The organism is Clostridium hydrogenum (genome assembly GCF_021432385.1).
GTDB lineage: Bacteria > Bacillota > Clostridia > Clostridiales > Clostridiaceae > Clostridium_S > Clostridium_S hydrogenum.
Genome location: NZ_JAEACT010000002.1, coordinates 1,752,573 through 1,810,243, shown reverse-complemented (window position 1 = coordinate 1,810,243; position 57,671 = coordinate 1,752,573). Strand labels below are relative to the sequence as shown.

The window sequence follows — 57,671 nt, the reverse complement described above, 5'->3', positions numbered from 1 at the left end:
CCTTTTCTGCAATGTAGACTGGTATTCCAGTTAACTTTTCAATCTCTTCTTTGAATTGTGCTGCATTACTGTTGCTGTCTGATAAATGTATTAAAATAATTTCTCTGCATTGACTTAAATCATTTGCTTTTAGAAATTCTTTCACATGCTCCATGCTAAAGTGTGATTTTAAAAGCCTATTTGCTAGTGTAGGATGAATCAAACCACTTTCTATATTTTCATTCAAGATAGATTTACTATAGTTACATTCAACCATGATGCGATTAATTTTTGAAAAATTATACTGACAATAATACGAATCTGTAATAAAGAGCATTTTCCCAAAATCTGAATGTTGAATAAGAAATCCTAGTGGCTCTGCTGCGTCATGCTCAGCTTCAAAAGGAAGTATGGTAAATCCTCTTAGTTTAAATTGCTTTTCACTTTCAATTATTTTTGCTCTATAGCTTTCAATATTCATTGCTTTCAGTGTTCCATTACTGCTATAAACATCTATGCTATTGTTTAAAACATCATTTATAGCTTTAGAGTGGTCTTTATGCTCGTGTGTGACCAAACACCCTACAACATTGCTAAGATTGAAATTCAAGCCTTTCAGAATAGTTTTATAAGGCAGCCCACATTCAAGTATTAGTGTTTCATTTTTATTTTGAAGTAGATAGCAGTTTCCACTGCTACCACTTCCCAATACTTTTAATCTCATTAGAATGCTGGTCCTTCTTCTATTTTTGTTTGATGTGGCTGTTGGTCTTTTGGTTTTTCTACAGTGTGGGCTTCATTAGAAACAGCTTTATTATCATTTTTTTCTTCTATATCGATTTGCTTTGAATTACCTTTTTCCTCAATCTCTTTATTTACTGAATCTTCAACACTTATATCAACTATTGTTGCTGGCTCTCTTTCAACATTTTCATCATCTGTATAAACACCCATAAGAATATCTGGACAATGTAATCTTCCAAAGAAGGAAGCGGCTCTGTATTGAATCATTACTTGTGGCATTGTTTTCCACTTGCTACCGTTTTTATTAAGCCATCCCTCTATTTTTGCCATTTCCATTGTTATAAGTGGTCCTCTTAATTCATTGCCATTAAGGTCTTTTGTATATGCATAACATCTAAGTCCATTCCCTTCACCTTCAATTTTGAATTTTAATGGTTCTGAAAATCTATGACATTTATTTATAGCTGATATGATAAACTGGCTTGACCATGAAGGTCTTCCATTGACTATATAAAGATTTTGCATTGTTGCAAATGGTGATATATTTAATCTCTGAGCTGTATCTATAGCAATCATGCAATTACTTATATTGTTCTGATATTCCTTTGGCACTAGCGTTGAAGTTGCTAATGCTTTAGACATTCTTGCAGCTTCTTCAAACTTCTGCATTGAACTAAAAACTCCTAATGATGATGCAACCTGTGTTTCTTCTTTTCTAATTGTTAACTGATTATCCATTTATATTTCCTCACTTTCTACTCTTAATTTTTTATCATTTTCACTTACAACTAAATTAACTAGTTGACTATCTGTGTCTATAAGTTTTGTAACACTTTCTTTGTTATCTACGAATATTGGTGCATTGATGCCATAATGTTGCGAAAGAGTATTAATAATATCCAATCCAGCGTTAACCTTAGCAGCACTATTTAAATTTGTATTGAAAGGTACTCCATTAACAAGTGGCTCACAATCTTCGTCTATTCCACCATTAACCTGTTGCTTAAAAAATCTAAACTTAACATATTTGAATTTACTATTGATGCTAGATTCTAATAGTTCAACTTTAGTTTTTATGAAATCATCACATAGGAACTCTTGTTTTTCTAAGTCTGCAATTTGTTGTGCTAGTGCTTTTTCCTTAGCTTGTAATTCCGCTATTCTCGCTGTAAGTGCTGAATTTTGTTCTTTAAATGCTATAAGGTTATTTATACCACCTAATTCAATCCCTAAATTGGCTTTTTTATGTTTAAGTTCTTCTACTATAGAGCTTGTATCAGAAGGTTTATTTAGTTCAGCTTCGATACCACTAATCTCATTTTTAAGTTCCTGATATTCTGCATCGGATTCTAGGTTTAGTTGTGGTTTAAAATCGCCTATTTTCTTTTGCAACTCGGTAACTTCCGCAGTAACTTTTGATAATTGAGTATTTAAATCAGTAGCTTTGCTATTTAGTTCTTCAAGTTCCTTATTTAGTGATTCAACTCTAGCTGCTTTTGCTTGTCCTTTAACATTTATTTGGTCAAGTCTTTTTGATTGATTGGAATTGAAATTTTCCAGCATTTCTTGTTTCTTTGTTTCTATGTCATCAGCTTCAAAAGGTCGCTTGCACGTAGGGCAAACAAATATATCTTCATCAAAGTGTAGTTCCTCATTTTGAATATCTTTGTATTGTTTTCTAAGTTCAGCCATTTCAACTTGAAGATTTGCGACAGATATTTCTTTATAATGGATTTCTGATTCGACCGTATTAAGTTCCCTACCAAGCTGCATTTTACGACTATTGGATTTATATAAATTATCTTTTAGCTCTAATAATGGTTTTTCCGAATTTGATTTTGCTTCATACTCAATATTTTTAATTTCATCCTTTAAGCTGTATAGTTTATCTCTTTTTTTTAGTATTTCATCATCTACTTTGCTACTATCAAGTATCTGTTCATCCAACATTTTAATATTGGCGCTAATATTCTTTTTATTTATCTCCTGCAGTTCAAAATCAATATCACTTCTTACTGATCTGTTACATTCGTCTACCCTTGCAGGGATATTTTCTTTATCCTTAACAAGTTTTTTCTTAGATGCTGCTATACTCTTTTTCAATTCATCTATATTCTTATTGCCTAATAGCTCCCTCAATGGAAGTAAATCCTTTTTAGAAGCAATTACATCACTGTCAGTAAAATCTCCTACAATGTCCATTAAAACCTTTTTTCTATCCTGCCATTTTAAGTTAGTACTAAAATACATGGGATTAGTTAAAAGCTTGAATATATCTTCCTGAATAATGTCATTAATAGCTTTCTTATATTCACCCTGTTTCTTTGGTACTTCATCAATATAGTAAGATGTGGTTACTCCTTTAAGCTCTGATTCAGGTTTACCCTTTGGCTTAACCCATTTTTCCTCCAAAATTTTTCTTAGTGCTGTCTTAATTCCATCTATTTCAAGAACTGCAGTTACTTCCGTTTCAAGCATATGGACTACATTGTTATTTTCATCAAGTGGTTGTACATCAAATTTAGATTTATCCTGGCTATCTTTATCAAATAGCAGCCATGTAAATGCATCAAACACTGTAGTCTTTCCAGTCCCATTATCCCCATAAACACTTGTTACCTTTGCAAAATCTATGTCTAACTCTTTGATTCCCTTGAAATTCTTTAGGTATAAACCTTTCAAAATAATTGATTTACTCATTTTCTATCCTCCATTGATTTTTTTATCATTCCGTTATAGAATGAAGTTGATTGAATTTTTATTTTTGTACCCTTTGGCGAGGGTATTTTTTATTGAAGTTTTACTCCTTCTCTTTTTAAGTACTCCGCAAAATCTGCTGACTTGCCGACAAATACCATTGCTACATGTTTACCGTTAGAATTAGGCTTTTCCTGTGGATTATTTGCTTCATCCATATACTCCATCATATCTGCTAAATCATCACATACACCCTTGAACATGCCAGCTTTTACACTGTCTCTATTCCTAAGTGCTATCTCATAACTTCTGTAGTACCTGTCTATTAATGCTCTTAAATATCCTTTTAGCACGCTTATTCCTCCCTCAATAAATTTTTCAAAGTGTTGTGGTCCATGTTGTCCAAATCTGAAACAATCTCATTTGTATCCTTGTCATAAACATGGTCTGTATCAACCTCGTATTTTTTCTCTTCCGTTTGCAGAATATTCTGAAACTCTTCACTATGATTTTGCTGAAAACTATTAGCACCTTTCGATACTGATTGAACTGGTGTTACTTTTAGCAATGCAATCACCTCTTTAATTCTTCCAAGCAATGTTTGCAAACTTTCTTACCCTTATACTCAACCACGTCTTTTCCTTCACCACAGAATATACAAGCTGGCTGATACTTCTTTAAGATAATTTGCTCTCCATCAACAAAGATTTCTAATGGATCACCTTCCTCTATGCTGAATGTTCTCCTTAATTCCATAGGAATTACTATCCTTCCCAATGTATCTACCTTTCTAACTACTCCTGTTGCCTTCATAAAAAATTCCTCCTTAATTATTTTTAAATATTTCAATATGCCTTGAATTACGATTAACTAATACAAATTCTTCTATTGTATCTTTAACCACAAGCCAATTTTCAGGTTTGAGTTTTCTTCCCTTGTATTCTAGCTTTGCAATTCTCCCCAACTGCTTAAGAGTTGGTTTCTTACCATGTTTCAAATTTCTTCCTCCTTCCCCCAAAATACCTTGTTACTTGCTATTACGCAGTTATTTACTGTGTCTATTCAATGCTGTGTATTTGTTCATCTAGATGCAATCTTCCAAATAGTATGTTTAGCTTTTTAGCTGCTCTTTCTAAATGTTTTTGTTGCGCTGGCCAGTGGTTGTTTTTCTCTGATAACTCTGCTTTGTACTGCTCCATTAGATACTCAGTTATTAACTGCTTATTCCCTCCCGTCAATTGGATTATCATGGTCCACACCTCCTAACTTAAATAATCTATTATTGCAAACATCACGTATGCTACTGCAAACGCTAAAATGGTTATTGTTAATACTGCTGCTATGCATACAAGTGTTGTGTTTTGTTCTTTGTGCTTGTCCAATTTATTCCTCCTCTAGTTCCTTTATTTCTTTACTAACAAGTGCCTTTTGTTCCTGGTACTGTTCTTCTGGGATATTGTCGTATAGTTGTTCTAAAGATTGCCTTTTGTAGGCTATTTCTGCACGTCTTTCCTCCGGTGTCATGGTCTCAACATTTTTCACTAAATTCACTTCCTTTTTTAACCAAAGGGTTTTACATTATTTTGTAGAATACTCACTTGAAAGTGAGGTGATAATTATGCCATATTATCATATAGCTCAAATTTGCCTTAACGGTCATAAGATAACTACAGCAGCAGATGATTCTCCTGAACTTAAAGAAAATTTTTGTTCAAAATGTGGCGCTGCAACTATCACAAATTGCCCTGACTGTAATACTTCTATCCGTGGATACTATGAAGTTGAAGGTGTTTTTTCATTAGGTAATAAATATAAAGTTCCATCTTATTGTCATAATTGTGGCAAACCATATCCTTGGACTAAAACTGCATTAGAATCTGCAAAGTCATTAATAGATGAAGATGAAAACTTAAATTCAGACGAGAAAAAACAATTTTTCGATACGTTACCTGATTTAATTGTTGAATCTCCAACGCCTAAAACACAATTAGCTGCAGCTAGGTTTAAAAGGTTCATTTCTAAAGCTGCTACATATACTGCTGATGGCGTAAAAGACATAATTGTAAATATCGCATCTGAAACCATTAAAAAATCTTTAGGGCTTTGATTTTTCCAAAGAAAACAAAGTATATCCTGGGCATTTATTATAGCCGCAATTATATGGCTTATTGTCTTTAACCCAACAGTTAGGACAAGTTTCGTGTAGCTTTTCACCTGTATATGGTGAGAAATTTTCTTCAAGTTGCTCTTGAACTGATACTTCTGGAGCAACTTCTCTTTTAATCTCTTCTTGGTGCGAAAGGACTCCACTTTTAATAAAATCTGCATGAATATTATTTGATTCAGTTTGTATCCCCTCAATTGATTTTCTCTTAGCTGCATAAGTACTAATAGCTTCAGCTAAATCTTTAGCATCAACACCGGAAGTAATTGTTATGGCACCCAATTTTACTGTGTGTGATTTGGCTTGTCCACATAAATCTTTAATGGGATCATTCATTTCCTTATCTAGTGCTCTGTATCTTTTTAGAAGTTCCTCACAACTGGTATTGTGCATTTTTATTGCTGTTGCTTCTCTCAATTCGATTACATCTAAAAGTCGCATTTTTATGTCTAGTGTATTCATTTATACTACCTCCTCACTAAAATTAACTTGATTGTTAGCATCCTGTACCTCTCTAAGCAACGCACCCTGCAATGTAATACTATCCAGGTACTTTAACGCTTGACTGTAATCTTTTCTTAAGATGTTATGGTATACCGTTACATTCAAGTAATCTTTTAAAGCTTTCCAAATATATCTATACACCTTTTTCCTTAGCGATTGATTTTGGTATGAGCTGCTTTCATCACCGCAACATAGTGTTTTAACCCTTTTGTGAACTAGTGCTTGAATTGTTTTAGCTTGTCCATCTGTTATATTCATTGTTAATGCTAAATTTTCTACCTTAGTATCAAGCTCACTGAGTTTTTCCTCATGCTGTTCAATAACCTGATACTGTAATCTTAACTGATCCATTGGTGAAAGTTGCTTTTGTTCATTTACTCTAAAATATCCATTTACTAATTCTCTTTGTACCTTCCATGCCAAATCGTCTTGAAATGATTTTACTAACATTAGGTAGCCTGATTCGGTTATAAGTGTTAGCCCAGCGTTATTTATTGGGATGGGAAAATTATTCACATCCGAAGGTTTTATGGAGAAATAGTCTGTATTTTCAATAAAATGTTGAATGTTATTGTTAAAATTCTTTCTTGCAATTCCATCTGTTCTTTGATGTAATAAATCAATATCTTTGAATGTTACAACCCTTTGATTGTTAAATTCTTTTACCGGAATGTATTGATTGTTGATTTTTATTAAGCTCATGATTGCCCTCCTTTTCTTTTTTGATTGCTTATAACTTTTTAATCTTTTGTGCAACTCTTTATTTACCTGACTTTAAAAGTCGTGCAAGTTTCCTTATATCGTCATTGCTTAAATGTCTAGATATGATTTCTGCATAAACTTCTGCCACTCTTCTGTCGTATTCTTCTTGATTTTCAGGAGTTGGATAATGCACCACTATTGTTACTTCATTCATGTTTATCATGTTTGTTGCTCCTGTTTCATTAAATCTATTTCTCTTATATATTCATCATAAAGAAACTTGATTAAACGTTCTTCTGCTATTGGAATACGTTCAGGATTTACAATTACTACTTTTATTTCATCATCATCTTTTTTCTTCATATATCTCACACTCCTATTTTTATAGTGTGTGTACTATATGGAAAATTATTCACTAGCATATAGTAAATAGTTAAATAAGAGTATTGATACTCTTATGGCATTAGAAATATCATCTGAGACTTTTTATATAAATTTAATTACTTCCTATAATACTTTTACCGCTAATTTATTGAGCTTGACTTATGTCTTCTTTATACTCCCATTTGTCCCTCCCCATTATTAATAAGACAGCTTCTTTGGTTTTATCTACACCTGAAGCTTTACGTTTAATTATTATTCTTCTTTTTCCACACACAATTTCTTCTCTAACTGGTAAATTCATTATTTATCCTCCTCCAATTTCAAACTATTACAAAGCTCGTCTACAGAAGTTTTTAATGTATCTGCTATGCTAGTTAATGTATTCATATTAGGATTTTTCCTATTACCATTAGCTATTTCGTTTATTGTGGATTGCCCCAGTCCAGATTGTTTTGCAAGCCTGTACATTGTAAAGCCTTTATTAGTAATTAACTCTTTGAAATCCATCTTAAGTCTCCTTTCTTTAATTTAGTTCACATCTGCTATTTTCGTTTCGTGAACTATGCCATAATTATATATCCGTATTGTGAAGTACTTCAAATTTAAAAAAGGCTAAATTTTCTTACAATTTGAAAATAGCTCTTTATAGCTTATTATTACTCAATATGTCAAAATATATCTCCGTTTTGTGAAATAATTATCGAATTTTGTTTCCGACTACGGAAGCATTATTTTTGCATATATCTTTACAATGTGAAATAATAATGTTATTATAGTTCTGTAAACGGAAATAAAAATAATAAAGGTGATAAAGATGAAAAGTAAGCAAATTTCAATATTAGGTCAAAACATTAAGAAAATCAGAGAAGCACAAAGTACAAGTGCATATAAATTAGCAAAAGATGCCCATGTGGGTACTTCTACTATTTCACAAATCGAAAGTGGGGAAAGGCAAAATTTAAATACAGAAACATTAACAAAAATTGCGGAGGCATTAGGAGTTAAAGCAGAAGACTTGCTTTTTTCTACAGATGGTGAATATGTTGTGAGTGATCTAGAAGAAGCTTTTCAGGTTGTTCTATCTTCTGAAGAATTGTCACTTGATGGCATAGAAATTAAAGAATATGAAAAAGAGTTAATTGAAAGATATATAAAAAAAGCGTTAAAAACTATTCGTGATGAAAGGAACGATTTAAAATGAAAAAAATTGCCTTATATTGTAGGGTGAGTTCTGATGACCAAAAAGAAAGAGAAACAATAGAAAATCAAATTGACATATTACATACGTACTTAGAAATGCATTGTGATAATATGGAAATGTTCAATGAATACTTAGATGATGGTATATCTGGTACTGTTGAATTTATAGAAAGACCTGCTGGGGCAAAACTAATTAAGGATGCTGCAGCAGGTCTTTTTGATACAGTTTTGGTATGGAAGGTTGATAGGTTTGGGCGAGATACTCTGAGTGGATTAAAAGCTGTAGAACTACTAAGAAAATATACGATAGAAATACTTAGTGTCACAGAACCATTTGATTTAAATACGCCTACTGGAAGATTCCAGTTTATAACCTATTTAAACATGGCAGAATTAGAAAGAAATAATATTCTGGATAGAATGTACTTAGGTGCAACTAGAGCTGCTAAAAAAGGTAAATGGCTAGGTGGAATTGTACCTTATGGCTATACTGTGAATAAAGAAGGATTTCTAGAAATAAATGAAGATGAAGCCAATATAATAAAAAAAATATTTAATTTATACGTAAATGAAAAATTAAGTACAATTAACATAGCTATTGTTTTGAACAATTTAAACATATCAACCAGTTGCGGAAGTGGCAAAGGGAAACGCACTAAAAATATAAGCTGTAAATGGCGTTCTGGAACCATACAACGTATTTTAAGTAGTAGCACATATAAAGGTGTTCATGAGTATGGTAAGCGTGCTACACGTAGAAAAGAAACTATTATAAGAAAAGTACCACAAATAATAGATAATGAAACTTGGAACAAAGCCCAAATAGTGAAAAAGGAAAATGTAATTTTGTCTATGCGAAATGCTAAAGTACGAGATTATTTGCTTCGAGGACTTATAAAATGTGGAAAATGTGGCAAGAATTATTATGGGATAAGTTATAAGCAAAGGAATTCTGTTTATGCTTGCAGTGGTAAGCGTGGAGAAAATAAAAAAATTATGAATATACAATGTAAAAATTTAAATGTAAATGCAGATTGCATAGAACATAGTGTTCTAGTAGATTGCTTGGAAATAGTAAAAAACTATCACAATTATATTGATAAATTAAAAGAAAAATCTAATAATCACATTGAACAAAAAAATACTACTCAGATATCAAATTTAAACTCTGAACTTGATAATATCAAAAATGAAAAAAATAACATATTAAAGCTCTATAGAAAGGGAGTGATTAATGATGCTGAACTTGATGAACAATTGTTAGATATAAAAAAAGAAGAAAATAAGTTTATTGCATTAATAAATATAATTAAGGAAAAAAATAAATACATTGATAATGAAAATAAATTAATAGTTTCTATGGAAAACAAACTTGAATATTACAATAAAAAAATAGATAATCTTTCATTTAAAGATAAATATGATTTAATTCATTTATTAGTAAAGGAAATAATTATTGGTACTGAAATAGATCATGGTGAAGAAGTTTCTGTTTGGAATGCAACATATAATCTTTTGAAAATGCCCCCCAGTAGCGACATCGTGAACGTCAAACTTATTCCACAAACCCTTGTCCATGTGGGTACTATGGTTCATCTCGTCCTTGCAATTGCACTGACTACGCTCGGAAAAATTATATTTCCAAGTTGTCAGGACCACTTTTAGACCGAATAGATATATTTTCTTTTGTAAATGACGTAACTTTTAAACAACTCTTTGGAGAAAAAAATACAGACAATGAATCTTCAGAAAGTATTCAGAAAAGAGTTAAATCTGCCAGAAAAATTCAAAGAGACCGTTTTAAAAAGTATGGATTTTACTGTAATTCAGATATGAAAGAAGATCATATAAAAAAATTCTGCAAGCTAACCAATGCAACTTCCAGAATTTTAGAATTAGTTTATACTAAATATCATTTGAGCACTAGAGCTTGTAACAAAATTTTAAAGCTCTCTCGAACAATTGCCGATTTAGATAACGCTAAAAATATAGATAAAAAACACATAATGGAAGCCATACAATACAGAAAATTTTTAAACGATAACATTATTTAATGTTGAAAATTTACAAATAGATGTTAATGGCGCTGTCGCACTAAGACTATTTAATACGTAACGTAAAATTATTGCGAACTAAAAATCAGAGTACAGTGAAGGATGATTTATCTTTCCTTGCGTCAGGTAAATCTTTAACTTAACTGTTGTCACCTTCGCTGAACACATTGATAATATAGCGATTGCGTAAGCAATCAAAAAATAAGTTATAAGATTTTCTGTAGCAAGGCGGAAGAAAATCATCCTTCACTGTACTCTGTACTCTGTCAGTTGTACTCTGAATAATGGTTCGCAATATTTATTATTTGTTTATAAAATAATTTTGTGCGACAGCCTCTTGTAACTCCATAAGAAAGGAATATATATTTATGTATGAATTTAATAAAAAGATAGGTAACTATGGTGAAAATGTAGCAGAATATCATTTACGTGAAAAAGGCTATAAGATTTTAGATAAAAACTTCAGATGCAAGCTTGGAGAAATTGATATAATCGCGCAAAAAGACTCTTATATAGTTTTTGTTGAAGTAAAAAGTAGATACGGAACCATATACGGAAATCCAATAGAGGCAGTAACTTATTCCAAGAAGTATAAAATATACAAAACAGCTTTAGCATATATACAAAAAAGAAATCTTCTAAATTTCGACTTTAGATTTGATATTATTGAAATATTGTTAAACCTTAACGATAATTCTCATTTTGTGAATCATATAACGGATGCTTTTCAAGTATATAAATAGACAACTTTAAGGGCAATGGAATAAAGGATGATTTTCTTCCACTTTGCTACAGAAAATCATCCTTCACTGTACTTTGTACTCTGAATTTCTATTTATAGTATATTCTTTAAAAAGCTCATTCTATGTATTGGGCAAGTGCCAAATTTCTTTATTGCATCTATGTGCCCTTGTGATCCATAACCAACATTGCTGTCAAAGCCATACTGTGGATATTGCTTTGCATATTCATACATTAAATTATCCCTATAAACTTTTGCAACAATAGATGCACATGCTATACTTGCACTCTTTGCATCACCTTTTACTATGAAATTATTTCTGATTGGGATACCTCTAACAGCATAACCATCTGATATAACCAAATTAGGCATTACATTTAACTTAGAAATGGCCATTCTAAATATTTCGTTATTACACCATGCTATTCCATTTTTATCAATTTCATTATTATCCAATATTCCTATTGCATAGCTTACAGCCTTCTTCTTTATTATTTCTGCTAATTCTTCTCTTTTCTTTGCAGAAATTTTTTTTGAATCATTTATACCAAGTATTAATTCGCTATCATTACAGGCATTTAAATCTAAAATAACTGCTGCACCTACTATAGGTCCTGCAAGTGGTCCTCTTCCAACTTCGTCCACTCCAGCTATAGCTATATCTCCAAAATTTCTATCAAAATCATACAGTCCCTTTACCCTTTTTATTTCAATGTCTTTTTTTTCTTTATTCTTAATTAAAGTTTCGCCGAGTTTATTTACATTTTTGCGTTTATCATCTGTTAGGATTGCAGCTATTTTTAACTTTTCTTCTTCGCTTTTGTCACTGACAAAACTTTTAATCTCATTTAAGTTCATTTTTGAAAAATCCACATTTATCACGGCCTTTCCAAAGAGATTTTTCCTATTTTTCCTGCTCTAAATTCATCTAGAAGCATTATTGCAACTCTATTGTAATCAATTAATCCGCCTCTTAAAATAGCCCCTCTTTTTTTAGCTATTAAATCTAAATTTTCTAATGGAGTTTCCAATAATTCTTCTATTTTATATCTTTCCTTAATCTTCTCAGGATAAAACTTTTGCAAAAACTCAACAAGTTTTAATGCTAATTCTTCTATATCAAGTATTTCATCTTTAATTGCTCCTGTAAATGCTAGATTAATTCCTACACTATTATCTTGAAATTTAGGCCACAATACACCTGGAGTGTCCATAAGCTCAATACCTATACTAGTTTTTATCCATTGCTTATTCTTTGTAACTCCTGGTCTATCTCCAATCTTAGCAATATTATTTTTTGCCATTTTATTTATAAAAGATGACTTGCCAACATTGGGTATGCCAACAACCATCACCCTAATAGTATAGCTTTTAATACCTTTATTCTTTAATCTTTCAAGTTTGTCTTTTAAAAGAGAATTCAATACTGGTTTTATGTTATTTAAACCTTTTCCTGTTATACAATTAACCGGTAAAACATCTGTATTATTTTGAGATAAACTTTCAATCCATTTATTATTTACAGATTCTTCGGCTAAATCTGATTTGTTTAAAAGAATTACTCGTGGTTTATCTTTGCAAATTTGATCAATTTCTGGGTTTGCACTAGAATTTACTATTCTAGAATCCCTAATTTCTATAACAGCATCAACTAATTTTAGATTCTCCTTTATTTCCCTTCTTGTTTTAGCCATATGGCCTGGAAACCAATTTATTGAGTCAATCATGATTATCTAACCTTTCCGAATTTATTAAACGGATAAACTCTTAAAAATTCTTTTCCTATTATGAGTTTATCACTTACAAATCCAACTTCATCCTTAAATCTACTATCAAGACTGTCGTACCTATTATCTCCTAAAACAAATATAGTACCACTAGGCACAGTTGTTTCCTTAAAATTATGAATTCTATCATCTTCAATTATATTATCAGTTGGTTTTATATAATAAGTATATGGTTCGTCTATCAGTCTATCATTTACATATACCTTATCGTTGTCTATTTTTATTTTATCGCCGCCTACAGCTATTACCCTTTTTATGAATTTCTTACTAGTATCACTAGGGCATTTAAAAACTACTATATCGCCCCTTACAGGTTTTCTAAAACGATAAGTAACTTTTTCTACTATTAATCTATCGTTATTGTGAAGTGTTCTATACATGGAAGTTCCATCAACACTAACAGTTTCAAATACAAACAATATAACTATTGTAGCCGCAACTATAGCTGCCAATAACGACTTTCCAAGTTCACGTAATTGCTTAACCATAATTTACCACCACCATGATATTAAAAAAGGGACATAAAGCCCCTTATTTTCTGATTATTTCTTTTACTTTTGCAGCCTTACCTACTCTAGTTCTTAAGTAGTATAATTTTGCTCTTCTTACTTTACCGTGTCTTACAACTGTAATTTTATCAATTATAGGCGCATTTAATGGGAATGTTCTTTCAACTCCAACACCATATGCTACTCTTCTTACAGTGAAAGTTTCTCTGATTCCACCATTTTGCTTTTTAAGTACAGTACCTTCAAAAGCCTGAATTCTTTCTTTTTCGCCTTCTTTTATTTTAACGTCTACTTTAACAGTATCTCCAACATTAAAATTAGGTAGGTCTTTTCTTATTTGTTCTGCTTCTATACTTTTTATTACATCTAACATAGTGCATTCCCTCCTAAAGATTATTTGACGTTCGTGTTACATTATTGTAGCAGAGGACCGCCCGTACTAGCACAAATTGTATTTTATCATAATAATATATATAATGCAACAATTTTTTATTTAATCTTTTTCTCTAAGCAATTTTAAATCTTCTTTGCTCAATTTAACTTTTTCAAACAAATCTCTTCTTTTTTCTTTAGTGATTAAAATTGACTTTTTTCTTCTCCATTTTCTAATTTTTTCATGATGACCAGATAATAATACCTCAGGGACTTTTTCTCCCTCAAAGCATTCTGGCCTTGTATATTGTGGGTACTCAAGTAATCCACTATAAAAGGATTCATCAGTATAACTTTCGCTGCTTGCAAGCACCCCTGGTATCATACGGCATACACTATCTATTATAGGTATACAAGCCATCTCTCCTCCAGTTAATACAAAATCTCCAAGAGATATCTCTTCATCAATATATTTGTATACCCTCTCATCTATTCCTTCATAATGTCCACACAATACAATAAACTCTTTATATTCACTCATATCTTTTGCAATACTTTGATCAAACTTTTTACCTTTTGGTCCTAAAAAAACAACTTTTCCTTTATTTCTTTCTTTTATCTCTTTTATACAATCAACTATAGGTTGTGCAGTCATAACCATTCCTGCTCCACCACCATAAGGATAGTCATCAGTTTTTTTATGTTTATCTTTACTGTAGTCTCTAATATTATGAGTATCTATTTCTATAATATTATTTTTTATAGCCCTACCTATAATGCTGTGATTGAATAAATCAAACATTTCAGGAAACAATGTTAAAATATCTATCTTTAATCTTCTTTCCATTTTTCTACTGCCTTTATTACTATTTCACTATTTTCTATATCAATTTTCATTATTATAGTTTTAAGTACTGGAACTAATAAATCTTCCTTTTTGTCCTCTTTTATCCAATAAACATCATTATTCCTTGTACTTATTACATCATATACTTTTCCTAAATAATTTCTATTTTCATCAAAAACACTACATCCTTTAATATCTGCTATAAAATATTGATTTTCTTTTAATTTCACAGCTTCTTCCCTAGTAACTTTAATATATTTATTTTTTAATTTAGTTGCCTCTTCTATACTGTCTATACCTTCTATTTTTAATATAACCTTATCTGGTTGAATTTTACACCACTTAATGATTTTAACTTCATCCTCGATATGTACTGTTTTTAATTTTCTAAAACGCTTTATATCATCTGTCAATGGTCTTACTTTTAGCTCACCATTAACTCCATGAGTATTTATAATTTGACCTACATTAAAGAAATCTGTCACTACAAAATACCTCCGAATAAAAATATATAAAATAATCCCTTATGTATTATATCATAATTTGATTAATTTTCACATTATAGGTTTATATAAAGATAAAACACTTGAAACTTCAAAATTAATTTGTATCAAAATACCATCTTCTAGGCATTATGATGCAAATTGATTTTGGTAGTTGAACTGGTTTATCTATATAAAGATAAACCACCTTGAAACTTAAAATTTATTTGTATCAAAATGCCGGCTTCTTGGCATTATGATGCACATGAATTTTAATAGTTGAAATGGTCTATCTTTATTAATTTTTGCCATAAAATATTTTTTAATACAAATACTTTTTAAAATTGGCCTCTATACGCACTTATTGTTTTTTCGAGATACATAAATAGAAATTTACAGGCAAATAAAAAATATAAGAGTTAGTAAAACTAACTCTTATATTATCTCAACAACAACATGCTTATTCTCTTTAACCGCTGCTGCTTTTACAACAGTTCTTATAGCTTTAGCTATTCTTCCCTGTTTTCCTATTACTTTGCCCATATCATCAGGTGCAACCTTAAGTTCAAGAATTATTGACTGTTCACCAGTCACTTCGCTAACTTGAACCTCATCCGGACTATCTACCAATGCTTTAGCTATAGTCTCTAGTAATTGCTTCATGTTACACACCTCCAATTACTATTTTGTTGCTACTCCACTTTTATTTAAAAGTTTCTTTACTGTATCTGATGGTTGTGCTCCATTACCTATCCATGTTTTTACTTTTTCTGCATCAAACTTAATAGTAACAGGATCTGTAGTTGGATTATAATATCCTAATTCTTCAATAAATCTTCCATCTCTAGGACTTCTTGAATCAGCTACAACTATTCTGTAAAAAGGAGCTTTCTTAGCACCCATTCTTCTTAGTCTTATTTTAACTGCCATGTATATCACCTCCTTCAAAGTAATCATCTATATACTAAAAAGGAAAGTTTCCAAACAAACCTTTTTTAGACATACCTTTACCACCTTTAAATTGCTTAGTAAATTTTTTCATCATTTCAAACTGCTTTAAAAGCTTATTAATTTCTTGAATTGAAGTTCCTGAACCCTTTGCTATTCTTTTCTTTCTTGAAGAATTTGAACTTATTAAACTAGGATTTTTTCTTTCCTTAGCAGTCATAGAGTATATTATTGATTCAGTTACCTTCAAGGTCTTTTCACCTTGAGAAAGATCAAGTCCTTTCATAGCTGACGTGTTAACTCCAGGAAGCATTTCTAACATTTTGCTTAAAGGTCCCATCTTTTTCATTTGAGACATAGCTGCCAAATAATCATCGAAATTAAATTCCTGACTTAACATTTTATCTCCAAGTTCTTTTGCAGTCTTTTCATCAATAGCTGCTTGAGCCTTTTCAATTAATGTAAGTACATCTCCCATGCCAAGTATTCTAGATGCCATTCTTTCTGGATGAAAAACTTCAATATCATTCATCTTTTCACCCATACCAACAAACTTAATTGGTTTGCCAGTCATAGCTCTAATTGAAAGAGCCGCACCACCTCTAGTATCTCCATCGAGTTTAGTTAAAATAACTCCTGACAAATCAAGTTTTGAATTAAATGTTTCGGCAACATTAACAGCATCTTGACCAGTCATTGAATCTACTACAAGTAAAATATCATTTGGTTCAACTTCATTTTTTATATTTTTAAGTTCATCCATAAGTTCTTCATCAATATGAAGTCTTCCAGCTGTATCTATTATAACTACATTTAAGTCATTATCCTTAGCATGCTGTATAGCTGCTTTAGAAATGTCTACTGGATTCATTTTATCACCCATGGCAAAAACTGGGATATCTATAGATTTTCCAACAACCTGAAGTTGTTTTATAGCTGCTGGTCTGTATATATCACAGGCAACTAACAGGGGCTTTTTATGTTTCTTTTTTAAATCAAGCGCAAGTTTACCACACATTGTAGTTTTTCCAGCACCTTGAAGTCCTACAAGCATAAATACTGTTATTCCATTGTCTTTAAAACTTAATTTACTTTCACTTCCACCCATTAAATTGGTAAGCTCATCATTAACAATTTTAATAACTTGTTGTGCAGGAGTTAGGCTTTCCATAACTTCTTTTCCAAGGCATTTTTCACCAACGTTTTTTACAAAATCTTTAACTACTTTATAATTAACATCAGCCTCAAGAAGTGCAAGTTTTACTTCTCTCATAGCATCCTTTATATCTTTTTCAGAAAGCTTTCCCTTACCTTTTAATTTTTTCATTGCCTCTTGCAATTTAGAAGCTAATCCCTCAAAAGCCATGTTAAACCTCCTTTAATTCGATATAAAACTAAAATTCATTTAATTTTGCTTCAATATCGAAAATTAATTTCAATTTTTTATCATCACTGATTTGAAATTTAAGCTCTTCCAAGTTTTTTTCTATACTATTTTTTATAGTTTCACTTTTACTGAATTTATCCATTAGTTGAAGCTTTTGTTCATAATCAATTAAGGTTTTATGACATCTCTTTATTATATCATATATAGCCTGCCTTGTAGTATTGGTTAGTTCAGATATCTCAGACAATGATAAATCATCATCATAATATAAATTCATAATATCCCTTTGCTTATCTGTAAGCAAGCTGCCATACAAACTAAGCAGCATAGATAAATAAACTCTTTCTTCCATAGAAATCACCAACTCACAAAAGCTATGATATCAAAAAAATATATAGGTGTCAAGTATTTTTACTTAACAACCTATTTATTACTTAAAAAAGTGCATCTACAAATTGTTCTGGATCAAACTCCTGAAGGTCATCTATGCCTTCACCCACACCAATAAGTTCAACAGGAATTCCAAGCGAGTGCTTTATTGAAATTACAACTCCACCCTTTGCTGTGCCATCCAATTTTGTAAGTATTATACCATCAACATTGCACACTTCCATAAACTGTTTTGCCTGTATTACAGCATTTTGTCCTGTTGTTCCATCTAATACAAGTAAAGTTTTTCTATTGCTTTCACTAAATTCTCGCTCTAATACCCTGCTTATTTTTCCAAGTTCATCCATAAGATTCTTTTTATTATGAAGCCTACCAGCTGTATCACATATTAAAACATCTGACTTTCTAGCCTTTGCAGCTTGAATTCCATCAAAAACTACCGCCGCAGGATCTGACCCCTCCTGATGCCTTATTAAATCAACATTTGCTCTTTTGCTCCACACTTCAAGTTGATCTATGGCAGCTGCTCTAAAAGTATCTGCTGCTGCCAAAACAACTTTATAATTATCTTTTTTTAGCTTAGCAGCCATTTTGCCTATTGAGGTTGTTTTACCAACTCCATTTACGCCTATAACTAAAATAGTTTCTGGTGTTTTTTCAGGCGTTAAGGTACTTTTTTTATCTCCTAAAATTTCAACTATAACTTTTTTAAGACAGTCAGTTACTAATGCAGGATCTTTTACTTTTTCTTCTTTTATTTTTTCTTTTAATTTATCAATTATATACATAGATGTTTCCATACCAATGTCTGCTGTAATTAAAATTTCCTCTAATTCATCATATAAATCATCATCAATTGTCACTGTTAACTTCAAAACATCATTTATTTTATCAGTGAAATTATTTTTTGTTTTTGAAAGACCACTTTTTAATTTATCAAAAAAATCACCAAACATAAAATTATCCTCCTAAAATTTTATACTGCTGCATCATTTAAGTCTACAGACACAACTTTTGAAACTCCTTTTTCTTCCATTGTAATTCCATATAATATATCAGCTGCCTCCATGGTACCTTTTCTGTGAGTAATTACTATAAATTGAGTACCTTCTGAAAATTTCTTTAAAAATTCAGCATATCTAAAAACATTGGCATCATCAAGTGCCGCCTCAATTTCATCAAGTATGCAAAATGGACTAGGCTTCATTTTCAATATTGCAAACAAAAGCGCTATGGCAGATAATCCTTTTTCTCCTCCAGACATCAAATTTATATTTTGAAGTTTTTTACCTGGCGGTTGAACATTTATTTCAATATTACATGTAAGTTCATCTTCACCTGCTAATATTAAATCTGCGCTTCCACCTTTAAAGAGTTCTTTAAAAGTTTCTTTAAAGTTTTCATTTAATTTCTTAAAATTCTCTTTGAAAACCTCTCTCATTTTATCAGTCATTTCTTTTATAACCCTTAAAAGTTCTTCCTTTGCATTATCAAGATCTTCCTTTTGAGAAATCATAAAAGTATATTTTTCCTTTACCTCCTTATATTCTTCTATAGAGCCAACATTTACAATTCCTATTTTCTTTATCTCAGAATTCAAATAGTCAATTCTATTTTTATAGCTTTTTACATCGATTATTTCATCTTTATAATTAAGAGCTTCAGCATAGGTAATTTTATAATCATCATTTAACTTATTATATAAATTTTTATTTTCTGCATCTAATCTAGCAAAATTAACATCATACTTATGTTTTTCATTTTCACTTCTATCTATTAATAACTTTAAATTTTCTAGAACACCAGTATTAGCTTTTATTTTATCCTTTATTTTTATTCTCAGAATTTCACTTGATTTTAAATTTTCATCTAAATTTTCAATCATATTTTTAATTTCAACAAGCTTTTTTTCATTTTGCTTAATTTGATTATCAAATTCAACTTTATTTTGTTGTTCACTTTTTAATTCTTCATCTATTTCTTTATTTCTAATATTGATATTTCTAATTTCATCTTTATATCTATTCAAATCCTTTTCTTTTGTCAACACAATTTCATCAATTTTAGCCTTATTAACTTTAATTGCAGTTATTTCTTCATTTAATTTGTAAATTTCATCTTTTAAAGTAACTAAATTAGCTTCAAATTCATTTATTTTTTCATTGTTTTTCTCTTCTTTTAATTTAAGATTATTCACATTTTTTTGTGCTTCAACTAATTTTAAATTTTTATTTTCAATTTCAGAATTTATTATTTTTATTTCTTCCATTGAAACTCTGCAGCTTTTATTTAACTTATCATTGTCAATATTTATTGCCTTTATTCTTTCTTCGCTCTTTGTAATCTCAATATTTTCTGAATGTACAGAATCCATTATATCAAGACACATTTCATCTAATTTTTTAACCGTCTGCCTATTTTCTGTAATCTTATTCTTTAAAGAATCTATTTCTAAATGAACTTCTTTTGCTTTATTTGAAAATTCTTCTATTTCTCTTTTTCTTCCAATTATACTTCCATTTTTATTGTAAGTACTTCCACCTGTTAAGGAACCTCCTGGATTAACTACCTCTCCGCTTAATGTAACTATTTTAAAGGAATATCCACTTTTCTTTGCTATATTTAAAGCATTGTCCATATTATCAGCTATTACAGTTCTTCCAAGAACATAATTAATTGCAGGAGAAAATAACGTTTCATAATTTATAAGTTCACTTGCAATGCCAATAAATCCTGTCTGCCTTTTTATATCATCATTAATTGATATTTTTTTACTCTTCAATATACTTAAAGGCAAAAAAGTAGCTCTACCTATATTTTTATTTTTCAAATAATTAATAAGAGTTTTTGCAATAATTTCATCTTGGGTAATAACATCTGATATTGCACCACCAAGGGCTATTTCTATGGCTGTTTCAAATTTCTGTTCCACATTCACAATATCACCAAGTACAAAACATTTACCCTTAACCTCACCTATCATTCCCTTATCTATATGTGACATTAAGTTTTTAACCGATCTATTATAACCTTCATATTGTTTTTCTAAATTGATAAGTGCATTTTTATTTGCTTCGTTTCTATTGTATTCTGAATTTAAACTGTTAAGTTTTTGTTCATCAATGGTGATGGTTCTATTCAATACTTGCATTTCTTTTTTATTATTTTTTATATTTTCATTGTACATTTCAATTTTTTTTGATATTTCAATCATTTGATCTTGAAGCATTGCTCTAGTACTTTCATTAATTTTAAGCGAATTTAAATAACTTTCTTTAGAAGTTTTTATATTTTCTATTTTTGTATTGGAAGAATCAATTTCCTTCTTTAAAATTATGATTTCATTATTGCTTTCAGAGATATTACTTGCTAATTCTACTGCTTCATTCTTACATCTTTTCAGTGCATCTTCCCTATTTAATAAATCACTTTCAAAATTCTTTTTAGTTTTCTCATAATCTGAAAGTTTAATTAAAAACTCATTTTGTTTACTTTTGCTATTTTTGAAAAGCTCCTCACTTTCAAAAAGTTCTTTTTTTAACTGAATTAATTTATTTTTTGAGTTTTCTATCTCAATATGTATTTTACTAGTCGAATTGTTTATATTATTTATTTTTTCATTTAATAATTCTATTTCAGAAATTGTTTTTTGATAATTACTTTTACTTTCATAATAGCTATTTTGCTTTTCGGAAAATTCACTTTCAAACTTATTTAGTTCGTCTTCATTTTTACTTACTTCTTCCTTAACTTTATCTCTTTCTTCCATATTCACTTTTATACTATTATCTATTTCTTCAGCTTCTCTTTTAAGCTCAACTATTTTTGTATTCATATTATCTATAGAATGTATTATTATATTTATTTCTTTTAATTTTAATTCATCAGATAATTCAACAAACTTTTTTGCTTTTTCACTTTCAATTCTAAGCGGCTCTAGTCTTTCTTCATAAGTTCCTAATATATCTCTTATTCTAGTTAAATTTTGTTCAGTATTGTTTAACTTTTTTTCCGCTTCTTCTTTTCTTGCTTTAAATTTAACTATACCAGCTGCTTCCTCAAGTATTCCTCTTCTTTCTTCAGGTTTGCCACTTAATACAGCTTCTATTTTGCCCTGTCCAATTATTGAATATCCTTCTTTTCCTACACCAGTATCCATAAATAATTCTTGTATATCTTTAAGTCTACATTGAGTATTATTTAAATAGTATTCACTTTCTCCAGAACGATAGAGACGTCTTGAGATTGTTAAATCTGAATAATCTATATTTAACATTTTATCTGAATTATCAAGAGTTAAGGAAACTTGAGCAAGACCTACCGGCTTTCTAAATTGAGTTCCCGCAAAAATTACATCTTCCATCTTTCCGCCTCTAAGACTTTTAACACTCTGTTCTCCAAGAACCCATCTTACGGCATCTGAAACATTGCTTTTTCCGCTTCCATTTGGACCAACAACTGCTGTAACTCCATTTTTTAATTCTATTTCAGTTTTATCTGCAAAAGATTTAAAACCTCTTATTTCAATCGATTTAAGAAACATAAAAGCACTCTCCCAATCTAACCCCTAAATAATGCAATAGCTGGTAGCAATGTTATAACCATAGCTGCAATAATTATATATACAAGTATTCTCATTGCCTTGTCTCTTTTTTCTTTTCTCATTTACATCGTCCTTTCACATACATAATTTCTTTATAATTTTATATTACTTTATATAAAATTTCAATGCTTGTTAAGTTCATCTTTAAAAATAAAAAACCGCGCAAGCACGGTTTTCTATCTTGATTCAACTATAAACTTTATAGCCGTTCTTTCTTCGCCTTCAATAGAAATTTCAGCAAAAGCCGGAATTACAACCAAATCAATTCCATTTGGAGCTACAAACCCTCTAGTTATAGCTATAGCTTTTATCGCTTGATTTATTGCTCCAGCCCCAACTGCTTGAACTTCTGCAGAATTATTATCCCTAAGTACAGCTGCTAAAGCACCTGCTACAGATTTTGGCTGTGATTTTGCTGACACCTTTAATACTTCCATGAACTACATACCTCCCAAATAATTTTTAAATCTTATTTAAAAAGGTATTCTATAAATAAATATTATTTCCTTCTTTATACTTATTTTTGAAAAATCTAACTATCGACATTTTTTCATTCTTGTTGCCACATTTCATCACAAAATTATTACGTGACACATCACTATTTTGTATAACCTTAAAGTTTATCTTATCTAATTGAGTTTTAATGTCATAAAAAAATTTCTTTTTATTCGCATACAATTTTGAAATATCTTTTGGATTAACCACTATTTCTACTTCAGATAAATCTATATTCTTAAGTTTTTCAAATATCATATCATTAAAAATACTTCCTTCTACCAATTCTCTAAACGCAGGGTGAAATGGTCCTGCCACAAGTTCGCCACCCTCATTAATTTCTTTTGTAGGTTGAAGACCAACTCGAATTACATTTATATCATTTGCTACAAGCATACCATATATTATTTTTGATATTTCAATGCATTCTTCTAGGCTATAAGGTTTATATATACCTTCTTTGTACATTTTTTCCATAGGCGTATTCTTTATAACAAGTGCAGGATAGATTCTACAAATATCCGGTTTCATTTCTATGAGCTTTCTTGTTGTATTAATATCCTTATTAAAATCATCACCTGGCAGTCCTAACATTATCTGATGTCCAAGTACAAAGCCATATTGTTTTATGAGCTCAGATGCCTTTTTAACATCATCTGCACTATGCCCTCTTCCTGATTTTAAAAGAACTTCCTCATCTAATGATTGAACTCCAAGCTCAATTATATCTGTATCGTAATTTTTCAAATTAGTCAAAATTTCATCGTTTATATAATCTGGCCTCGTTGAGAGATGTATATATTTAATAACTCCTCTATCCTTATATTCTTTGGCAACCTTTAAAAGTTCTTTTTGCTTATTCATATCTATTGCTGTAAAAGTACCACCAAAAAAAGATACTTCAATTTCTGCATTTTTATTGGGTATGGTTTTTATATATTCTTCAATAGTTGCACGTACATAATCTTCAGTAATGCTATTACTTACCCCTGTAATGGTATTCTGATTACAAAACACGCAATTGTGAGGACAACCTTCATGTGGTACAAATATTGGTATAATGTAATGTGTATTACTCATTTAATACCTTCAATCCTTTCAATGCCGTATAAGCTGCACATTGTTCTGCTTCTTTTTTAGTATATCCATCACCATAAGCTTTTATAGAATTATCAAAACTTAATCTTACATAAAATTTTCTTCTGTGAGGTGGTCCTTCATATTTAATTAATTCATATTTTATATCTACTTTGCCCTTTACTTGCAGTACCTCTTGTAATTTAGTTTTATAATCTAAGATTATTTCATCTCTCATTGCTTTTTCTATAATATTTCTAAATACCTCCACAACAAAAGCTTTTGCAAATTTAAATCCCTTGTCTAAATATACAGCTGCAATTATTGCTTCCACACAATCAGCAAGAATTGAAACTCTAGTTCTTCCACCTGTAAGTTCCTCACCCTTGCTCATTCTAATATACTTACCGAGCTCCCACCTTTGAGATATTCCATATAGTGATGTTTCACATACTACAAGTGCTCTCTTTCTCGTAAGTTCTCCTTCTGGTATATTAGAAAAAGTTTTAAACAAATATTCCGAAGTAGATAACTCAAGTACTGCATCACCTAGGAATTCTAATCTTTCATTAAATTTTGCATTTTTATTTTCATTTGCATAAGAGCTATGCGTTAAAGCTGTCTCAAGAAGATGCTTATTTTCAAAAGAAATACCTATATTCTTTTCAACAGCCTTCAAATGCTCTTTAAAATTTAATTCCATGTTCCACCGCCTTATAATTAAGTTCATTATTCAAATTACTTTCATAATGGTATATCTTTAAATAATTTCAATAATAAACTTTATTTCAAAATATAAAGTCCCGCATTATACGGGACTCATCTTATTCCTCTGTATGAGCTTTTATGTACTCTACAACATCACCAACTATTGAAACTTTTTCAGCATCTTCATCAGGTATTTCTATATCAAACTCCTCCTCTAATGCCATTACTAATTCAACAATATCAAGGGAATCAGCTCCTAAATCATCAACAAAAGAAGAATCCATTTTTATTTCCTCTTCTTCTACTCCTAATTGCTCAGCTATTATGCTCTTTACTTTTTCAAAAATCATACTTTCACCTCCCTAACTCTATAATGATAATATTACATATAAAGTCTATCGTCAATATTTATATCCCTATTTTATGCCTATTATTCAAAAAAAATTTTGAAATCAAAACATATTTATTAAATTATAATATTGCTATTTGAAATTTATATCCAATTTTAAGCTTTTTCTTCAGTATTTTCTATGCTTTCAAGTTGCTCACTAATTTTATTAATTATATCGTTGTCATAACAAGTTTTGGCTTGTCTTATAGCATTTTTAAATGCTCGTGCATCAGAGCTACCATGTGCCTTTATAACTATACCCTTAGACCCAAGAAAAGGCGACCCACCATATTCTGCATAGTCAAACTTTTTCTTAAATTTTTCAAATATTGGCTTCAAAAGTAATCCACCTATTTTAAATCTTGTACTTGACATTATTTCATCTTTTAGCATTTTGAAAATATTTGAAGCAACACCTTCGTACATTTTAAGCATAGTATTACCAACGAAACCATCGCAAACAAGTATATTAACATCACCATTGGATGCATCCCTTGGCTCAACATTTCCTACAAAATTGAAGTCTGTTTCTTTAAGCATCTTATGTACAGTTTTCGTAAGTTCATTTCCTTTTTCTTCTTCTGAACCTATATTTACAAGTCCTATTGTTGGATTTTTAACATTTAATACACTTTCAAGGTATATTTTCCCCATAAGTGCAAATTGAACTAAATATTGAGGTTTACAATCCACATTTGCACCTGCATCAGCAACCATAAAAGGGCCATTTTTTCCTGGCATAAGCGGTGATAAAGCTACCCTATCTATCCCCTTAATTCTGCCAACAATAAGCGTAGCCCCTGCCATTAAAGCTCCAGTGCTTCCCGCAGATATAACAGCATCAGCTTTATTTTCTTTAACTAGGTGAATAGCCTTATATAAAGAAGATTCCTTCTTTCTTTTAATTGCCATTACAGGATGTTCATTATTTGTTATAACATCTTGTGCATCAAGTATTTGTATTTTTTCATTGTTAAATTTATATTTATCAAGTTCTTCTTTTATTTTATCATGAGGACCTGTAATTATTATATTAACATCACTATACTCATTTACAGCATCAACGCAGCCCTTAACAACTTCATGAGGCGAATTATCTCCACCCATTCCATCAACAACAACTACCATACCAACACCTCTTTTTTATATTAATAATTCTATGTTTTAAAATAATATTAATTTTTGTGTATGGCTTATTAAAATCAGTACAATTGGATTATTTCATTAACGATTAAATAGTATTTAAACCATATTAAACTTGCATATGTTTCTTAAGAAGTCACATTATAGATATACCAGTTCAACTATTAAAATTCATGTGCACCATAATGCCTAGAAGACATCATTTTGGTGCAAATAAATTTTAAGTTTCACAATGGTATATCCTTAATTAAAAAATAAAAGAAAGTCATATGACTTTCCTTTATTTTGTTTCAGAAACTACAACTTCTTTACCTTTATAGTATCCACATTTCTTGCAAACTCTGTGAGCAAGTTTCATTTCATGACAATTTGGACATTCTACTATTCCAGGTAAACTTAATTTAAAAGTTTGAGCTCTTCTTGAATCTCTTCTACCTTTAGAAAACTTTCTAGCTGGATTTCCCACTGTTAAACACCTCCTTAATGGTTTGAAAACAAATCTTTAAGCTTTTCAAGCCTAGGATCTATGTTTTCTTCATGACAATTACATGTAGTTACATTTAAATTTACACCACATATAGAACACAACCCTTTACAGTCTTCCTTACACAATCTTTTCATTGGAAGAGAAACTATAATGTTGTTTTCAACAATTTCACAAATATCTAACTCATCATCATTTATAAAGATAATCTCGTCATCTTTGTTTTCTGGATTATCAGTGAGTTTTTCATGTATTTCTAAATCTACAACATAAGGAAATTTTTCAAGACATCTCGAACATTCAAGATTAATAACGCCTTTTACTATTGAATCAAGATATAATATATCCCCAATTCTAGTTAAAGAGCCATCTAAAACTAAAGGTTCTAAAACTTCGTATTCTTCAAAACCATCACTAAACTTTTCAATGTCAAGCTTTAAATTTAATTTTTTTTCTTCACTTTTTCTATTAATCAAATCTGAAATATTTATCATAATATAAGCTACTCTAAAATCACATGATTAGCAAGTCAATTTTACCTACTAAACTCGAGTAAAGCCAAATTTCCCTCCCTAGAATTTATTAACTCAATAAATAATCCAATATGAGTAAAACCACAATTTATTATATAAACACACGCGAAAAAAGTCAAGTTTTATTTTAGTAAAGTTACTATATCTTTAGTATCTCTGGCAATCATTAATTCCTCATTTGTTGGAATTACTAGCACCTTAACTTTTGAATCTGCAGCACTTATATCCATATCTATTCCTATTGCTTCATCATTTTTCTTTTCATCTATTTTTATACCTAAATAATCCATATCCGTGCATATTTCATGTCTATTTTGATTTGAATTTTCTCCTATACCACCTGTAAACACTAGGCAATCAACACCATTCATAGCTGCTACATATGAACCTATATACTCTTTAATTCTGTAGTGGAACATATTATAAGTGAGTTTTGCTCTATCGTTATTATCTTCATAAACTCCTTTTTTTATGTCTCTCATATCACTACTAATTTCGCTAATACCTGCGATTCCAGATTTTTTATTCAAAATAGCATCCATTTCTTCTGGTGTCTTATTTAATTCTTTCATTAAAAATGTAACTACTGCTGGGTCTATATCTCCGCTTCTTGTTCCCATCATAAGTCCTGCAAGAGGTGTAAAGCCCATACTTGTATCTACAGATTTACCACCATTAACAGCACTAATACTAGCACCATTTCCTAAATGGCATACTATAGTTTTTAATTTCTTTACATCCTTGTTTAAGAAATCTGCTGCTGCCTTTGAAACGAACCTATGTGATGTACCATGGAAACCATACTTTCTTATGCCATATTTTTTATAATATTCATATGGAACTCCATACATATATGCATAGTCAGGCATAGTTTGATGAAATGCCGTATCAAATACTGCAACCATAGGCGTATTTGGCATTAATTCCTTGCATGCATTTATACCAACTAGGTTAGGTGGATTATGAAGAGGTGCAAGTTTTGCACAATCCTCAATTGACTTCATAACTTCAGCATCTATAAGAACTGAATTTGCATACTTTTCACCACCGTGAACTACTCTATGACCAACAGCAGATATTTCATTCATATCTTTTATTACACCGTGATCTTTATCGATTAAAGATTCTAGTACAAGTTTTATAGCTATTTTATGATCTTCCATATCTTGCTCTGTAACATACTTATTTCCATTAACCTTGTGAGTTAATACAGAGCCTTTTAACCCTATTCTTTCAACTAATCCTTTTGCTAATACTTCTTCACTTTCCATATTAATCAATTGGTATTTGAGTGAAGAACTACCACAATTAACAACTAAAACCTTCATACATTCTCCTCCTAAAAATTATATTCCTCTTTGTGCTTGAACTACTGTCATTGCAACAACGTGAACAATATCTTCTGCACTGCAACCTCTTGATAAATCATTTATTGGCTTTGCAAATCCTTGGCAAATAGGTCCTATGGCTTTTGCCTTTGCAAATCTTTGAACAAGCTTATATCCAATATTTCCAGTTTGTAAATCTGGGAAAACAAGAACATTTGCTTTACCAGCAACATTGCTCATTGGTGCTTTTAAATTTGCTACTTCAATGTCTATTGCAGCATCTAATTGTAATTCTCCATCAATATCTAAATCTGGTCTTTCTTGTTTTGCTATTTCAACGGCTTTTATAACTTTTTCAACTAATTCTCCCTTTGCACTTCCCATTGTTGAGAAAGAAAGCATAGCAACTTTTGGATCAAGATTACATAATTTTTTTGCTGTTTCTGCTGTTGTAATTGCAATATCTGCCAATTCCTCTGCTGTAGGATTTGGATTAACTGCACAATCAGCAAATAATAAAAGTCCACTTTCACCATACTCACAATCTGGAACCATCATTACAAAGAATCCTGATACAATTTTAACTCCAGGTGCAGTTTTAACTATTTGAAGCCCTGGTCTTAATAAATCGCCAGTTGTATGTATAGCTCCTGAAACCATCCCATCTACATCACCATTTTTAAGTGCCATAGTAGCAAAATACAATGGATCTCTAACCATTTTTTGTGCTTTTTCCATTGTCATTCCTTTTTTCTTTCTAAGTTCACAAAACTCTTCCGCATATTTTTCTGTCTTTTCAGAAGTTTGAGGGTCCATTATCTCAGCTTTAGAAATATCGATTTTTAGTAATTTTGCATATTCTTTTATTTTTTCTTCATTTCCAACAAGCACCAAATCAGCTATTCCCTCTTTTAAGATTTTATGTGCTGCTATTAAATTTCTTCTTTCTTCTCCTTCTGCCAATATTATCTTTTTTTTATCTTTTTTTGCGCTTTCTAATATGCTTTGCATTAAATCCATTTTTTATTTCTCCCTTCAAATTTAGCAAACGTGTCTTTCAGTTATTTCCATCTATTCATTCATACGCCATTTATAATATAACTCCTTTATAACATATTTTTCAATACTTGAATTCAAAAAATTTTTATACAGCTAAAAATCATTATTTTCTGACTTTTCAGTTTAAATGCCAAAAATTTAATAATAATAAAATTTTGATGCATTGTGTTATAATAATTTAGCGAGGTGATTTTTTTGAAAATAACTGGAATTATTACTGAATATAATCCTATGCATAATGGTCATATATATCATTTAGAGCAAACAAAAAAAATATGCAAAAGTGATGCCATTGTATGTGTAATGAGCGGAAATTTTGTTCAAAGAGGAGAACCTGCTTTAATTGATAAATGGAGTAGAGCGAAAGCTGCCCTTTACTCTGGAATCGATCTTGTAATTGAGCTTCCCTGCATCTATGCTTTATCTTCAGCTGAATTTTTTGCTTATGGTGCAATAAGTCTTTTAAATTCCATAGGTATTATAGATAACGTCTGCTTTGGAAGTGAAATCGGTGATACTAAAATAATAAACTTTATTGCAGATATACTTAACAAAGAACCCATTGAATATAAAACTTTGTTAAAATATTATTTAGACAAAGGATTTTCATTTCCAGCCGCAAGAATGAATTCAATAACAGAATTCACTAAAGGTTTTGAAAACTCAATTTCACACGACCTTATAAACAGCCTTATGACTTCTCCAAATAATGTTTTAGGCATTGAATACTGTAAAAGCTTAAAAAAACTTAATAGCAACATTGAGTCTTATACCATAAAAAGACTTGGGAGCTCATACAATGATTCTAATATCACTAACCTTCCAAGTGCAACTTCTATAAGAAATCATTTAAAAAACTTAGGTGATATAAAAAACTTGGAGAATATTATGCCTGAGCCATCTTTACAAGCTTTAAAGGCTAATATTAAAAACCTCACTTTTCTTGATGAAATATTCAACTTTGTAAAATACAAAATAATTACAGATAAAAATTCTTTAAAAAACATACCAGATATTTCAGAAGGTCTTCACAATAAAATTTTTGGTTCCTTTTCTAAGAATTCTGATATGTCTTCTGCAGTAAACTCCATTAAAACTAAGAGATATACTTATACACGTATAACAAGAATACTAAATCAACTCTATATTGGTTTTGACTGTTATAACACAGAAATTTTAAGAAAACTTCCATGTCCTTATGCTAGAGTTTTAGGTTTTAATAGCACTGGTCAAAAGCTTCTTAAGGAAATGAAAAACAAGAGTTCAATTCCTACAATAATAAAAGTACCTAAAAACTTAAACGAAACCTTAGATCTAGATATAAAAGCAACTATGGCATATAGCCTAATAAATGGCTCAGTAGATATATTTGAAGATTATTTAAAAAAACCAGTTATTATTTAAATTAGATGTAATATTTGCTTTTATTTTAAATATATTATTTAAGTAAATATTATTATGAGGAGCTTTCTAATTTGATCATTTTAATTGGGATATTAATATCAATATTTATTACCTTATTTATATTATTAAGGAATGTAACACCTACAAAGATTGTTAATTATTTAGTAATCACTGTTTGTTCCTTAATAGTTCTTTTTATTATTTTTAATCCCGAGGTATGTATAACCTTTTCAATAAATGGTGCAAAACTATTCTTCTTCAAAGTTTTTCCATACGTATTTCCTTTTATGGTTTTATCAAATTTAATAATTGCTTATGATGGAATTAATATTTATTCAAAACTGCTCGGAATACTCTGTAAGCCTCAAAGATTACCAAAATCAGCTTCAATTATACTTGCTATAAGTGCACTATGCGGTTATCCTTTAGGTGCCAAATATTCTTGTGATTTATATGAGAATGGATTAATAGATTTTGATGATTTCGAAAGGCTTGTAAATATAGCATCAAACGCCGGACCACTTTTTATTGTTGGTTCTATAGGTAGTTCAATGCTAAAAAATAAATTTCTTGGATACATACTTCTAATTTCTTGCTATCTTTCATGCATAATAATGGGAATCATATTACCTTGTAATCCACACAAAAAAAGTACTCGAAAATATAATGATACTAAACAAAGTTTAAACGCTAACTTTGGCATTTCAATAAAAAAAAGCATTGAAAATGCACTTCAAGTATCTCTTCAATTAATGGGCTTTATAGTTATTTTTTCTGTACTTATTGGCATAATGAAAAATAACTTTTTATTTAATAAAATAAATAACCCTGTAGCTAAATCCATGATACTTGGGTGCATAGAAATGACAAATGGTTCTTTTTTGATATCTTCTTCACAAATTACAGTAGAATTAAAAGTAGTTTTATTAAGTTTTTTACTGTGCTTTGGGGGATTCTCAATACTATCTCAAATTTATTCTTTTATAGGAAAGTACAAAATCTCCCCTACAAAGTTTATATTCAGGAAATTTCTTCAAGGTATAATAGGCGGCATTATTTGCTTTATCCTCACAAAAATTTTTTATTTACACGAAACAACTTATACTTTTAATATGTCTTCAAATAAATTTAACTTTGGATATTACATTTTAATATTATTAATTTTTATAAGTCCTTTTATATTAAATAAATTTAAAAAAATATTATTTAAGTTTTTTTAGTTCGTCAACATTTTCACTTATAATTTCTCTTACTCCAGTGAAATCATTTTGAATATCCATTGCAAACTGTTCCATATCAAACTTAACTCTTTTAATTGCCTCATTTCTGCGTATATCAATTTGCTTGTCAACTTCTGTTAAAAGTTTATACGCATATTCAACAGAGGCAATTTTTATATCATTTGCCTCATCTTTTGCAGCATTAATGATATTTTGTGCTTTTTCTTGCGCCTCTCTTGTTATATCATGATTTTCAACTTCCTCTTGTATGCTTTTTAAATTTTGCTCTCTTATTGCATTTGAATCTTTAATAGCATCATTTAAAATTTTCTCTTTTTCGGTAATTATCCATTGAGCTTTTTTAAACTCTTCCGGAAGTTCATTCATAATCTGAGATATTATATCCAGCATTTCTTTTTTGTTAACTACCACTTTATTTGAAAGCGGAAACTTACTTGAAGTATCTAATATTTCTTCAAGATACTCTAAGAGCTTTATTATATTCATTGCATCTTCCCCCTAAACACTATTATTTATCTACTTATCTATAAATGCTGATTTATCTTTCTACTTGCAATTTTTTTAGAAACATCTTTTGCAATTTCATCAGGTACAAGTCCTTTGATACATCCCCCCAAAAGAGCTACCTGTTTAATAGATGTTGAACTTAAAAATGAAAATTCTGAACTAGTCATCATACATACAGTTTCAACATTAGGATCGAGCTTTTTATTTATAAGTGACATTTGAAGCTCATATTCAAAGTCTGCAACACTTCTAAGTCCTTTTACCATAACATTAGAATTATTTTCTCTCATAAAATCAACAAGTAATCCATTAAAACTCTTAACATAAACATTACTATAAGGTTTTATAGTTCTTTCAATAAGTTTTACTCTTTCCTCGATTGTAAATAATCCCTCTTTTTCAGGATTAACTAGAACTCCAACTAATACTTTATCAAAAACCTTGGAAGATCTCTCTATTATATCTAAATGTCCATTTGTTATGGGGTCAAAACTCCCAGGGTATACTGCTACTTTCATCTTTAGTCCTCCTTGTACCTATAAAGACATATGGTTGTATTTCCATATTTTTTATGCCTCGTAAGTTTAATAATGTCATTTCCAACATAAATTTCTTCTGATGAATCTATTTTACAAACTATAAGTCCATCTTTTTCTAAAAGCTTTTTATTACCTATAATTTCAATTGCTGGTGGAATCATATTTTTGCAATATGGAGGATCCACAAAAATCAAACTAAACTGCTTGTTTTTATTTCCAAACATCTCTAGTGCTTCATATGAATCCATGTTAAATGTTTTGCAAACACTCTCAAATTTTAAATTTTCAACATTCTTTTTAAGAAGTGGATATGTTATTGGGCTTTTATCAACTAAATAGCATTCACTTGCCCCCCTACTTGCAGCCTCTAATCCTAAGCTACCAGTTCCTGCAAAAGCATCTAAAGCAACTGCATACGGAACTTCATTTTGAATTATATCAAAAATAGATTCTTTTACTCTATCTAAAGTAGGTCTAGTTGTTTCCATCCCATCATCAGGTGATAATATTTTTCTGCCTCTCGCAATACCTGAAATTATTCGCATTGTTTTTCCTCCTAATCGGAACAAATTTTCGTTAATATTTTATCATATTTATGTGTATCATACAAAAAATTTAATTTAACTCACATTATAGCACAAATTTCATTAAAAATCTGTTGTATAATACACAAAAATTAACTTTAAAGTTTCACAATGGTATATCTCTAGATAAAACGTTTCAACTACAAAAATCAATTTGTACCATAATGCTGAGAAAATAGCATTTTGGTACAAATTAATTTTTAAGTTTCAATAGTTTTATCTTTAATTAAAGCAAATGTACTTAGATGTAGTTTTTAATTTTTCAAAGATATCTAATTTAATTTTTATATCATCTTCATTATTACTTTCTATAAGTTTTCTTGCTTCTTCATTTGCTTCCTTCAAAATTTGTATATCTTCAATGACATCTGATAATATAAGCTCATTATTTCCACTTTGTCTTAATCCAAACATTTCTCCGCTTCCTCTTAATTTTAAATCCTGTTCAGAAATATAAAATCCATCATTACTTGAAGCAAGTATATTCATTCTTTTTTCAGCTACTTTGTTTTTAAGATTTGCTATTAATATGCAGTATGATTTATATTCTCCTCTTCCAACTCTACCTCGAAGTTGATGGAGCTGTGCAAGTCCAAACCTTTCTGCATTTTCTATAATCATAACACTGGCATTAGGAACATTAACTCCAACCTCTATAACGGTTGTTGAAACTAAAGCCTTTGTTTTTCCTTCTTTAAATTTTTTCATAATTTCATCTTTATCCTTAGGTTTCATTTTACCGTGAATCATCTCTATACTTATATCTTTAAAATAACTTTCTTTAAGATCATTAAATAAATTTTCAACTGAAGTTAACTGCAACTTATCATTTTCTTCTACTAAAGGACAAACTATGTATACCTGTCTTCCTTCATTTATTTGATTTACTGCAAAATTATACACTCTACTTTTTTGCTCAGTTTTAATATAATAAGTTTCAACTTTTTTTCTTCCCGGCGGAAGTTTATCAATTATAGAAACATCTAAATCTCCATATAAATATAATGATAAAGTTCTCGGAATTGGTGTTGCTGTCATTACAAGCACATCAACATTATTTCCCTTATTAAATAACTTATTTCTCTGCATTACCCCAAATCTATGAAGTTCATCAGTGACAATCATACCCAAATTATTAAATTCCACATTATCCTCTATGAGAGCATGAGTTCCTATTATTAGATTTACCTCTCCTTTTTTTAATTTTTCTTTAATTTCATTTTTCTTTTTTTCAGATACGCTTCCAGTTAAAAGTTCAATTTTTATATTAAAATCATTAAATATTTTATTTGCCTCTTCAAAATGCTGGTTTGCAAGTATCTCCGTTGGAGCCATAAGTACTCCCTGAAATCCATTTTTTATAACATTAAAAAGAGCTATTAAAGCAACTATAGTTTTTCCCGAACCAACATCACCTTGAACAAGCCTATTCATTGAATTTGGTTTCTTTTCATCTAATAAAATTTGCCTTATAACTACATTTTGTGCTTCTGTAAGTTCAAAAGGCAATTTTTCTTTTAGTTCTTTTAATTCCGGTGAAATTTTAAATGCAAAACCCTTATTGTTATTTTTAATGTACTCTTTAAGCATTAACATCTTTAATGAATACGTAAAGAGCTCCTGAAATTTTAATCTTCTTAAACTCTCACTTAATTCAACTGTATTTTTAGGACTATGTATTCCTCTAAGTGCTCTATCTAGCTCAAAAAAATTGTGCTTTTTAATAATCCACTCTGGCATATTTTCCTTTATTTTAATTTCTTGCAACAAACCAAATATTATTCTAATAAAAAATGTATTTTTAATGGTCCCTGTAAGTGGATATCTGGGAACAATCTTTTTTTCATTTAAATTTTCCCCATTTACTATTATAGGATTATTTATTGTAATATCCTTATTTGTTTTTTTTACCTTACCCATAATTGTATAAAAGTTTTCAAAGTTAAATTTGCTTTTTATATATGGCTGGTTAAACCACATACCATAAAAATTATTATTTCCATCTGAAAATATCATTTTGGTTACTAGCTTGCCACTTTTGGATCTAAATTCCCTTTCAAGCTTTATTGGTTTACATTTTATTACTACCTTCTCGCCATCTTCAATTTCATTTATATTTGATGACGCAGATATATTATCATAGGATTTTGGGAAATACAATAACAAATCCATTGCTGAAAATATGCCACACTTATTTAGCTTTTCTGCCATTTTGGGTCCTATACCCTTTAATTTAGAAATATCATTATTAATATTCATAATACTTCACTCCAAAATACTATATAAATAAATAAAGCAGCACAATGCATGCTGCTTTTCTTATATATTACTCTACTGATACAATGAAATAATATAGCGGTTGCTGTCCACTGCTGCATTGAACATCTATATCAGCATATTTTTCTTCAAGCTTTTCTACTAGACTGTTAACTTTATCCACATCACAATCTTTTCCATAATAAACAGAGATTATTTCTGCTTCATCGTTAGCTAAATCAGCTATAACTTTTTCGCAAACATCATAAACATCATTTCCAACTTCTTTAATTTTACCTTCTATCAGTCCTAAAATATCATTTTCTTTAATAGCTTTCCCATCAATTTCAGTATCTCTAACAGCATATGTTATAGATCCAGTTTTAACGCTCTTCATGGTTTCTGTAAGCTTTGTTACATTTTCTAAAGCTTCAGCTTCATAATCAAACTCAGTTAAACATGTAATGGCCTGAGGTATTGTTGTTGTTGGTATTACAAAAACTTTTTTATCTGTTAAATCTTTTGCCTGATTTGCTGCCATAATAATATTCTTATTATTAGGGAATATTATTATATTTTCTGCTTTAATATTGTTAATACATGCAAGTATATCTTGTGTACTAGGATTCATAGTTTGCCCACCTTCTATAACCCTATCGACACCTAAATCCTTAAATATATTACTTATTCCCTCTCCTAAGGCAACTGAAATGAATCCATATTTTTTTATTTCGTCATCTTCAGTAACTTTTTCTGAATCATAAGCTTCTGCATTTTTAAGTTCAAGAACTTCTCTATGTTCTTCCCTCATATTATCAATTTTTATTCTTGAAAGCTCTCCAATTTTTACTGCCTTTGATAAAACAAGTCCAGGATCATTTGTATGTATATGAACTTTAGTTATATCATCAACATTTACTACTACCATTGAATCTCCAAACTTAGATATTTCATTTCTAAACCCCGTAACATCTTTATCGTTTGAATGTATTATAAATTCTGTACAGTAACCAAATTTTATTTCTTCATTTATATCAGTTTCTGCAGCTTTAGTAGTTGTAGTTCCTTTTATTAATACTTCTCCATTAAGTTCTGCCTCTATATCTTTTTCGAGAGCTTCATACATTCCTTTTAGTATAATTAAAAGCCCAGTTCCACCAGAATCAACCACTTTTGCTTTCTTTAAAACTGGGAGCATTTCCGGTGTCTTATTGAGCATTTCTTCACTAAACTCACACACTTCACTTAGTAGTTCTGTTATATCTGTTTTTTTGCTCTTTAAAGCGCTTTCTCCAGCACTTCTTATTATTGTTAAGATTGTACCTTCTGTTGGTCTCATTACAGCTTTATAGGCAAAATTTGAACCTTCCATTATACTCTTTGCAAACTCAGCACTATTAACTTTTTCTGAATTTCCAATTCCATTAGAAATTCCCCTTAATATTTGTGATAATATTACTCCGGAATTTCCTCTAGCACCCATAAGTGCACCTTTTGCAAGTTTCTTAGCTATAACATCTATAGTTTCATTTTTTAAATCTTCAATTTCCATGACTGCATTTCTAAAAGTCATAGACATATTAGTTCCTGTATCACCATCAGGTACTGGAAAAACATTTAGTGAATTTACAAATTCCTTTTGTTCTTCTAGTCTATTGCAGGCATTAACAACCATGTTGTAAAAATCATGCCCATCTATTGTTAAGTGTTCCAATTTTAGTACCTCCTTAGACCCTTACGCCTTGCACATTTACTGTTATACTTGATATTTTTAGTCCTGTATAATTTTCAACATTATATCTTACTTTTTGAATTATATTATTAGCTATAACAGATATCTTAGTACCATATTCAACTATTATATACAACTCAACGCTCAATTTTTCATCCTTGCAATTTATTTTTACACCTTTACTTAGGTTCTCTCCTTTTATAAGCTCCCACAAACCATCTTTGGCAGTTTTAGAAGCCATTCCAACCACACCATAGCATTCCATGGTTGATACCCCTACTATATTGGCAAGTGTTTCCACAGAAAAATTGATTGAACCATTTTCATTGGAAATCTGCATCATTTTAAATTCCTCCTTACTTAATAAGCACATAATACAATTTTATATTAAAATAAGCAATTATTCAATATTTTTAAATATTAATTTCTTAAAATTTATAATAACAATTTAATTTGCTATTGCATATTTTGTGCATTTTATGATAGAATATAACATGTATTTTGTTTGAAATATGTTTTTAACATATTTAAGGGAGGTGTATACAATGTCAAGAAAATGCGATATATGCGGAAAAGGTGTTGTAGCTGGTGTACAATATAGCCATGCTCACAATCAGTCTAAAAGAACATGGCTTCCTAATATAAGAACTGTTAAAGCTGTAGTTAATGGAACTCCAAAAACTATTCATGTATGTACTAGATGCTTACGTTCAGGAAAAGTGCAGCGTGCAATATAAAAAAAAATGCAATTGTTTAACAATTGCATTTTTTTTATTGACTCATATGTTTAATTTTTTTTCCTTACAAATATTTTAATTATTTTCGATAAAAATTTTGGAAGTTTTATTGCAACTATTTTCATTTAATATTTCCCTCCTATTTTAAACCACATAATATAAATTGTATTCCAATACATATATATGCAGCTTAACTCCTATTTATGGCAGTGCTCTATTAAATACCATCCAATATATATTAATGCGCCACCAACGGCAATTATCCATCCTACATAAGGTATAATAACAGTAATTAATATTCCAATGCCAACAGAGGCCGCTATTACTCCCAAAATATTTTGATTCAACTTAGATTTACATTTTTTTGACATAATAGAAACACCCCCACTAGTAATTTACTAATATTATATGCTTCATACTAGAAAAGATGTCCTTAATAATAAAAAAAAGACTTTAACACTAATAATTGTTTCAAATCTACATTTAACCAATTATTAGTGTTAAAGTCATATATCAATTTATAAAATTTATTAGTCTTTTGATTTCATTACAATAACCTTTCCGGTTTTAAAACTTATTGTAACATCTTCATCTAAAAACTCATTGGATACTGTTCTTGGATCACCAAACTTTAAATTATAGTCTTTTAGAGGATATTTAGCACCTATAATAGATAATTCTTTAACCTCATCACCAAATGCTTGTATAGAAAACAATGTTCCTCTTGTGCCTCTCAGTGTACTTTCCTTGTTAATAATAAACATTTCATTATTATCATCTTTAATAAATGCATTAATTTCTAAATCCAAGCATCTATTAAGAAGTCCAATATTTCCAAATAAATGATCTATTCTTGTTCCTGTACACCCTAGAAACACAATTTCAGAAACTTCTAATTTTAAAACTTCTTTTAAAGCAAGTTCTGTATCTGTAAAATCTTTTTCTGGAGGAAATTTAATGATATCAGCGCAATTTTTTTTGTAGTATTCCAGTGCTTCATTACTTGCAGAATCAAAATCTCCTATTAATATATTAGGTTTAATTTTATATTTATAGATACAATTCGCACCACTGTCAGCACACACTAAAAAATCACAATTTCTAAGTTCTTTATGTAATACTTCATAAGATGGTTCCGTGCCCCCTGAAATAATAACAGCTTTCATTATCCAATACTTCCTTTTAACAACTTTATATTTTCCTCTATCTTACCATCTTTAAAAACTGCGGAACCAGCTACTGCTACATTGCTTCCAGCTTCAAATACCTTTTTTATATTATTTGAAGCTATTCCACCGTCTACTTCTATTAAAAGATCTTTATTAAATTCTTTCGATAATTCTTTAACTTCCTTTATTTTATCTAAAGTATAATCAATAAACTTCTGACCACCGTATCCTGGGTTTACAGTCATAATAACTACCATATCTACTAATCCAATCAAATCCTTAATATTACAAACTGGTGTACCTGGATTAAGTGCAATTGCTGCCTTTTTTCCAAAACTTTTTATATAATTTAAAGTTCTATCTATGTGCTTATCTGCCTCGTAATGTACAGTTATAATATCTGCACCCGCATTCACAAACTCCTCTATATATCTTGAAGGCTCTTCAATCATTAAATGTACATCAAATGGCAAGTTTGTATATGGCCTTATACTTTTAATTACCGGTAAACCAAGACTTATATTTGGCACAAACATCCCATCCATTACATCTATATGTATAAAATCAGCACCACTTTTATCTAAAGCTTTAATTTCTTCACCCAATTTTGAAAAATCAGCTGATAAAATTGAGGGGGATAATTTCATCATTTATATTTCCTCCTATCTTTCAATTCATTCAAGGTATTTATATAAAACTCATATCTATCTTTATGAATTTTGCCTTGCTCTACTGCATTTTTAACTTCGCAGCATGGTTCCTTATAATGTAAGCATCCTGTAAACTTACACATATGACTATACAATAGGAATTCAGGAAACAGCTCCTTAAGCTCCTGCACTTCCAAAAAATTAATATCTATAGATGAAAAACCAGGTGTATCAACCAAAAATCCATCTGCAACCTCTATAAGCTCACTATGCCTTGTAGTATGTTTACCTCTTTTTATTTTTTCACTAATATCTCCAACCTTCATTGCTTCTTTTTCTACTAAAGAATTGAACATTGTAGATTTTCCAACTCCAGATAAGCCGCTGATTACCGTGACATTGTCTTTTAGCTTACCTTTTAAAGTATCCATCCCAATTCCCTTTTTAGCGTTAATCATAATATATTCATACCCAGCTAACTCTACAAGCCCTTTAGCTTCATCAATTTCTTTTTCAGTTGCTAAATCTATTTTATTAAAGCATACAATGGGATGTATCCCTTCATGCTCACATAAAATTAGAAACTTATTTAGTAAGTTTCTGTTAAAATCCGGGTTTTTAAGTGCGAATACTATAAAAGCTTGAGTTACATTTGCCACAGATGGTCTTTTTAATTCATTAATTCGCTTTTCAATCTTATCAATTACACCTTTTTCATTATCAATAGATATTTGTACTTTGTCACCTACAATTGGAGACAAGGAATTATATCTAAATTTACCTCTAGCTTTACACTCAATTATTTGATCATTAACTTTTACATAATAAAATCCTGCAATTCCTTTAACTATAATTCCCTGCATAATTACTCCTTAGTTTAATTATTTTTTGCCATTTTGTCCGCCAGTTTGTGTATTTGAAGCTGGCGGAGTGGTGTTACTACCAGTAGTATTATTACCACCAGTAGTATTATTTCCAGAAGGTTGAGTAGTATTCCCGCTTTGACCGTTTGATCCAGAAGCAGAAGTATTACTTCCACCACTTTGACTAGTACCGCTACTGTTAGTGTTACTTGACGCTGTTTGCTGAGTATTTGTATTTGAACTAGCCGCAGCATTTATTCTCCAAACAAAAATAATAACTTGTGAGCCTTTAGCTACTGTGTTTCCTGCACCCGGGGTCATTGTATCAACAATTCCGTTTTTGGATTGATCCGTTGTATCTTCATATTTAATACTTGGTACAAGGTTCATTGATGATAGAATATTTTGTGCATCGGCAGCACTTTTGCCGCTCACATCTGGTACTGTTACCCCTGTATCTTGTTTAGGTCCATTGCTTATAACTAAATCTATTTTCATACCACTAGTTATATCAGTTCCTTCTGGTGGATTCTGTGAACTTACACATCCTTTTGGAACAGTATCTGAATTACTATAAGAAACATTTCCTAAAGTACATCCATCATTTGAAATTTCCGCTTTTGCATCACTTAAGCTCATACCCTGAAGTGAAGGCAGCGTTTTTGTTTCTGGTCCAGAACTTATATTAACTCTTACAGTTGAATTCTCTAAAACTTCTGTGCCTTCATCTGGATAACAGGCTACTACAGTCCCTTTAGGCTTATCACTTTTAGTTGTTCCAGCAACCTCTAATTTCAAGTTAACCTTGTTAAGTGCATCAGTTGCATCACTTTTTGTCTTTCCTATTATACTAGGTACTGCAACTTTTTTGGTTGAAGGTGAATTACTAAGCAAACCAGCTCCAATTGCAAATGCTAAGGCTGAACCTACTATTAAAATAACAGCAATAATTGAGCCAATTAGTATTTTCTTCTTTTTATCACTAATTTTGCTGCCCTTATTTTTTAAACTTTTATCATCTAAATCATCAATATCTTCATCATCATCATTTTCATCATCATCATCATTTTTTATATTTTTATTTATTGGTTCCTTTTTATCTTTAATCTTTACAGGTTCCATAACTCTAGTATATTCATCGTCCATACTATCATCTTGAAACTCGTCAATATTTAAATTATTTTTTATTTTTATAAGATCACTTAAAACCTCTTTAGCACTTTGATACCTGCTGGCAGGATTTTTTTCGAGACATTTTAAGATTAAATTGTTAAGTGAATTTGGTATACTACCATTTAAATTTCTAGGTGGATCAACAGGTTCCTGAATATGTTTTAATGCTACAGAAACAGGTGTATCTGCATCATGTGGCACCTTACCTGTTGCCATTTCATAAAGCACAATTCCAAAAGAATAAATATCCGTTCTGCAATCAACTTGCTTTCCTTGTGCTTGTTCTGGTGATAAATAATGTGCCGAACCCAATACTTTATTAGTACTTGTTATAGTTACAGAATTTGAAGCTTTTGCAATGCCAAAATCAGTTACTTTTACAAGCCCTTCTTTAGTAACCATTATATTATGAGGCTTTATATCTCTATGAATAATATTATTCCTATGAGCACAATCCAAAGCTTTTGAAATTTGAATTGCAACTCCTACTAATGCTTTAGGTCCAATTTTACCCTGTTCTTTTATTACTTCTTTCAATGTCTTTCCATCAATGTATTCCATAACAATATAGTTTATCTTGCCTTCAGTTCCAACATCATAAATATTAACAATATTTGTATCTGATATACTTGCTGCTGATGTAGCTTCCCTTTTAAACTTGCTTACGAAATCTTCATCATCTGAGAATTCACCTTTAAGTACTTTAACTGCAACATTTCTATTTAATAAAATATCCTTTGCCTTATATACAACAGCTGTACCACCAACACCTATTTCTTCTTCTAATTTATATCTATTACTCAGAACAGTTCCTATCATTTTTTCACTCTCCTTCAAATACAATAATTGATATATTGTCCCTGCTTCCCTTCAATTTACTAAGTTCAACGAGTTTTTCACAAGAAGCTTCATTGTCATTTTTCATTATAATATCATAAATTTCATATGCACTAACGCTGTTCGTTAACCCATCTGTAGACAATATGCCCTTAATTACACCAGTTAACTTTAGGTCAAATATATCAACATCAACAAACTCACTAGTTCCAAGTGCTCTTGTTATTATGTTTTTATTAGGATGTGTCATTGCCTCTTCCTCAGTAATTGTCCCACTATCAACTAATTGCTGTACAAGAGAATGATCCTTAGTAACTTTTGTTATACCATCAGCTTTAATTAAAAAACAACTGCTATCTCCTACATTTGCAATAGATATATTATTGTCCTTTATTATGCATGCCGTTATAGTCGTACCCATACCAGATAAATTTTCAGAAGATTTAGAATAAGTATATATCTTCTCATTTGCATATTTCACAGCTTTTTTAAGTATATCTCCAACTTTTTCACAAGGCAAGTCCCCTAGCTTCTTTATGTATTCTATTGTAGAATCTACCGCCATTTTGCTTGCTATTTCGCCTGCATTATGTCCGCCCATACCATCTGCAACAATATAAAGTCTTAAGTCATCTTTCTCATAATAGTCAACATAATCCTCATTAAGCTTCCTAACATTGCCAATGTCAGATAACATCGCCACCATCTTTACACCTCATCTCATTACTTTGATTTAAATAATTTCTTCTAAGTTGGCCACATGCTGCATTAATATCTGTGCCCATTTCTTTTCTAATTGTATTTTCTATATTAAATTTAGTAAGTACATCAGAGAAATTTTTAATCCTATGATTTGAAGGTTTTTCATAATCATTTTCTTTAACTGCATTAACTGGAATTATATTTACATGACACAACATTCCTTTTAAAATAGATGCTAACTCTTCAGCATTTTCCGTGCTATCATTAACATCTTTTACAAGTGAATACTCAAAAGTCACTCTTCTTTTAGTAGTTTTAATATAATCCTTACATGCATTAATTATTTCATCAATTGTATATTTATTTGCTATAGGCATAATTTTTTTTCTAAGATAGTCATTTGGTGCATGAAGTGAAATTGCCAAAGTAATTTGAAGATTTTCTTTCATTAAATCATATATTTTAGGCACAATTCCACATGTAGATAAAGTTATATGCCTTTGTCCTATATTTAATCCATTATCAAAATTTACTGTTTTTAAAAATTTCACTACATTATCATAATTATCAAGTGGTTCTCCACTTCCCATTAAAACTATATTTGATATTCTTTCCCCAATCTCCTTTTGAGCTCTTAGAATTTCTCCAAGCATCTCACCAGATGAAAGGCTTCGTATAAGACCTCCAATTGTTGAAGCGCAAAAGCTGCACCCCATTCTACATCCCACTTGGGTAGATATACAAATAGAATTTCCATAGTCATACTTCATAACAACACATTCTATTATATTACCATCTTTAAACTTTAGCAAAAATTTTGATGTATCGTTATTCTTAGAATCCAATCTATGAGTAACTTCTGGCACTCCGATATAAAAACTATTATTTAATTTAGCTTTGGTTTCATTTGGTATATTTTTCATATCGTCAAAATTAAAAATACCTTTATATATCCAATCATTTATTTGTTTTGCCCTAAATGATTTTTCGCCATTTAATTCCATCCATTGTTTTAATTCATCTTGAGTATAATCCAAGATATTTTCCAATCCATCTTCACCTACCACTGTTTCTTAAGTTTACACAGAAAAAATCCATCCATATGTTCGTTTGGAAATATTGTTAAACCATATTCACTGTAATGAAAATTATCGACTTTGCCAAAGTATAAATTTTCCACCTTAAAGTTTGGATTTCCCTTAACAAATTCCCGTACTATAATTTCATTTTCTTCTTTATTTAATGTACATGTTGAATAAAGAAGAATTCCGTCTTTTTTTAAATATTTTGCTGCGTTTTTTAATATATTTTGTTGCACTAAGGCAAGACTTTGCAAATCATTAATATTTTTAGTCCATTTTATCTCTGGTTTCTTTTTTATAATTCCAAGTCCTGAACAAGGAACGTCAACAATAATCCTGTCAGCAACATTACTGTATTTTTCATTATATTTACTAGCATCCATTACGCTACATGTAATATCGTTAATTCCAAGTCTTTTTGCATTTTGCCTTATTAAATTTAATTTATTTTCATATATATCAAATGCTAAAACTCTTCCTGTATTATTTAGAAGTTCTCCAGCATGAGTTGCTTTTCCACCTGGTGCACTGCATAAATCCATTACTGTCATACCTTCTTCAATATCAAGGCATGCAGCCACAATCATTGCACTTTCATCTTGAACTGTAAAATATCCTTCCGAAAAAAGAGGATTATTTTCTATACTGCTGCCTCTTTTTATCTTTATTGCTTCAGGACATACACTTCCTTCTTCAATTTCATAAGAAAGTTCTTCAAGTTTATTCCATACCTCATCATAAGAAGCTTTTAAAGAGTTAACCCTCACTGTTACACTAGGCACATTGTTAAGTCCTCCTAATATGTTTTCTATTTCTTCATTTCCATACTGTTTCATAAAAAACCTTACCATCCAAGGTTCAAATGAGTGTTTAAAACTTAACTTTAAAACTTTATCCTTTGCCGTGCAAAAATTATCTTCCTTATTTCTTAAATAATTTCTAAGTACACCATTTACAAATTTCGATGATTTCAGTGATACATATTTTTTTGCAAGTTCAACAGCTTCATTAACCACAGCAAAATCCGGAATCTTATCCAAATATTTTATTTGATATACTGATATTCTTAAAACATTTAAAATATATCTATCAACTTTTTTAAAATCTATTTTTATAAAATGCTTTAAAATAATATCTATAGTGTATTTGTATTTTATTGTTCCATATAAAATTTCAGTTGCGAGAGCTCTATCATTTCCATTTAAATCAGAATTTTTTAAAGTCTTATTTAAAGCAATATTGGAATATGCCTTATTAAAAAAGACATCATTTAAAACCTCAACAACAATTTTTCTTGCATTATCCATACTTTTATTCCTTTTCCTTAATCTCTATATGTATATCAGAAATTAAAAAGCTTTATAATATTTTAAACATGCTTTATTTTATCTTAAGAATATTCCCTTTTCAATATTATTCCCTTTAATATAATCTTTAACACTCATTAATTTTTTACCTGGAAATTGAACTGCCGTAATAAGCAGCTTACCCTTTCCAGTACTAACTAAAATGCCATCATTATTTACTTCTTCAATAAGACCTGGTTCTTTATTTGTACTCATATCCACAATTTTAGTGCTATGAATTTTCATCACACTATCATTGTAATTTGTATATGCTGATGGTGCTGGATAAAGTCCTCTAACTAAATTATGGATTTTATCTGCACTATCATTCCAATTTATTTTACCAGTATCCTTTTTAAGCAAAGGTGCATAATTAGATTCGGCATCATTTTGCTTTATAGGCGTAATCTTTCCAGCTGCATAGTCTTCCATTGTCTTAAGCAAAAGTTCTGCTCCTTCTTCTTTTAAAATATCATGAAGCTCTTCAAATGTCATATCTTCACTTACATCTGTTTGAAATTTTTGAAGCATATCACCTGTATCAAGCCCTTTTTCCATAAGCATAGTTGTTACTCCTGCTTTCTTTTCTCCATTTATTATAGCCCAATTAATTGGTGCAGCACCTCTATACCTTGGAAGCAATGAAGCATGTAAATTAATACATGCATACCTTGGCGCTTTCAAAACATCTTCTGGAAGTATTTGTCCAAAAGCAACTACAATTATAAAATCAGGTTTCATTTCTTGAAGCATCTTAATCGTATCAAGTTCGTTTTTTAGTTTTTCTGGTTGAAATACAGGAATATTATGTTCTATGGCAACTTCCTTTACCGGTGACATTGCAAGCTTCTTGCCTCTTCCCTTTGGTCTATCTGGCTGAGTAAACACTGCTTTCACACTGTGTTTTTCTATAATTTTTTTTAATGATGGTACTGCAAAATCTGGTGTACCCATAAAAACAATATTCACTAATTATTCCTCGCCTTCAAATAGTTTATCTACAAATAAAACACCTTCAAGATGGTCGAATTCATGGCACATAGCTCTTGCCATAAGCTCAGTTCCTTCTACTATAATTTCCTCTCCCTTTTCATTTAAAGCTTTCGCCTTAACATATAGTGGTCTTTTTACCTTTCCTTCTTTACCTGGTATACTTAAGCAGCCTTCAGAATCTATATAATTTCCTTTTGTTTCTAAAATTTCTGGATTGATAAATGCCACAGGACCTTCTCCTACATCTATTACTACTACTCTTTTTAATATTCCTACCTGTGGTGCTGCAAGACCAACACCATTAGCATCATACATAGTTTCTTTCATATCTTCAATAAGAGTTAAAATTCTTTTATCTATTTTTTCAACTTTTCTACTTTTCTTTCTAAGCAATTCGTCCCCATATTTTCTTATATTTCTTATAGCCATTACATTACCTCCACATATAATTTATGATAAATTCAAAGGATTTATATCAACAGATATCCTTATATCATTATAAACTTTTTTTAATATTTCATAAATAGATTTTTTTATAAAGTTTGCCATATCATACGATATTTCACCTTTAACAAGAATTTGCCATCTATAGTACTCATTAATTCTTGCAATAGGTGACGCACATGGACCTAATATATACATATTATCATAACCACTTAAATTATTTTTTAAAAAGTCACCAACTATTTGTATATTTTTTATTAATAAATTTTCATTTTTAGAACTTAAATTAATTATAAATATTTTTGAAAAGGGCGGATAATTCATACTTTTTCTTAAATGTATTTCTTCATAAAAAAAATCCTTATAATTATTACTAGCTGCATATCTAATTGCATAATTTTCTGGAGAATACGTCTGTATAATAACCGTACCTTTTTTGCTTCCCCTTCCAGCCCTTCCACTAACCTGTGATATAAGCTGGAAAGTCCTTTCATAGGATCTAAAATCAGGTATATTTAAAGTTATGTCTGCTGCCACTACTCCAACCAAAGTGACGTCTTTAAAATCGAGTCCTTTTGCAATCATTTGAGTGCCTATTAAAATATCAGCTTCTTTATTTTTAAATGCATTATACATAGTCTCATAAGAATTCTTTTTTCTAGTTGTATCTTTATCCATTCTCATGACACTGGCACTTGGAAATAGCCTCTTTATTTCCTTCTCAATTTTTTCTGTCCCAACCCCAAAATATTTAACATACTTGCTTCCACATTTAGGGCAAATAGTAGGTACCCTTTCAGTATTACCACAATAGTGGCATATTAAATATTTTTTTTCACTGTGATATGTCATAGGAACGTCGCAACTTTTGCACTTAAATACAAATCCACATTTTCTACATGACACAAAAGTTGAAAATCCTCTTCTATTTAAAAACAATATAACCTGTTCTTTTTTTAATAGCTTTTCTTCAATTGCTGCATGCAAACTTCTACTAAATATAGATTTGTTATTCTGGTTTAATTCTTCACGCATATCAACTACTTCAATATCTGGCATTGATGCTCCATCAGCTCGCTTATCTATACTTATTAAAACATATTCACCATTTTTCGCTTTATAGTATGTATCAATAGATGGGGTGGCGGATCCAAGTATAATCTTACAATTTTCTATTTTACTTTTCATTTCGGCCACTTCAATGGCATTATATTTAGGATCACTTTCAGATTTATAACTTCCTTCATGCTCTTCATCAATTACTATGAGTCCTAAATTATGAAAAGGTAAAAAAATTGCAGATCTTGCACCAACTGCAACCTTTACATCATCATTTTTAACTCTAAGCCATTCATCATATCTTTCGCCATCGGAAAGTTTGCTGTGAAATACTGAAACATCTCTTCCAAATCTCCCTTTAAACCTTTCAACCATTTGTGGAGTAAGAGAAATTTCTGGTACCAATACAATTGACTGCTTACCTAGTTTCATAACCTTTTCAACTAAATTCATATATATTTCTGTTTTTCCACAACCAGTGACGCCATGTATAAGAAATTTATTTTCATTAGAATTCATTATGATATTAACTGCTGCTTGCTGATATTCATTTAATTTTTTTGCATCATATCTGTCAAATGTTCTATTATCATATCTATAAACTATTTTTTCGCATACCTTTAAAGCCTCATGTTTTATCATTGTATTAATTGACGATATAGATACATTGAATTTTTTACTAAGCTCACTTTTATTAAATATGCCATCATTTTCACTTACAATATTATAAATGGTTAAATAAGGTTCTTTATTTAACTTTAAAGTAAGTTCTTTATTTAAACAAACTACATCACTAGTCTTATGTCCTATGCCTTTAGTTATTCCTGTTGGTATCATAAGCTTTATGCACTCTATATAACTGCATAAATATCTTTTTCTCATTTCTTTTATGAGTTCTATATTTTCTTTAGTAATTATAATTATATTAGAACTTATACTTATTATTTCTTTTGCTCTTATATTTTTATCTATTTCTTCATATAATTCAAATACAAAACCATCTATTTTTTTGTTTCCCATTCCAAATGGAATTTTCACCATTTGCCCTATTTGTATAGATTCTTTTAAGCTAGCTGGAACTTTGTATGTAAATATCTTATCTAAAGAACTTGCCTCACTATTTATTATTACTCCTGCAAAATTATTCACCAAATCACCCTTTAATTTTATCAATATATTGCGCTACAAACTATTTATGTACCTCAATTTGCTTTACAATTAGTATTTGGCAGCATACATAATTTAAGCTTAAAAGCGTTTCACCTAATAAAGAACAAAAAGCGCAATTAGCGCTTTTTATCTATTTATTAAATCAAACAATTCTCTTGCTACATCTGTTTTACTCATTTTATTGAGTTCTAAAATAGAATTGTCTTTGCTAAGAATAAATACTTTATTTTCATCACTTGCAAAACCTGTATCTGAGGATGTGATATCATTTGCAACTATGTAATCTAAATTTTTTCTCGCAAGCTTTCCTTTAGCATTTTCTATAAGATCATTGCTTTCAGCTGCAAAACCAACAAGGATTTGTGATTTTTTAATTTCTCCAAGTTTTTTTAATATATCATTATCTTTAACAAATTCTATATTAAGATTTTCCTCAGACTTTTTAATTTTTAAATCACTATATGTTTTAGGTTTATAATCTGCAACAGCTGCTGATTTAATAACTATATCACTTGTATCATACCTATCTAAAACTTGCTTTAACATCTCTTCATTAGTCGATACTTTTATAAAATCAACACCAAAAGGCGCTTTAATATTTGATGGTCCACTAATTAATGTAACTTCAGCACCTCTATCTCTAGCTTCTTTTGCAATTGCATATCCCATTTTACCTGTAGATCTATTAGTAATAAATCTAACCGGATCTATAGGCGCAATAGTTGGTCCTGCTGTTACAAGCACCTTCTTACCAGCTAAATCTTTTTTATCATACAACATACTTTCTACCATTTCAGCTATAAGCTCTGTATCTTGAAGCTTTCCTTCTCCTGTATCTCCACAAGCAAGCCTTCCACTTGAAGGTTCTATAAATTTATATCCATACTTAATAAGCTTTTTGATATTATCTTGCAGGATAGGATTTTTATACATGTTTGTGTTCATAGCAGGAGCAAAAACAACAGGGCATCTTCCAAAAGCAGCCATTATAGTTGTTGATAACATGTCATCTGCTATACCAGAAGCAACCTTACCAATTATATTTGCAGTTGCTGGCACTATGAGCATAAGGTCTGCCTTTTTAGCAAGTGATATATGCTGAATTTCAAAAGCCTTAGGTTCATCAAACATATTGGTTATCACTTGATTACCACTTAAACTTTGAAAACTAAGAGGCGTTACAAATTCTTCAGCAGATTTTGTCATTATAACATCTACATTAAAGCCCTTCTTTTTTAGTCGGCTTACAACATCTAATGCCTTGTATACTGCTATACCACCACTTACACCTAACACTACATTCTTTGGATTCATTATTTTATACCTTCATGAACCACTTTAAATTTAATTTTATCTTGATAGACTTCATTAATTGCTATAGTTAAAGGCTTGTTACTATCAATTTCAACTAAACTTTTTTCACCTTCTATTATTTGTCTTGCTCTTTTAGATGTTATAACTACTAGTGAATACTTATCACCTACTTTTTCTTTTAAATCAACAATTGATGGATTAATCATAGAATTGTTCATAAACAGTACCCTCCTTAGAATCAATTATATTATCTTTTATTCTATCAACTCTGCATCTTTCTGCAACGATGATATTTTCTATTTTTTTTGTTGCTTTATCTACTTCATCATTTATAACAGCATAATTATATTTAGAAACATAATTTATTTCTTTATAGGCTGAAGTGAATCTTCTCAAAAGAGATTCTTTGGTTTCACTTCCACGTCCTATTATTCTCTTTTTAAGTTCTTCCATTGAAGGTGGTAAAATAAATATAAATACTCCTTCAGGATAATTTTCTTTCACCTTAAGTGCACCTTGAATATCAATTTCAAGAATTACATCTTCACCGCGGTTAATTCTTTCTTGAACACTTGCCTTTGGGGTTCCATAATAATTTCCATAAACCTCTGCATACTCCAAAAAGCCATCTTTGCTTATTCTATTTTTAAACTCATCTACTTCAAGAAAAAAATAACTTTTTCCATCAACTTCGCCATTACGCGGCTTTCTTGTAGTTGCAGAAACTGATAACCAAAAAGCTTGTTTTTTAAGTAAGGCCTTGCAAATAGTACCTTTGCCAGCACCGGAAGGTCCTGATATTACAATTAATAAGCCTTTATTCATTATTCATCAACCTCGTCAATTGCAACATCATCATCTTTTGAAGATAATCTATGAGCAACAGTTTCAGGCTGTACAGCAGATAATATTATATGGTCACTATCTGTTATAATAACTGCTCTAGTTCTTCTACCATATGTAGCATCAATTAGCATTCCTCTATCTCTTGCTTCTTGAATTATTCTCTTTATTGGTGCAGATTCAGGGCTTACAATTGCAACCAATCTATTAGCCGACACTATATTTCCAAAGCCTATATTTATCAATTTTATTCCCATTTTATTCCTCCTAATACTACTCAATGTTCTGTATTTGCTCTCTTATTTTTTCAATATCATTTTTTATATCAAGTACAAATTGTACTATATTAATATCATTTGATTTTGAAGCTATAGTATTAGCCTCCCTATTCATCTCCTGAACAATAAAATCTAACTTCCTGCCTACAGGTTCATCTTTTGCAAGTGTTTCCTTAAGCTGTACTATGTGACTTTTAAGTCTTACTATTTCTTCATCAATACAAGACTTATCTGCAAATATAGCAACCTCCATTGCTATGCGAGATTCATCTACATTATTATTTTCACCTAATAATTCTTTAATTCTTTCACTTAATTTTAATTTATATTCTTCTACAACACAAGGAGATTTTTCTTCTATATAACATATATTTTTATATATTATATCACATTTTTTTTCAATGTCTTCCTTTAGTTTTGCTCCTTCTTTTTTTCTCATAAGAACAAGCATATCAATTGCTTCTTTCAATGTATTTTGAATTTCACTCCAAATTTCATCGTAATTTTCTTCTCTTTGTTCTATAGAAATAACATCTGGAAATTTACAAATTAAAGAAACAGATATGTCATCTTTAACTTCGTAGCAACTTTTTACTTCATTTAAACATTTATAGTAACTATCTGCAAGAGCTTTATTTAATCTTACCTCGCATTCATCATCATTATAAATATTTTGTGTTAAAAAAATATCTACTTTACCTCTAGATAATTTTTTCTGAACTTCTTTTCTTATTTTATCTTCTAAAGAACTTAGACTCCTTGGTAATTTCACATTGAGATCAAGATATCTATGATTTACACTTTTTATTTCTATAGTAAAATTTCTTTTACCAGTATCATAGACAGCTCTTCCAAATCCCGTCATACTTTTTAGCATTGCCAATCATCCTTCCGTAAATAAAAAGACCTAGGTAAAATCACAATAAACCTTAATATGTATTCAAATTTTCAATTTCTAATTAATTAAAGATAAAACATTTGAACCTACATATTAATTTTACTGATTTCACCCCATATAAACCAGTTTGCTTATATCAAAAACCATTATACCACATTTTTTATAGGATTATAGTATTTTTTTGCTATTAGTTTATATAAATATTCTAAAACTGCTGAATTTTACACAAATACTTTTCTATAAGCTTTATATCTCTTGTTAATGATATTCTAAAATAGGTATTAGATACATCCCCAAAACTGTTGCCTGGTGTAACTATAATGCCATAATCATTTATAAGTTTTTCACAAAATTCTGTAGTTGTATAATTCTTAGGTACATTACACCATATATAAAATGCAGCTTCACTATCATAGAATTTTATATTTTTGCTTTTTAATATATTTTTTGCACAATTTCTTCTTTCGTCATAAATTTTTTTATTTTTTTCTATAATATTTCTATCAAGGCTTAATGCTTTTGCAGCTGCATATTGTATGGGCATAAATTGCCCTGAATCAACATTACTTTTAATTTTAAGAAGAGCATTTATTACTTTAGAATTTCCAACTGCATATCCTATTCTAAATCCTGTCATATTAAATGTCTTAGAAAATGTTCCTATTTCTATAGATGTCTTTTCTTTATCATATTGAAGTAAACTTACTGGTCTCTTCCCGCTATTTACAATTTCAATATATGCCGAATCATTTACTAGTATTATATCCCTTTTATTGCAAAAGCTAACTATTTCCTTGTAAAATTCTTCGTTGCCTTCTGCTCCAGTAGGATTATTAGGATAATTAATTATAAACAGTTTACTCTTTTTAACTATATTTTCAGGAATATTGGATAAAATGGGCAAATATTTATTTTTACCTAAAATAGGAACTTTATAAGGAATTGCTCCCCAAAGCTTAGGACTAGTAACATATACCTGATAACACGGATTTGGAACAACGACATAATCTCCAATATTGCACACTGCTGGAATAATATTATTTATGCCTTCCTTAGAACCTATTAAAACTAAAACCTCATCTAATTCTAATTTTACTCCAAAAACTTCCCTGTAATACTTTATAATTGCAGTTTTTAGTTCTTTTATACCTTCATAAGGAGGATACATATTAAATTTCTTCTTATTTGTAGCGCTAATTAATTCATTTACTATATCATTATTTACAGGCAAATCAGGGTCTCCTATACTTAAATCTAATATATCCTTTCCACTCTTAATTAAATTTTCCTTGATATCTTCGATTTTTTTAAAGTGATATTCCTGTATTTCGTTTAATCTATTATTAATTTTCAAGTTACCACCCCTTTTACAGAGTAGAGAGTACAGAGTAGAGAGTACAGTGAAGGATGATTTACCTTCCTTACGTCGGGCAAATCTTTAAACTTATAGGTTCTCAGCTTTGCTTAGAATACATACTTTGGTTTTAACCGTTAACCTATGTAAATATTTAATATACATATATAGTTATTTTCTTATATAGATATATCATTTCAACTATAAAAATCAATTTACATCAAAATGCCAAGAAACTGGCATTTTGGCAAATTAATTTTGAGGTTTCAAACGGTTTATCTTTATCAAATTAAAACCTAATAATTAGTTCTAACTATACTGTCAATGGGCTTGGGTGGCAACCCATTAAGTTTTAAAATTTTCTGCTTTATGAGAAAATTAACCTTCACTCTACTCTCTACTCTCTACTCTCTAATCTGTATTCTATGCTTCTACTCTATGCTTTTTTCATGGTAACTGTTACTAAAAATTTCTCTACAATAAATATGTAGTTCACATAATAAAATAATGAGCTACACAAAATGTACAGCTCATTTTTATATCAGACATCTATAATATTATACAAATCAAGCCGCCATTACCCTCATTTATAATTTTTTCTAAAGTTTTTTGAATTTTGGCTTGAACATCGTCTGGCATCTTATATAGTTTTTTCTGCAATCCTTCTTTTACAAGCACCTCTATTGACTTTCCAAACATGTTACTTTCCCATATTTGTGAAGGGTCATTTTCAAATTGCTCTAAAAGGGATTTCACCATCTCTTCACTTTCTCTTTCGTTGCCCATAATTGGAGATACCTCTGTTTCTATATCTGCTCTTATAAAATGAAAACTTGGTGCACTAGCTTTGAGCTTTACTTCATACCTGTTTCCATTTCTTACTATTTGAGGTTCTTCAAGTTTCATTTCTGTTAATTGTGGCGATACAAGACCATATCCCTTTTCTTTTACATCCCTAAGTGCTTCTGCTATTCTATCATATTCAACCTTAGCATTGTGCATTTCTTTCATAGTATCTAGAAGTTTATTTTCTCCATCTATATCACATTCGCATTCTTCACTTAAAACTCTATAAAAGACATCATGTTTTGGTTTTAAATTTATCCTTCCAACGCCTTCTCCCATGTTCATTTCAACCATTTCTACATTTCCAATAAATTCATTATCCGAATATGAATTTATTGTTTTGCCTATATCCCTAACTTTATTTACCTCCTTACTTAACTGTTTAACTAAATCCATAAAGCTTTCCTTAAGCCAATGTTTGGAATCTAATTTTTCAATCCATTCTGGCATGTCTATATTTATTTCTTTTACAGGGAATTCTTTAAGAACCTTAGTAAACAATTTAGCTATATTAGAAGGCTCCATATTAAGTACATTTAATACTTCAACAGGCACATCATACTTTTCTTCAAGCTCTCCTCTTAATTCAAGTGTTTTAGGATCCTCGGTATGCGCCGAATTAAGTATTAAAATAAATGGCTTATTTATGGATTTTAATTCACTTACAACTCTTTCTTCTGCTTCTACATAATCTTCTCTAGGTATATCTGTTATTGACCCATCCGTGGTAACTACAAATCCAATGGTTGAATGTTCATCGATTACTTTTTTTGTACCAATTTCTGCTGCCTCTTCAAAAGGTATTTCATGATCAAACCAAGGTGTATTTACCATTTTAGGTTTTTCTCCTTCTGAGTAGCCAAGAGCATTTTTAACTATATAGCCAACACAATCAACCATTCTAACTCTAAATTTGATACCATCCTCTAATCCTATTTCTACTGCTTCATTAGGAACGAATTTAGGTTCAGTAGTATGAATAGTTTTTCCCGAAGCACTTTGAGGAAGTTCATCCTTTGCTCTTTCTTTCTTATGTGGATTGTCTATGTTCGGAATAACCATTAGATCCATAAATCTTTTAATAAAGGTCGACTTACCTGTTCTTACAGGACCTACAACTCCTACATATATATCGCCCTGTGTTCTTTCTGCAATATCCTTATATATATTAAAGTTTTCCAAAATCTTTCCTCCTGCACCTTAATATTAACAATATATATATATTGGACTTGCATAAATTTTATTCTCAATTATTACAAAAATTATTTACTAATCTTATTTGAATTCTTCTAGCACATTTAAAAGAGCCTTAATATCAATAGGCTTTTTAATATAAGCTTTAGCCCCTAATTCTATACATTTATCCTTAACTTCTTGATGTCCTACTGCTGATACAATAATTACAGCTGTATCAGGCTTAATTTTCATTATATCATTTAATACATCTATACCATCCATCGTAAACTCTGACATGTTCAAATCTAAAATTACAATATCAGGATTTTGAATTTCGAACCTCTCTAATGCATCATCTTTACCTTCTGCTTCAAATATTGTGTAAGAGCCTGCTTTTTGAATAACCTTTTTTATAAATAGCCTCATATAAGATGAATTATCAACAATCAATACATTCTTCATACAAAAGTCTCCTCATTCATTAATTTAAAAATTTATTTACTTCTTTTAATATTACATAAATCTTTTATCTTAATAAAAATTTCAATGCATTTTTCTATTTCCTGTTTTTTAGCCGCTTCTTCAAGTTTTACTGCTAATTCATAAATAGACATTATTCTTAAAGATCCAGAAGAACCTTTTAACTCATGGCTCACTCTTGCTAATTTATTAAAATCCTTATCATCAATTGCAGCATTAATACTAAAGATTAAATCAGGAAGACATTTTACATAATCCTCTAGTATTTCTTTTGCATCATC

General features: G+C 30.0%; 70 protein-coding genes and 1 pseudogene (2 of these 71 cut by a window edge). 8 read left to right on the top strand and 63 right to left on the bottom strand.

The genetic code is table 11. The annotated features are described in order from the left end of the window. The 9 genes from CUEA01_RS08165 to CUEA01_RS08125 form a co-directional block, all read right to left on the bottom strand. Positions 1-703: the 5' portion of an MBL fold metallo-hydrolase gene (locus CUEA01_RS08165; RefSeq protein ID WP_234121156.1), read on the bottom strand. It extends 23 nt beyond the left edge of the window; 703 of the gene's 726 nt are visible here — the first part of the coding sequence; its start codon is at positions 701-703; its stop codon lies beyond the left edge, outside the window. Continuing rightward, positions 703-1,461, bottom strand: coding sequence for a recombinase RecT (locus CUEA01_RS08160; protein ID WP_234121155.1), 759 nt, complete (start codon positions 1,459-1,461; stop codon positions 703-705). Before CUEA01_RS08160 ends, CUEA01_RS08165 begins: the two co-directional genes overlap by 1 nt. Beyond that, positions 1,462-3,423 carry an AAA family ATPase gene (locus CUEA01_RS08155; protein WP_234121154.1) on the bottom strand — a complete coding sequence of 654 codons (1,962 nt, stop codon included), beginning with the start codon at positions 3,421-3,423 and terminating at the stop codon, positions 1,462-1,464. It lies immediately after the preceding gene. A gap of 89 nt (positions 3,424-3,512) precedes the next feature. Continuing rightward, positions 3,513-3,773, bottom strand: coding sequence for a hypothetical protein (locus CUEA01_RS08150; protein ID WP_234121153.1), 261 nt, complete (start codon positions 3,771-3,773; stop codon positions 3,513-3,515). A gap of 2 nt (positions 3,774-3,775) precedes the next feature. Next, entirely contained in the window at positions 3,776-3,988 is a 213-nt protein-coding gene (locus CUEA01_RS08145) for a hypothetical protein (RefSeq protein ID WP_234121152.1), read from the bottom strand. Between the two features lie 5 nt (positions 3,989-3,993). Continuing rightward, positions 3,994-4,233, bottom strand: a complete 240-nt coding sequence (locus tag CUEA01_RS08140) for an AbrB/MazE/SpoVT family DNA-binding domain-containing protein (protein WP_234121151.1) — start codon at positions 4,231-4,233, stop codon at positions 3,994-3,996. Between the two features lie 13 nt (positions 4,234-4,246). Beyond that, complete coding sequence (locus CUEA01_RS08135; RefSeq protein WP_234121150.1) at positions 4,247-4,417, bottom strand: DUF6906 family protein; 171 nt, start codon at positions 4,415-4,417, stop codon at positions 4,247-4,249. A gap of 61 nt (positions 4,418-4,478) precedes the next feature. Continuing rightward, positions 4,479-4,670, bottom strand: a complete 192-nt coding sequence (locus CUEA01_RS08130; RefSeq protein ID WP_234121149.1) for a hypothetical protein — start codon at positions 4,668-4,670, stop codon at positions 4,479-4,481. A gap of 133 nt (positions 4,671-4,803) precedes the next feature. Further along, positions 4,804-4,971 carry a hypothetical protein gene (locus tag CUEA01_RS08125; protein ID WP_234121148.1) on the bottom strand — a complete coding sequence of 56 codons (168 nt, stop codon included), beginning with the start codon at positions 4,969-4,971 and terminating at the stop codon, positions 4,804-4,806. A 67-nt stretch (positions 4,972-5,038) separates the two neighbouring features. Between CUEA01_RS08125 and CUEA01_RS08120 the strand changes: the two genes are divergently transcribed. After that, positions 5,039-5,527, top strand: a complete 489-nt coding sequence (locus CUEA01_RS08120; RefSeq protein ID WP_234121147.1) for a DUF2321 domain-containing protein — start codon at positions 5,039-5,041, stop codon at positions 5,525-5,527. On the opposite strand, the gene CUEA01_RS08115 is transcribed toward CUEA01_RS08120, so the two are convergent. The 6 genes from CUEA01_RS08115 to CUEA01_RS08090 all read right to left on the bottom strand — a co-directional run bounded on the left by CUEA01_RS08115 (position 5,516) and on the right by CUEA01_RS08090 (position 7,681). Further along, positions 5,516-6,046 carry a hypothetical protein gene (locus CUEA01_RS08115; RefSeq protein WP_234121146.1) on the bottom strand — a complete coding sequence of 177 codons (531 nt, stop codon included), beginning with the start codon at positions 6,044-6,046 and terminating at the stop codon, positions 5,516-5,518. The genes CUEA01_RS08120 and CUEA01_RS08115 overlap by 12 nt on opposite strands. Then, positions 6,047-6,790 carry an ORF6C domain-containing protein gene (locus CUEA01_RS08110; RefSeq protein WP_234121145.1) on the bottom strand — a complete coding sequence of 248 codons (744 nt, stop codon included), beginning with the start codon at positions 6,788-6,790 and terminating at the stop codon, positions 6,047-6,049. 58 nt (positions 6,791-6,848) lie between these two features. Beyond that, a complete protein-coding gene (locus CUEA01_RS08105; RefSeq protein ID WP_234121144.1) occupies positions 6,849-7,013 on the bottom strand; it encodes a 4-alpha-glucanotransferase in 165 nt (54 codons plus the stop codon). Further along, on the bottom strand, positions 7,010-7,153 hold the full coding sequence (locus CUEA01_RS08100) for a hypothetical protein (RefSeq protein WP_234121143.1): 144 nt from the start codon (positions 7,151-7,153) through the stop codon (positions 7,010-7,012). The genes CUEA01_RS08105 and CUEA01_RS08100 overlap by 4 nt, the downstream gene beginning before the upstream one ends. A 166-nt stretch (positions 7,154-7,319) precedes the next feature. Next, positions 7,320-7,475, bottom strand: a complete 156-nt coding sequence (locus tag CUEA01_RS08095) for a hypothetical protein (RefSeq protein ID WP_234121142.1) — start codon at positions 7,473-7,475, stop codon at positions 7,320-7,322. After that, a complete protein-coding gene (locus CUEA01_RS08090; RefSeq protein WP_234121141.1) occupies positions 7,475-7,681 on the bottom strand; it encodes a helix-turn-helix domain-containing protein in 207 nt (68 codons plus the stop codon). Before CUEA01_RS08090 ends, CUEA01_RS08095 begins: the two co-directional genes overlap by 1 nt. 307 nt (positions 7,682-7,988) lie before the next feature. On the opposite strand from CUEA01_RS08090, the gene CUEA01_RS08085 reads away from it, so the two are divergent. From CUEA01_RS08085 to CUEA01_RS08070, 4 genes and pseudogenes are all read left to right on the top strand, one after another. Continuing rightward, positions 7,989-8,375 carry a helix-turn-helix domain-containing protein gene (locus tag CUEA01_RS08085; RefSeq protein ID WP_234121140.1) on the top strand — a complete coding sequence of 129 codons (387 nt, stop codon included), beginning with the start codon at positions 7,989-7,991 and terminating at the stop codon, positions 8,373-8,375. Next, the gene (locus CUEA01_RS08080) at positions 8,372-10,039 is read left to right on the top strand and encodes a recombinase family protein (protein WP_234121139.1); all 1,668 of its coding nucleotides are present in this window, start codon (positions 8,372-8,374) and stop codon (positions 10,037-10,039) included. Before CUEA01_RS08085 ends, CUEA01_RS08080 begins: the two co-directional genes overlap by 4 nt. Further along, positions 9,994-10,428: pseudogene (locus tag CUEA01_RS08075) on the top strand (magnesium chelatase subunit ChlI family protein); the annotation flags it as partial. The gene CUEA01_RS08080 and the pseudogene CUEA01_RS08075, both read left to right, overlap by 46 nt. Before the next feature lie 368 nt (positions 10,429-10,796). Next, on the top strand, positions 10,797-11,171 hold the full coding sequence (locus CUEA01_RS08070) for a YraN family protein (protein ID WP_234121138.1): 375 nt from the start codon (positions 10,797-10,799) through the stop codon (positions 11,169-11,171). A gap of 92 nt (positions 11,172-11,263) precedes the next feature. Here CUEA01_RS08070 and CUEA01_RS08065 read toward each other — a convergent pair whose 3' ends face one another. From CUEA01_RS08065 to pta, 21 genes are all read right to left on the bottom strand, one after another. Further along, entirely contained in the window at positions 11,264-12,028 is a 765-nt protein-coding gene (locus CUEA01_RS08065; protein WP_234121137.1) for a ribonuclease HII, read from the bottom strand. A gap of 20 nt (positions 12,029-12,048) precedes the next feature. Beyond that, positions 12,049-12,897, bottom strand: a complete 849-nt coding sequence (gene ylqF, locus CUEA01_RS08060) for a ribosome biogenesis GTPase YlqF (protein ID WP_234121136.1) — start codon at positions 12,895-12,897, stop codon at positions 12,049-12,051. Positions 12,898-12,899: 2 nt separating this feature from the next. Further along, on the bottom strand, positions 12,900-13,445 hold the full coding sequence (gene lepB, locus CUEA01_RS08055) for a signal peptidase I (RefSeq protein WP_234121135.1): 546 nt from the start codon (positions 13,443-13,445) through the stop codon (positions 12,900-12,902). 43 nt (positions 13,446-13,488) lie between these two features. After that, entirely contained in the window at positions 13,489-13,839 is a 351-nt protein-coding gene (gene rplS / locus CUEA01_RS08050; protein WP_234121134.1) for a 50S ribosomal protein L19, read from the bottom strand. A gap of 120 nt (positions 13,840-13,959) precedes the next feature. Next, a complete protein-coding gene (gene trmD / locus CUEA01_RS08045) occupies positions 13,960-14,685 on the bottom strand; it encodes a tRNA (guanosine(37)-N1)-methyltransferase TrmD (RefSeq protein WP_234121133.1) in 726 nt (241 codons plus the stop codon). Further along, complete coding sequence (gene rimM, locus CUEA01_RS08040) at positions 14,670-15,170, bottom strand: ribosome maturation factor RimM (protein WP_234121132.1); 501 nt, start codon at positions 15,168-15,170, stop codon at positions 14,670-14,672. Before rimM ends, trmD begins: the two co-directional genes overlap by 16 nt. Positions 15,171-15,602: 432 nt before the next feature. After that, positions 15,603-15,830: a KH domain-containing protein gene (locus CUEA01_RS08035; protein WP_234121131.1), complete on the bottom strand. Its 228-nt coding sequence runs from the start codon at positions 15,828-15,830 to the stop codon at positions 15,603-15,605. An 18-nt stretch (positions 15,831-15,848) separates the two neighbouring features. After that, the gene (gene rpsP, locus CUEA01_RS08030) at positions 15,849-16,097 is read right to left on the bottom strand and encodes a 30S ribosomal protein S16 (RefSeq protein WP_234121130.1); all 249 of its coding nucleotides are present in this window, start codon (positions 16,095-16,097) and stop codon (positions 15,849-15,851) included. A gap of 34 nt (positions 16,098-16,131) precedes the next feature. Continuing rightward, positions 16,132-17,481, bottom strand: coding sequence for a signal recognition particle protein (ffh, locus tag CUEA01_RS08025; RefSeq protein ID WP_234121129.1), 1,350 nt, complete (start codon positions 17,479-17,481; stop codon positions 16,132-16,134). Positions 17,482-17,509: 28 nt separating this feature from the next. Next, on the bottom strand, positions 17,510-17,854 hold the full coding sequence (locus CUEA01_RS08020; protein WP_234121128.1) for a putative DNA-binding protein: 345 nt from the start codon (positions 17,852-17,854) through the stop codon (positions 17,510-17,512). Between the two features lie 82 nt (positions 17,855-17,936). Further along, positions 17,937-18,848 (bottom strand): signal recognition particle-docking protein FtsY, encoded by a 912-nt coding sequence (gene ftsY, locus CUEA01_RS08015; protein ID WP_234121127.1) that lies wholly within the window; start codon positions 18,846-18,848, stop codon positions 17,937-17,939. Positions 18,849-18,868: 20 nt separating this feature from the next. Beyond that, the gene (gene smc / locus CUEA01_RS08010; RefSeq protein ID WP_234121126.1) at positions 18,869-22,435 is read right to left on the bottom strand and encodes a chromosome segregation protein SMC; all 3,567 of its coding nucleotides are present in this window, start codon (positions 22,433-22,435) and stop codon (positions 18,869-18,871) included. Between the two features lie 236 nt (positions 22,436-22,671). Continuing rightward, complete coding sequence (locus tag CUEA01_RS08005; RefSeq protein WP_234121125.1) at positions 22,672-22,932, bottom strand: stage V sporulation protein S; 261 nt, start codon at positions 22,930-22,932, stop codon at positions 22,672-22,674. 49 nt (positions 22,933-22,981) lie between these two features. Further along, positions 22,982-24,070, bottom strand: a complete 1,089-nt coding sequence (locus tag CUEA01_RS08000) for an elongator complex protein 3 (protein ID WP_234121124.1) — start codon at positions 24,068-24,070, stop codon at positions 22,982-22,984. Next, the gene (rnc, locus tag CUEA01_RS07995; protein WP_234121123.1) at positions 24,063-24,770 is read right to left on the bottom strand and encodes a ribonuclease III; all 708 of its coding nucleotides are present in this window, start codon (positions 24,768-24,770) and stop codon (positions 24,063-24,065) included. The genes CUEA01_RS08000 and rnc overlap by 8 nt, the downstream gene beginning before the upstream one ends. Positions 24,771-24,891: 121 nt before the next feature. Further along, positions 24,892-25,125: an acyl carrier protein gene (acpP, locus tag CUEA01_RS07990; protein WP_234121122.1), complete on the bottom strand. Its 234-nt coding sequence runs from the start codon at positions 25,123-25,125 to the stop codon at positions 24,892-24,894. 155 nt (positions 25,126-25,280) lie between these two features. Then, positions 25,281-26,294, bottom strand: a complete 1,014-nt coding sequence (plsX, locus tag CUEA01_RS07985; RefSeq protein ID WP_234121121.1) for a phosphate acyltransferase PlsX — start codon at positions 26,292-26,294, stop codon at positions 25,281-25,283. Between the two features lie 295 nt (positions 26,295-26,589). Next, a complete protein-coding gene (gene rpmF / locus CUEA01_RS07980) occupies positions 26,590-26,775 on the bottom strand; it encodes a 50S ribosomal protein L32 (protein WP_234121120.1) in 186 nt (61 codons plus the stop codon). A 14-nt stretch (positions 26,776-26,789) separates the two neighbouring features. Next, positions 26,790-27,290 carry a YceD family protein gene (locus CUEA01_RS07975; RefSeq protein ID WP_234122146.1) on the bottom strand — a complete coding sequence of 167 codons (501 nt, stop codon included), beginning with the start codon at positions 27,288-27,290 and terminating at the stop codon, positions 26,790-26,792. Positions 27,291-27,448: 158 nt separating this feature from the next. Further along, positions 27,449-28,654 (bottom strand): acetate/propionate family kinase, encoded by a 1,206-nt coding sequence (locus tag CUEA01_RS07970; protein ID WP_234121119.1) that lies wholly within the window; start codon positions 28,652-28,654, stop codon positions 27,449-27,451. Between the two features lie 18 nt (positions 28,655-28,672). Then, positions 28,673-29,674: a phosphate acetyltransferase gene (gene pta, locus CUEA01_RS07965; RefSeq protein ID WP_234121118.1), complete on the bottom strand. Its 1,002-nt coding sequence runs from the start codon at positions 29,672-29,674 to the stop codon at positions 28,673-28,675. A gap of 234 nt (positions 29,675-29,908) precedes the next feature. On the opposite strand from pta, the gene CUEA01_RS07960 reads away from it, so the two are divergent. Continuing rightward, positions 29,909-31,117 carry a nucleotidyltransferase gene (locus CUEA01_RS07960; RefSeq protein WP_234121117.1) on the top strand — a complete coding sequence of 403 codons (1,209 nt, stop codon included), beginning with the start codon at positions 29,909-29,911 and terminating at the stop codon, positions 31,115-31,117. Between the two features lie 74 nt (positions 31,118-31,191). Continuing rightward, entirely contained in the window at positions 31,192-32,337 is a 1,146-nt protein-coding gene (gene ylbJ, locus CUEA01_RS07955; RefSeq protein ID WP_407929250.1) for a sporulation integral membrane protein YlbJ, read from the top strand. Here the strand turns inward: ylbJ and CUEA01_RS07950 are convergent. The 6 genes from CUEA01_RS07950 to CUEA01_RS07925 all read right to left on the bottom strand — a co-directional run bounded on the left by CUEA01_RS07950 (position 32,320) and on the right by CUEA01_RS07925 (position 38,319). Next, entirely contained in the window at positions 32,320-32,844 is a 525-nt protein-coding gene (locus CUEA01_RS07950) for a hypothetical protein (RefSeq protein ID WP_234121115.1), read from the bottom strand. The two genes, ylbJ and CUEA01_RS07950, sit on opposite strands and share 18 nt — an antisense overlap. A gap of 38 nt (positions 32,845-32,882) precedes the next feature. Next, entirely contained in the window at positions 32,883-33,383 is a 501-nt protein-coding gene (gene coaD, locus CUEA01_RS07945) for a pantetheine-phosphate adenylyltransferase (RefSeq protein WP_234121114.1), read from the bottom strand. A 2-nt stretch (positions 33,384-33,385) separates the two neighbouring features. Further along, positions 33,386-33,949: a 16S rRNA (guanine(966)-N(2))-methyltransferase RsmD gene (rsmD, locus tag CUEA01_RS07940; protein WP_234121113.1), complete on the bottom strand. Its 564-nt coding sequence runs from the start codon at positions 33,947-33,949 to the stop codon at positions 33,386-33,388. Positions 33,950-34,210: 261 nt separating this feature from the next. Continuing rightward, entirely contained in the window at positions 34,211-36,247 is a 2,037-nt protein-coding gene (gene recG / locus CUEA01_RS07935) for an ATP-dependent DNA helicase RecG (RefSeq protein ID WP_234121112.1), read from the bottom strand. Between the two features lie 67 nt (positions 36,248-36,314). Beyond that, positions 36,315-37,958 (bottom strand): DAK2 domain-containing protein, encoded by a 1,644-nt coding sequence (locus CUEA01_RS07930; protein WP_234121111.1) that lies wholly within the window; start codon positions 37,956-37,958, stop codon positions 36,315-36,317. A 13-nt stretch (positions 37,959-37,971) separates the two neighbouring features. Next, entirely contained in the window at positions 37,972-38,319 is a 348-nt protein-coding gene (locus CUEA01_RS07925) for an Asp23/Gls24 family envelope stress response protein (protein ID WP_234121110.1), read from the bottom strand. 202 nt (positions 38,320-38,521) lie between these two features. Between CUEA01_RS07925 and rpmB the strand changes: the two genes are divergently transcribed. Next, a complete protein-coding gene (gene rpmB / locus CUEA01_RS07920; RefSeq protein ID WP_053240813.1) occupies positions 38,522-38,713 on the top strand; it encodes a 50S ribosomal protein L28 in 192 nt (63 codons plus the stop codon). Between the two features lie 50 nt (positions 38,714-38,763). Here the strand turns inward: rpmB and spoVM are convergent, their stop codons facing one another. From spoVM to CUEA01_RS07820, 21 genes are all read right to left on the bottom strand, one after another. Next, positions 38,764-38,838 (bottom strand): stage V sporulation protein SpoVM, encoded by a 75-nt coding sequence (gene spoVM, locus CUEA01_RS25275; RefSeq protein WP_407929249.1) that lies wholly within the window; start codon positions 38,836-38,838, stop codon positions 38,764-38,766. Between the two features lie 72 nt (positions 38,839-38,910). After that, the gene (locus CUEA01_RS07915; RefSeq protein ID WP_234121109.1) at positions 38,911-39,084 is read right to left on the bottom strand and encodes a hypothetical protein; all 174 of its coding nucleotides are present in this window, start codon (positions 39,082-39,084) and stop codon (positions 38,911-38,913) included. Between the two features lie 159 nt (positions 39,085-39,243). After that, complete coding sequence (locus tag CUEA01_RS07910; protein WP_234121108.1) at positions 39,244-39,879, bottom strand: thiamine diphosphokinase; 636 nt, start codon at positions 39,877-39,879, stop codon at positions 39,244-39,246. Next, complete coding sequence (rpe, locus tag CUEA01_RS07905) at positions 39,879-40,532, bottom strand: ribulose-phosphate 3-epimerase (protein WP_234121107.1); 654 nt, start codon at positions 40,530-40,532, stop codon at positions 39,879-39,881. Before rpe ends, CUEA01_RS07910 begins: the two co-directional genes overlap by 1 nt. Further along, on the bottom strand, positions 40,529-41,395 hold the full coding sequence (gene rsgA, locus CUEA01_RS07900) for a ribosome small subunit-dependent GTPase A (RefSeq protein ID WP_234121106.1): 867 nt from the start codon (positions 41,393-41,395) through the stop codon (positions 40,529-40,531). The genes rpe and rsgA overlap by 4 nt, the downstream gene beginning before the upstream one ends. A gap of 18 nt (positions 41,396-41,413) precedes the next feature. Continuing rightward, positions 41,414-43,387 carry a Stk1 family PASTA domain-containing Ser/Thr kinase gene (gene pknB, locus CUEA01_RS07895; protein ID WP_329603987.1) on the bottom strand — a complete coding sequence of 658 codons (1,974 nt, stop codon included), beginning with the start codon at positions 43,385-43,387 and terminating at the stop codon, positions 41,414-41,416. Positions 43,388-43,391: 4 nt separating this feature from the next. Continuing rightward, a complete protein-coding gene (locus tag CUEA01_RS07890) occupies positions 43,392-44,111 on the bottom strand; it encodes a Stp1/IreP family PP2C-type Ser/Thr phosphatase (RefSeq protein ID WP_234121104.1) in 720 nt (239 codons plus the stop codon). Next, on the bottom strand, positions 44,092-45,156 hold the full coding sequence (rlmN, locus tag CUEA01_RS07885) for a 23S rRNA (adenine(2503)-C(2))-methyltransferase RlmN (RefSeq protein ID WP_234121103.1): 1,065 nt from the start codon (positions 45,154-45,156) through the stop codon (positions 44,092-44,094). The genes CUEA01_RS07890 and rlmN overlap by 20 nt, the downstream gene beginning before the upstream one ends. Positions 45,157-45,167: 11 nt before the next feature. Then, positions 45,168-46,496, bottom strand: a complete 1,329-nt coding sequence (rsmB, locus tag CUEA01_RS07880; protein WP_234121102.1) for a 16S rRNA (cytosine(967)-C(5))-methyltransferase RsmB — start codon at positions 46,494-46,496, stop codon at positions 45,168-45,170. Between the two features lie 78 nt (positions 46,497-46,574). Next, positions 46,575-47,489: a methionyl-tRNA formyltransferase gene (fmt, locus tag CUEA01_RS07875; protein WP_234122145.1), complete on the bottom strand. Its 915-nt coding sequence runs from the start codon at positions 47,487-47,489 to the stop codon at positions 46,575-46,577. An 18-nt stretch (positions 47,490-47,507) separates the two neighbouring features. Beyond that, positions 47,508-47,957 (bottom strand): peptide deformylase, encoded by a 450-nt coding sequence (def, locus tag CUEA01_RS07870; protein WP_234121101.1) that lies wholly within the window; start codon positions 47,955-47,957, stop codon positions 47,508-47,510. A gap of 21 nt (positions 47,958-47,978) precedes the next feature. After that, the gene (gene priA, locus CUEA01_RS07865; protein ID WP_234122144.1) at positions 47,979-50,180 is read right to left on the bottom strand and encodes a primosomal protein N'; all 2,202 of its coding nucleotides are present in this window, start codon (positions 50,178-50,180) and stop codon (positions 47,979-47,981) included. Positions 50,181-50,327: 147 nt separating this feature from the next. After that, positions 50,328-51,515 (bottom strand): bifunctional phosphopantothenoylcysteine decarboxylase/phosphopantothenate--cysteine ligase CoaBC, encoded by a 1,188-nt coding sequence (coaBC, locus tag CUEA01_RS07860; RefSeq protein WP_234121100.1) that lies wholly within the window; start codon positions 51,513-51,515, stop codon positions 50,328-50,330. After that, on the bottom strand, positions 51,515-51,733 hold the full coding sequence (gene rpoZ, locus CUEA01_RS07855; RefSeq protein ID WP_234121099.1) for a DNA-directed RNA polymerase subunit omega: 219 nt from the start codon (positions 51,731-51,733) through the stop codon (positions 51,515-51,517). Before rpoZ ends, coaBC begins: the two co-directional genes overlap by 1 nt. Further along, positions 51,714-52,343, bottom strand: a complete 630-nt coding sequence (gene gmk / locus CUEA01_RS07850) for a guanylate kinase (RefSeq protein ID WP_234122143.1) — start codon at positions 52,341-52,343, stop codon at positions 51,714-51,716. Before gmk ends, rpoZ begins: the two co-directional genes overlap by 20 nt. Further along, entirely contained in the window at positions 52,340-52,615 is a 276-nt protein-coding gene (gene remA, locus CUEA01_RS07845; protein ID WP_234121098.1) for an extracellular matrix/biofilm regulator RemA, read from the bottom strand. The genes gmk and remA overlap by 4 nt, the downstream gene beginning before the upstream one ends. Positions 52,616-52,631: 16 nt before the next feature. Then, positions 52,632-53,513 (bottom strand): YicC/YloC family endoribonuclease, encoded by an 882-nt coding sequence (locus CUEA01_RS07840; protein WP_234121097.1) that lies wholly within the window; start codon positions 53,511-53,513, stop codon positions 52,632-52,634. A gap of 226 nt (positions 53,514-53,739) precedes the next feature. Beyond that, positions 53,740-54,888, bottom strand: coding sequence for an aminotransferase class I/II-fold pyridoxal phosphate-dependent enzyme (locus tag CUEA01_RS07835; RefSeq protein ID WP_234121096.1), 1,149 nt, complete (start codon positions 54,886-54,888; stop codon positions 53,740-53,742). Positions 54,889-55,437: 549 nt separating this feature from the next. Next, complete coding sequence (gene spoIVA / locus CUEA01_RS07830) at positions 55,438-56,916, bottom strand: stage IV sporulation protein A (RefSeq protein ID WP_234121095.1); 1,479 nt, start codon at positions 56,914-56,916, stop codon at positions 55,438-55,440. A 93-nt stretch (positions 56,917-57,009) separates the two neighbouring features. After that, complete coding sequence (locus CUEA01_RS07825; RefSeq protein WP_234121094.1) at positions 57,010-57,372, bottom strand: response regulator; 363 nt, start codon at positions 57,370-57,372, stop codon at positions 57,010-57,012. Positions 57,373-57,404: 32 nt separating this feature from the next. Beyond that, on the bottom strand, positions 57,405-57,671 hold the final stretch of the coding sequence (locus CUEA01_RS07820) for a response regulator (RefSeq protein ID WP_234121093.1). 2,598 nt of this gene lie beyond the right edge of the window; only the last 267 of its 2,865 coding nucleotides appear in the window; the start codon falls outside the window, past its right edge — the gene reads right to left on this strand; its stop codon occupies positions 57,405-57,407.

Coding starts and splice junctions, on each gene's coding strand:
- CUEA01_RS08160 (WP_234121155.1), bottom strand. CDS start 1,461: ATGGATAATCAGTTAACAATTAGAAAAGAAGAAACACAGGTTGCATCA.
- CUEA01_RS08155 (WP_234121154.1), bottom strand. CDS start 3,423: ATGAGTAAATCAATTATTTTGAAAGGTTTATACCTAAAGAATTTCAAG.
- CUEA01_RS08140 (WP_234121151.1), bottom strand. CDS start 4,233: ATGAAGGCAACAGGAGTAGTTAGAAAGGTAGATACATTGGGAAGGATA.
- CUEA01_RS08130 (WP_234121149.1), bottom strand. CDS start 4,670: ATGATAATCCAATTGACGGGAGGGAATAAGCAGTTAATAACTGAGTAT.
- CUEA01_RS08120 (WP_234121147.1), top strand. CDS start 5,039: ATGCCATATTATCATATAGCTCAAATTTGCCTTAACGGTCATAAGATA.
- CUEA01_RS08115 (WP_234121146.1), bottom strand. CDS start 6,046: ATGAATACACTAGACATAAAAATGCGACTTTTAGATGTAATCGAATTG.
- CUEA01_RS08110 (WP_234121145.1), bottom strand. CDS start 6,790: ATGAGCTTAATAAAAATCAACAATCAATACATTCCGGTAAAAGAATTT.
- CUEA01_RS08105 (WP_234121144.1), bottom strand. CDS start 7,013: ATGATAAACATGAATGAAGTAACAATAGTGGTGCATTATCCAACTCCT.
- CUEA01_RS08100 (WP_234121143.1), bottom strand. CDS start 7,153: ATGAAGAAAAAAGATGATGATGAAATAAAAGTAGTAATTGTAAATCCT.
- CUEA01_RS08095 (WP_234121142.1), bottom strand. CDS start 7,475: ATGAATTTACCAGTTAGAGAAGAAATTGTGTGTGGAAAAAGAAGAATA.
- CUEA01_RS08090 (WP_234121141.1), bottom strand. CDS start 7,681: ATGGATTTCAAAGAGTTAATTACTAATAAAGGCTTTACAATGTACAGG.
- CUEA01_RS08085 (WP_234121140.1), top strand. CDS start 7,989: ATGAAAAGTAAGCAAATTTCAATATTAGGTCAAAACATTAAGAAAATC.
- CUEA01_RS08080 (WP_234121139.1), top strand. CDS start 8,372: ATGAAAAAAATTGCCTTATATTGTAGGGTGAGTTCTGATGACCAAAAA.
- CUEA01_RS08070 (WP_234121138.1), top strand. CDS start 10,797: ATGTATGAATTTAATAAAAAGATAGGTAACTATGGTGAAAATGTAGCA.
- CUEA01_RS08065 (WP_234121137.1), bottom strand. CDS start 12,028: ATGAACTTAAATGAGATTAAAAGTTTTGTCAGTGACAAAAGCGAAGAA.
- ylqF (WP_234121136.1), bottom strand. CDS start 12,897: ATGATTGACTCAATAAATTGGTTTCCAGGCCATATGGCTAAAACAAGA.
- lepB (WP_234121135.1), bottom strand. CDS start 13,445: ATGGTTAAGCAATTACGTGAACTTGGAAAGTCGTTATTGGCAGCTATA.
- rplS (WP_234121134.1), bottom strand. CDS start 13,839: ATGTTAGATGTAATAAAAAGTATAGAAGCAGAACAAATAAGAAAAGAC.
- trmD (WP_234121133.1), bottom strand. CDS start 14,685: ATGGAAAGAAGATTAAAGATAGATATTTTAACATTGTTTCCTGAAATG.
- CUEA01_RS08035 (WP_234121131.1), bottom strand. CDS start 15,830: ATGAAGCAATTACTAGAGACTATAGCTAAAGCATTGGTAGATAGTCCG.
- rpsP (WP_234121130.1), bottom strand. CDS start 16,097: ATGGCAGTTAAAATAAGACTAAGAAGAATGGGTGCTAAGAAAGCTCCT.
- ffh (WP_234121129.1), bottom strand. CDS start 17,481: ATGGCTTTTGAGGGATTAGCTTCTAAATTGCAAGAGGCAATGAAAAAA.
- CUEA01_RS08020 (WP_234121128.1), bottom strand. CDS start 17,854: ATGGAAGAAAGAGTTTATTTATCTATGCTGCTTAGTTTGTATGGCAGC.
- ftsY (WP_234121127.1), bottom strand. CDS start 18,848: ATGTTTGGTGATTTTTTTGATAAATTAAAAAGTGGTCTTTCAAAAACA.
- smc (WP_234121126.1), bottom strand. CDS start 22,435: ATGTTTCTTAAATCGATTGAAATAAGAGGTTTTAAATCTTTTGCAGAT.
- CUEA01_RS08005 (WP_234121125.1), bottom strand. CDS start 22,932: ATGGAAGTATTAAAGGTGTCAGCAAAATCACAGCCAAAATCTGTAGCA.
- CUEA01_RS08000 (WP_234121124.1), bottom strand. CDS start 24,070: ATGAGTAATACACATTACATTATACCAATATTTGTACCACATGAAGGT.
- rnc (WP_234121123.1), bottom strand. CDS start 24,770: ATGGAATTAAATTTTAAAGAGCATTTGAAGGCTGTTGAAAAGAATATA.
- acpP (WP_234121122.1), bottom strand. CDS start 25,125: ATGATTTTTGAAAAAGTAAAGAGCATAATAGCTGAGCAATTAGGAGTA.
- plsX (WP_234121121.1), bottom strand. CDS start 26,294: ATGGTAGTTGTTGTTGATGGAATGGGTGGAGATAATTCGCCTCATGAA.
- CUEA01_RS07970 (WP_234121119.1), bottom strand. CDS start 28,654: ATGAAGGTTTTAGTTGTTAATTGTGGTAGTTCTTCACTCAAATACCAA.
- pta (WP_234121118.1), bottom strand. CDS start 29,674: ATGGATTTAATGCAAAGCATATTAGAAAGCGCAAAAAAAGATAAAAAA.
- CUEA01_RS07950 (WP_234121115.1), bottom strand. CDS start 32,844: ATGAATATAATAAAGCTCTTAGAGTATCTTGAAGAAATATTAGATACT.
- coaD (WP_234121114.1), bottom strand. CDS start 33,383: ATGAAAGTAGCAGTATACCCTGGGAGTTTTGACCCCATAACAAATGGA.
- rsmD (WP_234121113.1), bottom strand. CDS start 33,949: ATGCGAATAATTTCAGGTATTGCGAGAGGCAGAAAAATATTATCACCT.
- recG (WP_234121112.1), bottom strand. CDS start 36,247: ATGAATATTAATAATGATATTTCTAAATTAAAGGGTATAGGACCCAAA.
- CUEA01_RS07925 (WP_234121110.1), bottom strand. CDS start 38,319: ATGATGCAGATTTCCAATGAAAATGGTTCAATCAATTTTTCTGTGGAA.
- rpmB (WP_053240813.1), top strand. CDS start 38,522: ATGTCAAGAAAATGCGATATATGCGGAAAAGGTGTTGTAGCTGGTGTA.
- CUEA01_RS07915 (WP_234121109.1), bottom strand. CDS start 39,084: ATGTCAAAAAAATGTAAATCTAAGTTGAATCAAAATATTTTGGGAGTA.
- CUEA01_RS07910 (WP_234121108.1), bottom strand. CDS start 39,879: ATGAAAGCTGTTATTATTTCAGGGGGCACGGAACCATCTTATGAAGTA.
- rpe (WP_234121107.1), bottom strand. CDS start 40,532: ATGATGAAATTATCCCCCTCAATTTTATCAGCTGATTTTTCAAAATTG.
- rsgA (WP_234121106.1), bottom strand. CDS start 41,395: ATGCAGGGAATTATAGTTAAAGGAATTGCAGGATTTTATTATGTAAAA.
- pknB (WP_329603987.1), bottom strand. CDS start 43,387: ATGATAGGAACTGTTCTGAGTAATAGATATAAATTAGAAGAAGAAATA.
- CUEA01_RS07890 (WP_234121104.1), bottom strand. CDS start 44,111: ATGGTGGCGATGTTATCTGACATTGGCAATGTTAGGAAGCTTAATGAG.
- rsmB (WP_234121102.1), bottom strand. CDS start 46,496: ATGGATAATGCAAGAAAAATTGTTGTTGAGGTTTTAAATGATGTCTTT.
- fmt (WP_234122145.1), bottom strand. CDS start 47,489: ATGGGTACACCAGATTTTGCAGTACCATCATTAAAAAAAATTATAGAA.
- def (WP_234121101.1), bottom strand. CDS start 47,957: ATGGCTATAAGAAATATAAGAAAATATGGGGACGAATTGCTTAGAAAG.
- coaBC (WP_234121100.1), bottom strand. CDS start 51,515: ATGAATCCAAAGAATGTAGTGTTAGGTGTAAGTGGTGGTATAGCAGTA.
- rpoZ (WP_234121099.1), bottom strand. CDS start 51,733: ATGAACAATTCTATGATTAATCCATCAATTGTTGATTTAAAAGAAAAA.
- remA (WP_234121098.1), bottom strand. CDS start 52,615: ATGGGAATAAAATTGATAAATATAGGCTTTGGAAATATAGTGTCGGCT.
- CUEA01_RS07840 (WP_234121097.1), bottom strand. CDS start 53,513: ATGCTAAAAAGTATGACGGGATTTGGAAGAGCTGTCTATGATACTGGT.
- CUEA01_RS07825 (WP_234121094.1), bottom strand. CDS start 57,372: ATGAAGAATGTATTGATTGTTGATAATTCATCTTATATGAGGCTATTT.